The sequence below is a fragment of the Kitasatospora sp. NPDC058048 genome, from assembly GCF_042885555.1.
GTDB classification, from domain to species: domain Bacteria; phylum Actinomycetota; class Actinomycetes; order Streptomycetales; family Streptomycetaceae; genus Kitasatospora; species Kitasatospora lactacystinica.
In genome coordinates, this window is sequence record NZ_JBHVRT010000057.1 from 1,678 (window position 1) to 55,758 (window position 54,081).

Annotated in this window: 46 protein-coding genes, 2 tRNA genes and 1 rRNA gene; 13 read left to right on the forward strand and 36 right to left on the reverse strand. The window is 73.2% G+C overall.

Translation table 11 applies throughout. From position 1 onward, the window contains the following. Positions 1-145: 145 nt before the first annotated feature. From ACFVVA_RS38320 to ACFVVA_RS38335, 4 genes are all read right to left on the reverse strand, one after another. Positions 146-808 carry an ATP-dependent Clp protease proteolytic subunit gene (locus ACFVVA_RS38320; RefSeq protein ID WP_380546627.1) on the reverse strand — a complete coding sequence of 221 codons (663 nt, stop codon included), beginning with the start codon at positions 806-808 and terminating at the stop codon, positions 146-148. 54 nt (positions 809-862) lie between these two features. After that, on the reverse strand, positions 863-1,483 hold the full coding sequence (locus ACFVVA_RS38325) for an ATP-dependent Clp protease proteolytic subunit (protein ID WP_380353544.1): 621 nt from the start codon (positions 1,481-1,483) through the stop codon (positions 863-865). 268 nt (positions 1,484-1,751) lie between these two features. Continuing rightward, on the reverse strand, positions 1,752-3,143 hold the full coding sequence (tig, locus tag ACFVVA_RS38330; RefSeq protein WP_359914834.1) for a trigger factor: 1,392 nt from the start codon (positions 3,141-3,143) through the stop codon (positions 1,752-1,754). Positions 3,144-3,449: 306 nt separating this feature from the next. Further along, positions 3,450-3,523: transfer RNA gene (locus tag ACFVVA_RS38335), tRNA-Pro, on the reverse strand. A gap of 194 nt (positions 3,524-3,717) precedes the next feature. Between ACFVVA_RS38335 and ACFVVA_RS38340 the strand changes: the two genes are divergently transcribed. Further along, positions 3,718-3,788 (forward strand) — tRNA-Gly (locus ACFVVA_RS38340). Positions 3,789-3,862: 74 nt separating this feature from the next. Here the strand turns inward: ACFVVA_RS38340 and ACFVVA_RS38345 are convergent. Then, the gene (locus tag ACFVVA_RS38345) at positions 3,863-4,420 is read right to left on the reverse strand and encodes a hypothetical protein (protein ID WP_387695337.1); all 558 of its coding nucleotides are present in this window, start codon (positions 4,418-4,420) and stop codon (positions 3,863-3,865) included. A 190-nt stretch (positions 4,421-4,610) separates the two neighbouring features. On the opposite strand from ACFVVA_RS38345, the gene ACFVVA_RS38350 reads away from it, so the two are divergent. Beyond that, entirely contained in the window at positions 4,611-5,402 is a 792-nt protein-coding gene (locus ACFVVA_RS38350) for a DUF6348 family protein (protein ID WP_387695338.1), read from the forward strand. A 33-nt stretch (positions 5,403-5,435) separates the two neighbouring features. Here the strand turns inward: ACFVVA_RS38350 and ACFVVA_RS38355 are convergent, their stop codons facing one another. From ACFVVA_RS38355 to ACFVVA_RS38370, 4 genes are all read right to left on the reverse strand, one after another. After that, positions 5,436-5,633, reverse strand: coding sequence for a hypothetical protein (locus ACFVVA_RS38355; RefSeq protein WP_359914825.1), 198 nt, complete (start codon positions 5,631-5,633; stop codon positions 5,436-5,438). 478 nt (positions 5,634-6,111) lie between these two features. Next, positions 6,112-7,338 (reverse strand): PP2C family protein-serine/threonine phosphatase, encoded by a 1,227-nt coding sequence (locus ACFVVA_RS38360; protein WP_359914822.1) that lies wholly within the window; start codon positions 7,336-7,338, stop codon positions 6,112-6,114. A gap of 342 nt (positions 7,339-7,680) precedes the next feature. Continuing rightward, the gene (locus ACFVVA_RS38365) at positions 7,681-8,166 is read right to left on the reverse strand and encodes a ribose-5-phosphate isomerase (protein WP_387695340.1); all 486 of its coding nucleotides are present in this window, start codon (positions 8,164-8,166) and stop codon (positions 7,681-7,683) included. 104 nt (positions 8,167-8,270) lie between these two features. After that, positions 8,271-8,870: a biotin transporter BioY gene (locus tag ACFVVA_RS38370; protein ID WP_380353532.1), complete on the reverse strand. Its 600-nt coding sequence runs from the start codon at positions 8,868-8,870 to the stop codon at positions 8,271-8,273. A gap of 266 nt (positions 8,871-9,136) precedes the next feature. Here ACFVVA_RS38370 and ACFVVA_RS38375 point away from each other — a divergent pair, with 266 nt between their 5' ends. After that, positions 9,137-10,564, forward strand: a complete 1,428-nt coding sequence (locus tag ACFVVA_RS38375) for an amino acid permease (RefSeq protein WP_387695341.1) — start codon at positions 9,137-9,139, stop codon at positions 10,562-10,564. An 81-nt stretch (positions 10,565-10,645) separates the two neighbouring features. On the opposite strand, the gene ACFVVA_RS38380 is transcribed toward ACFVVA_RS38375, so the two are convergent. Then, the gene (locus tag ACFVVA_RS38380) at positions 10,646-11,278 is read right to left on the reverse strand and encodes a DsbA family protein (protein WP_387695343.1); all 633 of its coding nucleotides are present in this window, start codon (positions 11,276-11,278) and stop codon (positions 10,646-10,648) included. Between the two features lie 223 nt (positions 11,279-11,501). Between ACFVVA_RS38380 and pepN the strand changes: the two genes are divergently transcribed. Further along, positions 11,502-14,096 carry an aminopeptidase N gene (pepN, locus tag ACFVVA_RS38385; protein WP_387695344.1) on the forward strand — a complete coding sequence of 865 codons (2,595 nt, stop codon included), beginning with the start codon at positions 11,502-11,504 and terminating at the stop codon, positions 14,094-14,096. 164 nt (positions 14,097-14,260) lie between these two features. Here the strand turns inward: pepN and ACFVVA_RS38390 are convergent, their stop codons facing one another. From ACFVVA_RS38390 to ACFVVA_RS38405, 4 genes are all read right to left on the reverse strand, one after another. After that, complete coding sequence (locus ACFVVA_RS38390) at positions 14,261-15,568, reverse strand: glycoside hydrolase family 18 protein (RefSeq protein ID WP_387695345.1); 1,308 nt, start codon at positions 15,566-15,568, stop codon at positions 14,261-14,263. Between the two features lie 218 nt (positions 15,569-15,786). Next, positions 15,787-18,432, reverse strand: coding sequence for an aconitate hydratase AcnA (acnA, locus tag ACFVVA_RS38395; RefSeq protein ID WP_387695346.1), 2,646 nt, complete (start codon positions 18,430-18,432; stop codon positions 15,787-15,789). Positions 18,433-18,615: 183 nt separating this feature from the next. Continuing rightward, positions 18,616-18,771, reverse strand: coding sequence for a hypothetical protein (locus tag ACFVVA_RS38400; protein WP_359909976.1), 156 nt, complete (start codon positions 18,769-18,771; stop codon positions 18,616-18,618). Next, complete coding sequence (locus tag ACFVVA_RS38405) at positions 18,768-19,841, reverse strand: hypothetical protein (protein WP_387695347.1); 1,074 nt, start codon at positions 19,839-19,841, stop codon at positions 18,768-18,770. The genes ACFVVA_RS38400 and ACFVVA_RS38405 overlap by 4 nt, the downstream gene beginning before the upstream one ends. A gap of 30 nt (positions 19,842-19,871) precedes the next feature. Here ACFVVA_RS38405 and ACFVVA_RS38410 point away from each other — a divergent pair, with 30 nt between their 5' ends. From ACFVVA_RS38410 to ACFVVA_RS38420, 3 genes are all read left to right on the forward strand, one after another. Next, positions 19,872-20,219 carry a hypothetical protein gene (locus ACFVVA_RS38410; RefSeq protein ID WP_380546605.1) on the forward strand — a complete coding sequence of 116 codons (348 nt, stop codon included), beginning with the start codon at positions 19,872-19,874 and terminating at the stop codon, positions 20,217-20,219. A 225-nt stretch (positions 20,220-20,444) separates the two neighbouring features. Beyond that, on the forward strand, positions 20,445-20,846 hold the full coding sequence (locus tag ACFVVA_RS38415; RefSeq protein ID WP_387695348.1) for a type II toxin-antitoxin system VapC family toxin: 402 nt from the start codon (positions 20,445-20,447) through the stop codon (positions 20,844-20,846). Between the two features lie 82 nt (positions 20,847-20,928). After that, the gene (locus tag ACFVVA_RS38420; RefSeq protein WP_387695349.1) at positions 20,929-21,462 is read left to right on the forward strand and encodes a superoxide dismutase family protein; all 534 of its coding nucleotides are present in this window, start codon (positions 20,929-20,931) and stop codon (positions 21,460-21,462) included. A 92-nt stretch (positions 21,463-21,554) separates the two neighbouring features. On the opposite strand, the gene argF is transcribed toward ACFVVA_RS38420, so the two are convergent. From argF to ACFVVA_RS38435, 3 genes are all read right to left on the reverse strand, one after another. After that, complete coding sequence (gene argF / locus ACFVVA_RS38425; RefSeq protein WP_387695350.1) at positions 21,555-22,556, reverse strand: ornithine carbamoyltransferase; 1,002 nt, start codon at positions 22,554-22,556, stop codon at positions 21,555-21,557. A 133-nt stretch (positions 22,557-22,689) separates the two neighbouring features. Then, entirely contained in the window at positions 22,690-25,389 is a 2,700-nt protein-coding gene (locus tag ACFVVA_RS38430) for a polynucleotide kinase-phosphatase (RefSeq protein WP_387695351.1), read from the reverse strand. Beyond that, the gene (locus tag ACFVVA_RS38435; protein ID WP_387695352.1) at positions 25,386-26,909 is read right to left on the reverse strand and encodes a 3' terminal RNA ribose 2'-O-methyltransferase Hen1; all 1,524 of its coding nucleotides are present in this window, start codon (positions 26,907-26,909) and stop codon (positions 25,386-25,388) included. The genes ACFVVA_RS38430 and ACFVVA_RS38435 overlap by 4 nt, the downstream gene beginning before the upstream one ends. Positions 26,910-27,050: 141 nt before the next feature. On the opposite strand from ACFVVA_RS38435, the gene dapD reads away from it, so the two are divergent. Continuing rightward, positions 27,051-28,055: a 2,3,4,5-tetrahydropyridine-2,6-dicarboxylate N-succinyltransferase gene (dapD, locus tag ACFVVA_RS38440; RefSeq protein WP_387695353.1), complete on the forward strand. Its 1,005-nt coding sequence runs from the start codon at positions 27,051-27,053 to the stop codon at positions 28,053-28,055. A 206-nt stretch (positions 28,056-28,261) separates the two neighbouring features. On the opposite strand, the gene ACFVVA_RS38445 is transcribed toward dapD, so the two are convergent. Then, positions 28,262-28,561, reverse strand: a complete 300-nt coding sequence (locus ACFVVA_RS38445; protein WP_387695354.1) for a DUF6087 family protein — start codon at positions 28,559-28,561, stop codon at positions 28,262-28,264. 118 nt (positions 28,562-28,679) lie between these two features. Then, a complete protein-coding gene (helR, locus tag ACFVVA_RS38450) occupies positions 28,680-30,836 on the reverse strand; it encodes an RNA polymerase recycling motor ATPase HelR (protein ID WP_387695355.1) in 2,157 nt (718 codons plus the stop codon). Positions 30,837-31,302: 466 nt separating this feature from the next. Here helR and ACFVVA_RS38455 point away from each other — a divergent pair, with 466 nt between their 5' ends. Further along, positions 31,303-31,539, forward strand: coding sequence for a hypothetical protein (locus ACFVVA_RS38455; protein ID WP_387695356.1), 237 nt, complete (start codon positions 31,303-31,305; stop codon positions 31,537-31,539). Here the strand turns inward: ACFVVA_RS38455 and ACFVVA_RS38460 are convergent. The 6 genes from ACFVVA_RS38460 to ACFVVA_RS38485 form a co-directional block, all read right to left on the reverse strand. After that, positions 31,485-32,204 (reverse strand): DUF6099 family protein, encoded by a 720-nt coding sequence (locus ACFVVA_RS38460; protein ID WP_387695357.1) that lies wholly within the window; start codon positions 32,202-32,204, stop codon positions 31,485-31,487. The two genes, ACFVVA_RS38455 and ACFVVA_RS38460, sit on opposite strands and share 55 nt — an antisense overlap. Positions 32,205-32,371: 167 nt before the next feature. Next, the gene (locus ACFVVA_RS38465; RefSeq protein WP_387695367.1) at positions 32,372-32,812 is read right to left on the reverse strand and encodes a nucleotide pyrophosphohydrolase; all 441 of its coding nucleotides are present in this window, start codon (positions 32,810-32,812) and stop codon (positions 32,372-32,374) included. Between the two features lie 8 nt (positions 32,813-32,820). Further along, positions 32,821-34,308, reverse strand: coding sequence for an AAA family ATPase (locus tag ACFVVA_RS38470; RefSeq protein ID WP_387695358.1), 1,488 nt, complete (start codon positions 34,306-34,308; stop codon positions 32,821-32,823). A gap of 145 nt (positions 34,309-34,453) precedes the next feature. After that, complete coding sequence (locus ACFVVA_RS38475) at positions 34,454-35,293, reverse strand: putative RNA methyltransferase (RefSeq protein WP_387695360.1); 840 nt, start codon at positions 35,291-35,293, stop codon at positions 34,454-34,456. A gap of 165 nt (positions 35,294-35,458) precedes the next feature. Next, on the reverse strand, positions 35,459-36,313 hold the full coding sequence (locus ACFVVA_RS38480) for a RimK family alpha-L-glutamate ligase (protein ID WP_387695361.1): 855 nt from the start codon (positions 36,311-36,313) through the stop codon (positions 35,459-35,461). Next, the gene (locus tag ACFVVA_RS38485; protein ID WP_387695362.1) at positions 36,310-37,215 is read right to left on the reverse strand and encodes a RimK family alpha-L-glutamate ligase; all 906 of its coding nucleotides are present in this window, start codon (positions 37,213-37,215) and stop codon (positions 36,310-36,312) included. The genes ACFVVA_RS38480 and ACFVVA_RS38485 overlap by 4 nt, the downstream gene beginning before the upstream one ends. A gap of 261 nt (positions 37,216-37,476) precedes the next feature. Between ACFVVA_RS38485 and ACFVVA_RS38490 the strand changes: the two genes are divergently transcribed. Beyond that, positions 37,477-38,343 (forward strand): GNAT family N-acetyltransferase, encoded by an 867-nt coding sequence (locus ACFVVA_RS38490; protein ID WP_387695363.1) that lies wholly within the window; start codon positions 37,477-37,479, stop codon positions 38,341-38,343. A 62-nt stretch (positions 38,344-38,405) separates the two neighbouring features. On the opposite strand, the gene ACFVVA_RS38495 is transcribed toward ACFVVA_RS38490, so the two are convergent. The 4 genes from ACFVVA_RS38495 to ACFVVA_RS38510 all read right to left on the reverse strand — a co-directional run bounded on the left by ACFVVA_RS38495 (position 38,406) and on the right by ACFVVA_RS38510 (position 42,984). Beyond that, the gene (locus ACFVVA_RS38495; RefSeq protein WP_359909922.1) at positions 38,406-38,834 is read right to left on the reverse strand and encodes a fic family toxin-antitoxin system, toxin component; all 429 of its coding nucleotides are present in this window, start codon (positions 38,832-38,834) and stop codon (positions 38,406-38,408) included. Next, on the reverse strand, positions 38,831-39,067 hold the full coding sequence (locus tag ACFVVA_RS38500; protein WP_049659744.1) for a toxin-antitoxin system HicB family antitoxin: 237 nt from the start codon (positions 39,065-39,067) through the stop codon (positions 38,831-38,833). Before ACFVVA_RS38500 ends, ACFVVA_RS38495 begins: the two co-directional genes overlap by 4 nt. A 160-nt stretch (positions 39,068-39,227) precedes the next feature. Beyond that, positions 39,228-41,882 (reverse strand): collagenase, encoded by a 2,655-nt coding sequence (locus tag ACFVVA_RS38505; RefSeq protein WP_387695364.1) that lies wholly within the window; start codon positions 41,880-41,882, stop codon positions 39,228-39,230. A gap of 151 nt (positions 41,883-42,033) precedes the next feature. Next, complete coding sequence (locus ACFVVA_RS38510; RefSeq protein ID WP_387695365.1) at positions 42,034-42,984, reverse strand: LysR family transcriptional regulator; 951 nt, start codon at positions 42,982-42,984, stop codon at positions 42,034-42,036. Between the two features lie 373 nt (positions 42,985-43,357). Here ACFVVA_RS38510 and ACFVVA_RS38515 point away from each other — a divergent pair, with 373 nt between their 5' ends. After that, the gene (locus tag ACFVVA_RS38515) at positions 43,358-43,552 is read left to right on the forward strand and encodes a hypothetical protein (protein ID WP_380456687.1); all 195 of its coding nucleotides are present in this window, start codon (positions 43,358-43,360) and stop codon (positions 43,550-43,552) included. A gap of 107 nt (positions 43,553-43,659) precedes the next feature. Here ACFVVA_RS38515 and ACFVVA_RS38520 read toward each other — a convergent pair whose 3' ends face one another. Further along, entirely contained in the window at positions 43,660-45,009 is a 1,350-nt protein-coding gene (locus ACFVVA_RS38520; RefSeq protein WP_387695368.1) for a class I SAM-dependent RNA methyltransferase, read from the reverse strand. A 362-nt stretch (positions 45,010-45,371) separates the two neighbouring features. Further along, on the reverse strand, positions 45,372-47,447 hold the full coding sequence (locus tag ACFVVA_RS38525) for an APC family permease (RefSeq protein WP_387695369.1): 2,076 nt from the start codon (positions 47,445-47,447) through the stop codon (positions 45,372-45,374). Positions 47,448-47,695: 248 nt separating this feature from the next. On the opposite strand from ACFVVA_RS38525, the gene ACFVVA_RS38530 reads away from it, so the two are divergent. Together ACFVVA_RS38530 and ACFVVA_RS38535 are read left to right on the forward strand one after the other, a co-directional pair. Then, the gene (locus ACFVVA_RS38530; RefSeq protein ID WP_359909907.1) at positions 47,696-48,364 is read left to right on the forward strand and encodes a TrkA family potassium uptake protein; all 669 of its coding nucleotides are present in this window, start codon (positions 47,696-47,698) and stop codon (positions 48,362-48,364) included. Continuing rightward, positions 48,364-49,035: a TrkA family potassium uptake protein gene (locus ACFVVA_RS38535; protein WP_359909904.1), complete on the forward strand. Its 672-nt coding sequence runs from the start codon at positions 48,364-48,366 to the stop codon at positions 49,033-49,035. The genes ACFVVA_RS38530 and ACFVVA_RS38535 overlap by 1 nt, the downstream gene beginning before the upstream one ends. 93 nt (positions 49,036-49,128) lie before the next feature. On the opposite strand, the gene ACFVVA_RS38540 is transcribed toward ACFVVA_RS38535, so the two are convergent. From ACFVVA_RS38540 to rrf, 5 genes are all read right to left on the reverse strand, one after another. Beyond that, positions 49,129-49,851 (reverse strand): DUF3159 domain-containing protein, encoded by a 723-nt coding sequence (locus ACFVVA_RS38540; protein ID WP_359909901.1) that lies wholly within the window; start codon positions 49,849-49,851, stop codon positions 49,129-49,131. Between the two features lie 2 nt (positions 49,852-49,853). Next, positions 49,854-50,261: an OB-fold nucleic acid binding domain-containing protein gene (locus ACFVVA_RS38545; RefSeq protein WP_359909898.1), complete on the reverse strand. Its 408-nt coding sequence runs from the start codon at positions 50,259-50,261 to the stop codon at positions 49,854-49,856. A gap of 65 nt (positions 50,262-50,326) precedes the next feature. Continuing rightward, positions 50,327-51,007, reverse strand: a complete 681-nt coding sequence (locus tag ACFVVA_RS38550) for a response regulator (RefSeq protein ID WP_049657530.1) — start codon at positions 51,005-51,007, stop codon at positions 50,327-50,329. Positions 51,008-51,123: 116 nt separating this feature from the next. Next, positions 51,124-53,715 (reverse strand): ATP-binding protein, encoded by a 2,592-nt coding sequence (locus ACFVVA_RS38555; protein ID WP_387695366.1) that lies wholly within the window; start codon positions 53,713-53,715, stop codon positions 51,124-51,126. Between the two features lie 283 nt (positions 53,716-53,998). After that, positions 53,999-54,081: ribosomal RNA gene (gene rrf / locus ACFVVA_RS38560) — 5S ribosomal RNA — on the reverse strand; the annotation flags it as partial.

Below are 54,081 nucleotides of genomic sequence, written 5' to 3' on the forward strand. Positions count from 1 at the left end.
CGGACCCCCCCCCCTCTGTTAATTACACCACGCCGCTGGCGTGGCGGGCCGACCCGCTGGGGGGGGGGGGGGGGCCCCCCCGGGGGCCCCCCCCCCCCCCCCGACGGCCCCTCCGACCCGGGGGCGGGCCGGGAGGGCGCCGACCTCAGGAGGTCAGCGAGGTCTTGCGGGTGGAGATGATCTGGTCGATCAGGCCGTACTCGGCGGCCTCCTCGGCGGTCAGGATCTTGTCGCGCTCGATGTCGTCGCGCACCTGCTCCGCCGTCCGGTTGGAGTGCTTGGAGAGCATCTCCTCCAGCTGCTCGCGCATCCGGAAGATCTCCTTGGCCTGGATCTCCAGGTCGGACACCTGGCCGCGGCCGGTCTCGGTGTACGGCTGGTGGATCAGGATGCGGGCGTTCGGCAGCGCCATCCGCTTGCCGGGGGTGCCGGCGGCGAGCAGCACGGCCGCGGCGGAGGCCGCCTGGCCCATGCAGACCGTGGTGATGTCCGGCTTCACGTACTGCATGGTGTCGTAGATGGCCGTCAGGGCCGTGAACGAGCCGCCGGGCGAGTTGATGTACATCTGGATCTCGCGGTCCGGGTCCATCGACTCCAGGCACAGCAGCTGCGCCATGATGTCGTTCGCCGAGACGTCGTCGACCTGCGAGCCGAGGAAGATGATGCGCTCCTCGAACAGCTTGGCGTACGGGTCGTACTCGCGGATGCCCTGCGTGGTGCGCTCGACGAAGCGCGGGACGATGTAGCGGCCCTCGGCGCGCATGTCCTCGACGCGGGCCTGGGCGGCCGACAGGCTGGGGATGTTCATGGGGTCCTTGTCCTCCGGGGCGTTGGGGCTGTGGTCTCGCGGGCGGGCCGAGGCTCAGGCAGCGCCCGTGCCGCCGCCGCCGGGGACGTCCGCGGCGCTGTGCATGATCGCGTCGATGAGGCCGTACTCCAGGGCCTCCTCCGGGGTGAACCAGCGGTCGCGGTCGGAGTCGGCGGTGATCTGCTCGAAGGACTGGCCGCTGTGGTGGGCGATCAGCTCGGACATCCGCTTCTTGGTGCGGAGCAGCTGCTCGGCCTGGATGCGGATGTCGGTGGCGGAACCGCCGAGGCCCGCGGAGGGCTGGTGCATCAGGATGGTCGAGTTCGGCAGCGAGAAGCGCTTGCCCGGGGCACCCGCGGTGAGCAGGAACTGGCCCATCGAGGCGGCCATGCCCATCGCGATGGTGACGACGTCGTTCTTGATGTACTGCATGGTGTCGTAGATCGCCATGCCGGCCGAGATCGAGCCGCCCGGGGAGTTGATGTAGAGGAAGATGTCCTTGTCCGGGTCCGCGGCCAGCAGCAGCAGCTGCGCGGTGATCTTGTTGGCGATGTCGTCGTCGACCGCCTGGCCGAGGAAGATGATCCGCTCGTTGAGCAGCCGGTTGTAGACCTGGTCGCCAAGGCCGCCGAGCACGTCACCAGCGGCGGCGTGCGGCGCCATCGGGCCAGGCATCTGCATCTGCGGGAACGTCACTTAGCCACCTGCTCAGTCGGTTTGGACGGTCGCTCCACGGCCGTCACGATGTCGCACAGCTTCCGGGTATCACGTCGTGATTGGTGCTGTCCAAGGACCCTAACGCGCAGGCCGGGCCGCAGAATCCCTCACGCAGAACTGTTCGCTGTGAGCGCAGGGTCGCGGTGGCCGCGGGCGGGGACGACAGCGGGCCCGGACACCGTACGGCGTCCGGGCCCGCTGCGGCCTTGAGGGGCTACCGGGGCGCTCAGGCCTCGGTCTTCTCCTCGGCGGAGGTCTCCTCGGCGGCGGCCTCGACGGTCTCGGCCGTCTCGTCCTCGTCGTCGAAGTTGATCTCGTTGCCCTCGGTGTCGACGACCTTGGCGGCCTCGACCACGGTGGCCAGCGCCTTGCCGCGGGCGACCTCGCCGACCAGCAGCGGAACCTGGCCGCCCTGGACGACCTGCTGGGCGAACTGGTCCGGGGTGAGGCCGGAGCCGGCGGCGCGGCGGATGAGGTGCTCGGTCAGCTCCTCCTGGTTAACACCCAGCTCCTCGTCGGCGACGATCTGGTCCAGGACGAACTGGGTCTTGATGCCCTTCTTCGCCTGCTCCTCGATCTCCGCGTCCCACTCCTCGGCGGTCTTGCCCTGGGTCTCCAGGTAGGCGTCGAGGGAGAGGCCCATCGGCTGGAGCTGGTGGTGCTCCACGTTGTGCTTGCGGGTCTCGACCTCGTCCTTGAGGAGCTTCTCGGGGTACTCGATCTCAACCAGGGCGAGCAGCGCGTCCAGGACCTTCTCCTGGGCCTGGGTGGCCTGGTCGTACTCCTTCATGCGCTCCAGGCGCTTGCGGGAGTCGGCGCGCAGGTCCTCCAGGGTGTCGAACTCGCTGGCCAGCTGGGCGAACTCGTCGTCCAGCTCGGGCAGCTCCTTCTCCTGGACGGCGGTGACGGTGACGGTGACCTCGGAGGTCTTGCCCGCCTGGGTGCCACCCTTGAGCTCGGTCTCGAAGGTCTTCTCCTCGCCGGCCGACAGGCCGACGACGGCCTCGTCGATGCCGTCGATGAGGCGGCCAGAGCCGATCTCGTAGCTGACGCCGTTGGCGGTGCCGTCGTCCGGCACCTCACCGTCGACCTTCGCGACCAGGTCCACGACCACGATGTCGCCCTCGGCGGCGGCGCGCTCGACGTCCTTGACCGAGGAGAAGCGCTCGCGCAGCTGCTCCAGCGACTTCTCGATGTCCTCGTCGGAGACGACGATCGGGTCGACGGTCACCTCGATGGAGGAGAACTCCGGCAGGGTGACCTCCGGACGGACGTCGACCTCGGCGGTGAACTTCAGGTCGCCGCCATCGGCGATCTTCTCGACACCCTCGATGTTGGTGATGTCGGGCTGTCCGAGGACCTCGATCTTGCCCTCGTCGACGGCCTGCGTGTAGAAGCGCGGCAGGGCGTCGTTGACGGCCTCTTCCAGCACGGCACCACGGCCGAAGCGCTGGTCGATGACCCGGTTCGGGATCTTGCCCTTGCGGAAGCCCGGGACCGAGACCTGCTGGTTGATCTTCTTGTACGCCGCGTCGAGGCTGGGCTTGAGCTCCTCGAAGGGCACCTCGACGGTGAGTCGAACCCGGGTCGGGTTCAGAGTCTCGACGGCGCTCTTCACGGTTAGGTCTCCTAGGGGCTTGCGGTCAGGTTGTCTCCGCCCGTCCCCATCGCCCGGCCGGAGCCGGAAGGGGGGTCGGACGAGACGGGCGATGGGCGGTTGGAGCTGCATCTCCCGTGGGGTGGACGGTGAGCTTGACTCCTCGCCCTCGTGCGGTTGACCTGGGTGGACGCCACAGGGACTACCGCCAGCGCCCCATCCTACCGGTACCACGAAAGGCGGACGCCAGGCGCCACCGTACCGCCGCCGGGGAGCTCCCACACAGAACAGGGCCCCGCCCCCGTCGGGCGAGACCCTGCCGCACTGTCGGGGTGACCGGATTCGAACCGACGGCCTTCCGCTCCCAAAGCGGACGCGCTACCAAACTGCGCCACACCCCGTGGTGCCGAGAGGAAGCGTACACGCCGGGCCTGCACGGCTCGCCGAGTTGTTCCGCGCGGGCGCGACCGCGACATATACCGCGCGGGCGCGAGAGGGTGCGCGCAGGGCGCTGGGCGAGGGGGCGTGCGCTCGGGCGGCCGGACCAGGTACGCTGTCCCCCGGACTTCCGGCCGGTGACGGCTGGGAGCGTCGTGCGGGCGTAGCTCAATGGTAGAGCCCTAGTCTTCCAAACTAGTCACGCGAGTTCGATTCTCGTCGCCCGCTCTCCGATCCGGCCCCGGTGTGCCCAGCGCACCGGGGCCGTCGGCGTTCCCCGGGCCGCCGCGGCCCCTTCCGCCTCAGAGTCCGAGCCGTGCGGCCCGGGCGGCGGCCCGGTCCAGCAGCTGGTGGACGTCGCCCTCCCGAGTGGTCGGGCGGTCGTTGTACTCGTCCGGGGAGCGCGCCGGGCGGCCGGTGGCGTGCAGCACCTCCATCAGCTGGACCCGGGCGGTGCGCACGGTGTCCGGGGTCCCGTAGCCGTGCGCCAGGACGGCGGCCTGCGCGCCGAGCAGGCAGACCCGGCCGGCCGCGTCCCACATCGCGCCCTGGAGCCAGCCGTGCGCGCCGATGTAGCGGGAGGCGAGCCGGAGGTGGTCGGCCGCGCCGACCGGCACGGGGCGCGCGGGCCGGCCCAGCGCCCGGTCGAGCAAGGTGGCCCGGGGCTCGGGGTGGCCGGCCTGCCAGGGCCGCAGGACGCTGCCGTGGGGGCAGACGTACGGCACCGGGGTGCGCGCGGGGGCGGGCAGCGAGGCGAGGTAGGCCTCGATCTCGGCGACCAGCCCGGGGCCGGCCGGGCCGAACGGCGGCGGCCCGGGGGCGAGGAGGACGGGCGGGGGCGGGGCGGCGGTGCGGGGCATGCGGGTCCTCCGGGCGGACGGCCTTCAGGTTCCGCTGCCCAAAGTGGGGCATCCAGGACATTTCCGCGACCGGAGGACCGCGGGGTCCGCATGGTTTCCCGGCGGGCTGTCGGGCCGATAGCCTCGGCGGCGTTCGAGCGCAGTTCGAGCGCGAGCTCAGCCGCCGCGCTCCCGAGGTGGAGGAGTCCCGGTGCATCCGCAGGAGCGACTGGCCGTCATTCAGCGCTGTGTGGTCCGGGAGATGGCGCGCCTGGGCCAGGTGTTCCGCCCGGACGGCGAGGTGGTCCGCGGCCCCGGCACCACCGCGGTGGCGGTGCGCGAGCACCCCGGGGACGACGGCGCCGGGCACGTGGACCTCGGCTTCGTGCTCCACCTGGGCCGGGCGGACGCCCCGGTGGTGTGGGACTGCGCGCCGGGCCTCGGCAAGACCGAGGAGGAGAAGCTCGCCAACGCGGTGAAGATGTGGGCGACCACCACCGCCCCGGTGCTGGTCGAGGTCGCGGGGGGCCGCGGGATCCGCGCCGACCGCCCGGCCCTGCCCGGACTCCCGGGCTGGCGCGCGGTGCAGGGGCCGGCCGCGGTGTTCGGCTTCGGCAACGAGCACCTGGCGGGCTGGCTCTCCGAGCACCGGGTGCTGCCGGCGCTGGCGCCCGCGCTGCGCGCCGGGTTGACCGGGCCCGGGCCGGTGGGCGTCAAGCTCTTCCTGGGCGGGAAGGCGGGGGACGACGTCGCCGAGGTCCGGGTGGGCGGCGAGGTGTCGGAGGCCGCCTCGGCGGCGCTGCGCGCGCTGGACTGGCCGCGGGGCGAACGGCTGTGCTGGGCACGGCTGTTCGTGCTGCTGACGGCCGAGCCGACGGCATCGGGACAGCACACGCCGGCGGGTGCGGTGGCACCCGCGCCGATGCGTGCCCCGGCCCCGGCGGCGGCGCGCCCCCGGGGACTGTTCGCTCGCTGGCGGGAGGCCAGACGGGCCGACCGGTGACCCCTGGGCGAGGGTGCGGACGGCCCGGCCGGGTCAGCCGCCGGTGATGCCGGAGATGCTGTGCGCGAGGTTGGCCAGCAGAGAGTTGATGGAGCCGGCGACCGTGGTCTCGTGGAGCATGAAGCCGAACAGGGCGGCGACGATCGCGTGCGGGATCTTCATCTGCTTGTTGCGGATGAAGATGATGCACAGGATCGCGAACAGGACCAGTGCGGAGACGGAGAGTGCCACCCGGACTCACTTCCTCGTTTTCATAGCGGGGTGCCGCCGCCCGGCGGCACCTGCGAAAGCCGGACCCCGGCCTGTCCGACGGTCCCGAGGCGGAATCGCGGACCGTCCGGCGCAGCGCCGGCGAGGGAGCCCACAGTCGACCGCTGTCTGTCGTGCCGCACGTGACGCCCCCAATCCCCCGAATCCTGAACAGTCCCGCCCGGACTCAGTGTGGTCGACCGTGCCGATTGCGTAAAGGTCTGAAAGTCAGCCCAACGCCGATATCCTGCGATGCGAGACGAGTTTCCGCCGACCGGGACGATAGCGGAGCCGTCCTGACGAATCGTCGGCGGGGCCGTGCTGAGCGGCCGGAAAACGGCCGGGGGCGGGGAACGGAAGCCGCTGGTCCGCTCCGCTGACGGGGCCTGCGAATTGGCCGAAGATCAGCTGCCGGGCTTGACAGCGGCGGCTGCCCTCGGCATGTGCCCCGGCGGCACCGTCAGTCGCGCCAGAGCAGCAGCACGGCGCGGTCGTCGTTGATGTCCCGGGCGACCGTCTCGATCAGCGCGGCCGCGGTGCCCGTGCCCGTCCCGGGTCCGCCGCCGGGCACCAGCCGGTCCGCCTCCCCCATCAGCCGGTCCATGCCCTCCCCGAGGTCCCGACCCGGGGCCTCGACCATGCCGTCGGTGCACAGCATCAGCACGTCGCCCCGGTTCAGCCGGCCGCGCACGCCCTCGAACTTGGCGCCGTCGTAGATCCCGAGCAGCGGGCCCTCGGCCTGCTTGACCTCCCAGCGCCCCTCCCCGGCCAGCCGCTGCATGCCCGGCAGGTGCCCGGCCGAGAGCAGCTCGTACTCCCCGGTGTCCAGGTCCAGCACCAGGTGGACGGCGGTGGCGAAGCCCTCCTCCCAGGACTGGCGCAGCAGGTAGCCGTTGGCGGCGGGCAGGAAGTCGTGCGCGGGCAGCGAGCCGACCAGGCCGCCGAAGGCGCCGGAGAGCAGCAGCGCGCGGGAGCCGGCGTCCATGCCCTTGCCGGAGACGTCCGCGAGGACCACCTCCAGCAGCCGCTGGCCGGGGCCGGTGCGGGCGGCGACCACGAAGTCCCCGGAGAAGGACTGGCCGCCGGCCGGGCGCAGCGCCATGTCCGCGTGCCAGCCCTCCGGCAGCTCGGGCACCCGGCTCTGCACCCGCAGCCGCTCGCGCAGGTCGAACAGCATGGTGGAGCCGCCCCACCAGGGCACGCCGACCCGGGCCCGGAACTGGGCGAGCAGCAGGCCGCCCACCCCGGCGGCGCCGACCACCAGGGCCGCGCCCGGGGTCACGCCGTAGATGTACGCCTCGGGGTTGTCGCTGGCGACCCGCTGGCCGGTGTGGATCACGGACTCGGAGGAGAGGCCGAGCGCGGCCAGCGCGTAGAGCACCACCAGGCTGCCGGGGCGCAGCAGCAGGGCGCCGGCCAGGATCGGCAGCACCAGGGAGGTGGGCGGGGCCCAGTCGGGCATCCAGATGTTGAGCAGGATCAGCAGCGGGACGAGCAGGGCGAGCGCGCAGAGCACCGGCCAGTCGGCGGCGCCGCCGCGGAAGTAGTCCACACCGGCTGTGCGCAGCCTTCGGCGGACCCGGCGGACCCTCTTGCGCAACCGGGCCGTCACGGACTCGGACGCCGTGGCGGCGCCGGGCCTCGTCGCAGTCGTCTGGGGCGGTGTGCCCGGCGCTCTGCCAGCCATGGGGTCCGACCCTATCCACGGGCACGGCCCGGCGTCGACGGGTCGGGGGCGGGCGCGGGCGCCGGAGCGCGGGGCGCCCGGCGGGTTTCGGCCGATCGGCGGGGTTGCGGGCGTGCCGTCAGGAGGCGTACGCCGGTTGGGCGTACGGAACCGTGCGGGCGGCGTGCGCGCCCCGCGTACGGGGGTGTCCGAGCGCCGGGGCCTGTGGCCGATCCCACAGGCGGAGCGGGCCGCCGCGGGCCCGTCGGGCGAGGTCCGGGGCCGTCCGGGGGCGTCCGGACACGGCGGCGGCCGGTCGCACGGGAGCGTGCGGCCGGCCGTCGGGGAGGGTGGGTGGTGGGATCAGCCCTGCGGGTGGTGGGCCGGGATCGGCGGGAGTTCGCCGGTGGTCTCGTACTCGCTCAGCATCTCGATCCGGCGGGTGTGCCGGGGCTCGCCGCTGTACGGGGTCTTGAGGAAGACCTCGACGAACTCGGTGGCCTCGTCCTGGGTGTGCATGCGGCCGCCGATGGAGATCACGTTGGCGTTGTTGTGCTGACGGCCGAGCTCGGCGGTCTGCACGCTCCAGGCCAGCGCGGCCCGGACGCCCTTGACCTTGTTGGCGGCGATCGCCTCGCCGTTGCCCGAGCCGCCGATCACGATGCCCAGGGCGTCCTCGTCGGCGGCGGTGCGCTCGGCGGCACGCAGGCAGAACGGCGGGTAGTCGTCCTCGGCATCGTAGATGTGCGGCCCGCAGTCGACCGGCTCGTGGCCGGCCCCCTTGAGCCACTCCACGAGGTGGTTCTTCAGTTCGTATCCGGCATGGTCTGAGCCCAGGTACACGCGCATGCCATGAGTGTGGCATGCGCGTGCGCCCGGGCCCGACAACGGGGGCGCCGACCGGGTGGGACGGCGGCGCGGGGCGGCCGGGCGACGCGGGCCGGCCGGGCGGATCAGCGCCGGCCGAGCAGCTTCCAGGCCAGCGGCAGGGCGCCGGCGGCGAAGGCGGCCTTGACGGCGTCGCCGACCAGGTACGGGTAGAGGCCGAGCTCGGCGGCGCGGGCGAGCGGCACGTGCAGCGACAGGGCGAGGTACGGGACGCCGACCGCGTAGATGGCGAGGCTGCCGAGGACCATGGTGACGGCGGTGTTGACCGGGGTGCGGTCGGCGCCGCGGCGGGCCAGCGCGCCGGTCACGGCGGCGGCGAGGACGAAGCCGATCACGTAGCCGAAGGAGGCCGTCGCCCAGCCCGAGGTGCCCTCGGCGAACCAGGGCAGGCCCGCCATGCCGGCCAGCAGGTAGAGCACCATCGAGGCGACGCCGCGGCGGGCGCCGAGCGCGGTGCCGACCAGCAGGGCGGCGAAGGTCTGGCCGGTGACGGGCACCGGCGAGCCGGGGACGTTCACCGACAGCTGGGCGGCCAGGCCGGTCAGCGCGGCGCCGCCGGCCACCAGGGCCAGGTCGCGGGCCTGGGCGCCGAGGCGGGTGGAGGCGGCGGGCAGCAGGTCGGCGAGGACGGTGCGGCGCGGTATCGGGGTGGTGGCAGTGGCCATCGGGGCTCCTCCGTGAGAGTCCAGGTGAGTGAACACCTGTGAACCTACGCGGTGATCCACTGGGCGAACGGCACGGTTTCGGACAAACCCCCGCCCTCGGGCATTGTCGGAACCGGACCGGAACAACTCCTGGTCACAGCATGATCACAGTAGGTTTCGGCAGGGTCCGCATGGTGGGCCCGAATCGAACATTCTTGGCATGGACAGGGGTGCCGCCGGATATTGGACAGCTCATGTCGCATACCGCACAGTCTGGAACCACCCCTATGGCCCCCACTTCCGCCCCGACGGCGACCGGGACCCCCACCGGCACCCAGCCGGCCGCAGGCCCGGCGTCGGGTGGTCAGCAGCTCTCGCACGGCCTGAAGCAGCGCCACCTGTCCATGATCGCCCTCGGCGGCGTGATCGGCGCCGGCCTCTTCGTCGGCTCCGGCGCCGGCATCGCGGCCGCCGGCCCGGCGATCATCCTGGCGTTCGTGCTCTCCGGCCTCCTGGTCATGCTGATCATGAGAATGCTCGGCGAGATGTCCGCCGCCCGCCCCGCCTCCGGCTCGTTCTCGGTGCACGCCGAGAAGGAGATCGGCCCCTGGGCCGGGATCACGGCCGGCTGGATGTACTGGGTGATGCTCTGCTGCGGCGTCGCCGCCGAGGCCACCGCCGCCGGGAAGATCGTCAACGGCTGGATCCCCGGCGTCTCCGCCTGGGTCTGGGTCGGCCTGTTCATGGCCTTCTTCTGCGCCAGCAACCTCACCGCGGTGAAGAACTTCGGCGAGTTCGAGTTCTGGTTCGCCGCGATCAAGGTCGCCGCGATCATCGCCTTCCTGGTCCTCGGCGGGCTCGGCATCGCCGGGGTGATCGGCCCCGGCGCCCCCGGCGCGGCGAACCTCACCGGCCAGGGCGGCTTCCTGCCCAACGGCGTCGACGGACTGATCATCGGCCTGCTCGCCTCGGTCTTCGCGTACGGCGGCCTGGAAACCGTCACCATCGCCGCCGCCGAGTCCGACGACCCCAAGAAGAACGTCGCCAACGCCGTGCGCACCGCGGTGTGGCGGATCGCGATCTTCTACATCGGCTCGATGGCCCTGGTGGTCACCCTGGTCTCCTGGAAGGACCCGAAGGTCGTCGCCGACGGCCCGTACGTCACCGTGCTGAGCCACCTCGGGGTGCCCGCCGCCGGAACGATCATGCAGGTGGTGGTGCTGGTCGCGCTGCTGTCCGCGATGAACGCCAACATCTACGGCGCCTCCCGGATGGCGTACTCGCTGGTCGGCCGCGGCCAGGGCCCCAAGGCGCTGGCCAAGGTCAGCGGCGGCGTGCCGCGCAGAGCCGTGCTGATCTCCTGCCTGTTCGGCTTCGGCGCCGTGCTGGCGGCCAAGTTCTGGCCGGACACCGTGTTCACCTGGCTGATGAACACCACCGGCGTGGCGATCCTGGTGGTCTGGCTGTTCATCTGCGTCGTCCAGCTGCGGATGCGCCGCCGGCTGGAGCGCGAGGCGCCCGAGCTGCTCACCGTGAAGATGTGGGGCTACCCGTACCTCACCTGGGTCGCGATGGCCGCCGTGGCCGCCATCCTCGCCCTGATGACCACCACCGAGGGCAACCGCGACCAGCTGTACGCGGCCGGCGTGCTGGTCGCGCTGCTCACCGTCGCCGGGCTGCTCAAGCAGCGCCGGGACGCCGCCGCCCTGCGCTGACCTTCCCGTCCCCATGCATGGCGAGGGCCCGGTACCGATCGGTACCGGGCCCTGCCGCGTTTCCGGGGAACTACCTGCGGCTCACTCGAAGGACGGGCCGGCCGTGCGGGTGCGCTTGATCTCGTAGAAGCCCGGGGTGGAGGCCACCAGCAGGGTGCCGTCCCACAGCCGGGCCGCGGCCTCGCCCTTCGGGGCGGGGGTGACCACCGGGCCGAAGAAGGCCACCCGCTCGCCGTCCGCGCCCTCGACCGCGATCACCGGGGTGCCGACGTCCTCGCCGACCAGGGTGATGCCCTCCTTGTGCGAGGCGCGCAGGGCGTCGTCGTAGGCGTCCGTGCCGCCCGCGTCGGCCAGCTCCGCCGGCAGGCCCGCGGCCACCAGGGCGGCCTCGATGGTCTCCCGGTTCTGCGGCAGGCCCTGGTTGTGGAAACGCACGCCCAGCTCGGTGTAGAGCCGGCCGAGCACCTGCGGCCCGTGCTGCTCGGCGGCGGCGATGCAGACCCGCACCGCGCCCCAGGCGTTGTCCAGCAGCTCCCGGTAGCTCTCCGGGAGGTCCCGGTGCTCGTTGAGCACCGACAGGCTCATCACGTGCCAGCGCACGTCGACCGGACGCAGCCGCTCGACCTCGACCATCCAGCGGGAGGTCATCCACGCCCACGGGCAGGCCGGGTCGAACCAGAAGTCGGCGGTCTTGCGCTCAGTGGCAGTCGTCACTGGTGGTGTCCTTCGTGAGGCGATCCTGGGCAGGGAGGAGTTCCACCCCCGGAACGCCAACACCCGCCCGGGGCCGCTGATTCCGGCGCGGACGCGGCGGCCTGTGCAATGGTACTGACGGCGAGCGGCGTGAAAGGATGACCCCGCGCGCGGGGCACACCCCGCGCGAGACCGCACCACCCACAGGCGCACCACCGTGCGAGCCGGACAAAGGAGTACCGCCGTGCCGGGCAAGAACCTCAGCCGCGACGAGGCGCAGCAGCGGGCCAGCATCCTGACCGTGGACGGCTACCGGGTCCGGCTGGACGTGACCTCGGCCCCTGACCGGGCGGCCGGCACCTTCCGCTCCACCACCACCGTCACCTTCCGCTGCTCCCAGCCCGGTGCCGGCACCTTCCTCGACCTGCTCGCCCCCGCCGTCCGCTCGGTCACTCTGAACGGCCGATCCCTCGACCCGGCCACCGCCTACGACGGCGCCCGGGTGCACGTCGACGGCCTGGCCGCCGAGAACGTGCTGACCGTCGAGGCGGACTGCGCCTACAGCCGCACCGGCGAGGGCCTGCACCGCTTCGTCGACCCGGTGGACGGCGAGACCTACCTCTACACCCACTACGAGCCGGCCGACGCCCGCCGGGTGTTCGCGAACTTCGAGCAGCCCGACCTGAAGGCCCCGTTCACCTTCACCGTGACCGCCCCGGCCGCCTGGAACGTGTGGTCCAACGCCCCGCACGAGAAGGTCACCGAGCAGGACGGCACCGGGCAGGACGGCGCCGAGCAGGACGGCGGCCGCACCTGGGAGTTCGCGCCGACCAAGCCGATCTCCACCTACCTCACCGCCGTCGTCGCCGGCCCGTACCACGTCGCCCGCGACCACTACCGCCGCGAGCTGGCCGACGGCACCGCGCTGGAGATCCCGCTCTCCGCGATGTGCCGCCGGTCGCTGGCCCCGTACTTCGACGCGGACGAGATCCTCGGCGTCACCAAGCTCGGACTCGACTTCTTCCACGAGGAGTTCGACTACCCGTACCCGTTCGGCAAGTACGACCAGGCCTTCGTTCCCGAGTACAACATCGGCGCGATGGAGAACCCCGGCTGCGTCACCTTCCGCGAGGAGTTCGTCTTCCGCTCGAAGGTCACCGACGCCGCGTACGAGGGCCGGGCCAACGTCATCCTGCACGAGATGGCGCACATGTGGTTCGGCGACCTGGTCACCATGCGCTGGTGGGACGACCTGTGGCTGAAGGAGTCCTTCGCCGACTTCATGGGCTCCTACGGCCTGATCGGCGCCCGCACCCGCTACTCCTCCGCCTGGGTCACCTTCGCCAACCAGCGCAAGGCCTGGGCCTACCGGCAGGACCAGTTCCCCACCACCCACCCGATCACCGCGGACATCCGGGACCTGGAGGACGCCAAGCTCAACTTCGACGGCATCACCTACGCCAAGGGCGCCTCCGTCCTCAAGCAGCTGGTGGCGTACGTCGGGTCCGAGGCCTTCTTCGAGGGCGCCCGCCGCTACTTCAAGCGCCACGCCTTCGGCAACACCGAGCTGGGCGACCTGCTGGAGGTGCTGGAGGAGACCAGCGGCCGCGACCTCAAGGCCTGGGCCGCCGCCTGGCTCCAGACCTCCGGGGTCGACTCGCTCACCCCGCAGGTCACCACCGACGCCGAGGGCCGGATCACCGAGCTGGCGGTGCTCCAGGACGGCGAGGTGCTGCGCCCCCACCGGATCGCGGTCGGCCTGTACGACCGGGACGCCGACGGCGCCCTGGTCCGCACCGGGCGGATCGAACTGGACGTCACCGGCGCCCGGACCGTCGTCGCCGAGGCCGCCGGCCTGCCCCGCCCGGCGCTGGTGCTGCTCAACGACGACGACCTGACCTACTGCAAGATCCGCTTCGACGAGGAGTCGCTGGAGAACCTGCGCGCCGGCCTCGGCGACATCCGCGACGAGCTGGCCCGGGCGCTGACCTGGTCCGCGGTCTGGAACCTCACCAGGGACGGCCTGATGCCGGCCCGCGACTATGTCGCCCTGGTGCTGCGGTTCGCCGGCCAGGAGGGCAACATCGGCGTGCTCCAGTCGCTGCACGCCCAGGCCAAGACCGCCGTCGACCTGTACGCGGACCCGGCCTGGCGCGGCGAGGGCGGCCGGCTGCTCGCCGACGGCGCCCTGCGCGAGCTGCGCGAAGCCGTCCCCGGCAGCGACCACCAGCTGGCCTGGGCCCGCTTCCTCGCCCAGACCGCCGGCGGCGCCGAGCACCTCGGCCTGGTCCGCGGCCTGCTGTCCGGCAGCGCCCGGATCGACGGACTGGAGGTCGACCAGGACCTGCGCTGGTCGCTGTGGCTGGCGCTGGCCGCGTCCGGCCAGGCCGCCGACGAGGAGCTGGCCGCCGAACTGGCCGCCGACAACACCGCGAGCGGCAAGCGGCACCACACCCAGTGCCTGGCCGCCCGGCCCACCGCGGAGGCCAAGGCCGCCGCCTGGTCGGCCGTGATCGACTCGGACGAGCTGCCGAGCGCCCTGGTCGAGGCCAACACCGCGGGCTTCTCGATCCCCTCCCAGCGCGACCTGAGCGCCCTCTACGCGGCGCCGTACTTCAAGCTGCTGGAGCGGATCTGGGCCGACCGGACCATCGAGATCGCGATGCGGATCGTCGGCGGGTTCTTCCCGATCGCCCAGACCGACGAGCAGACCCTGGCCGAGGCCGACGCCTGGCTCGCCGGGCACCCGCAGGCCGCGCCCGCGCTGCGCCGTCTGGTGCTGGAGCGCCGGGACGACCTGGCCCGCGCGCTGCGGGCGCAGGCCTGCGACCGGGCCTGACGGGCCGCCCCCGGGCCTGACCGGCCGTACGCCGCAACGGCCGTACGCCACAAGGGCCTTCACCGCCACGGCCGGCTCGCCGGGACGGTTCACGTCCGCGCGCGCAGCCGGCGCAGCGGGGCCCGCCGCGGGTACGTCCGCGGCGGGCCCCGGATGCGGGGCGGTCAGTCTCGGCGCAGACCGCGGTCCAGCGCGGCGATCGCGCTGCCCTGGGCGTCGTCGCCGTCCAGCGACCAGACCATCACCCCGGCCAGGTCGTTCCAGCGCGTGTACCGCGCCTTCTGGGTGAGCACCTCGGCCGTGTCGTAGCTGTAGAAGGTGGTGCCGTCGTACTTCCAGGACACGCCGTGGTCACGGTCCAGGTAGACCTTGCCCGGCAGCGCGTTGATCTCCTGGTACGAGTGGTCGGGCGCGGCCGCGGTGGCGCTCTGGAAGAGGCCGCCGCGCTTGCCGGGGGCGACGCCGGTCCAGCCGTGGCCGTACAGCGGGGCGCCGAGGACGAGCTGCTCGGAGGGCATTCCGCGCTCCTGGTAGTGCGTCACGGCGGTGTCGGCGCTGCGCCGGCGCGGGTCCGGGTCGGTCGGGTCGGAGTACAGGTTGGCCTGGTGGTTGGCCGGGCCCTTGCCCTCCCACGGACCGTGCAGGTCGTAGGTCATCACGTTCAGCCAGTCCATCGACTCGCTGAGCCGGGGCAGTTCGAGCCGGTCGGCGACGGTCTCGTTGGCGGCCACGGCGGCGGTCAGCAGGTAGTGCTTGCCCTTCCTGCCGCTCAGGGCGTCCAGCTGGTCGCGGAACTCCTGCATCAGCAGGGTGAAGTTGCGGCCGTCCTCGGGCCGGACCACGTTGCCCGCGTCCCCGCCGCCGCCCGGGTACTCCCAGTCGACGTCGATGCCGTCGAAGACGCCCGCGGCCGCGCCCTTGCCGCCCTCCGGGGAGCCGGCCAGGACCGGCACGTCGCCCTTGAGGTAGAGGTCGATGCAGGAGGAGACGAACTTCTCGCGGGCCTCGGGGGTGGCGGCCGCGTCGGAGAAGTACTTGGACCAGCTCCAGCCGCCCAGTGAGATCACCGTGCGCAGCTGGGGGTTCTTCGCCTTGAGCTTGCGCAGCTGGTTGAAGTGGCCCTTCAGCTTCTGGCCCGGGGCGTCGGCCACGCCGTCCACCGACTCGGCCGCGGAGAAGGAGCGCTGGTAGTCGTTGTGGGCGTCACCCTGGCCGGCCTCGTTGCTCTCGAAGCAGGTGCCCTCGGCGGAGACGTTGCCGAAGGCGTAGTTGATGACGGTGAGCCTGGCCGCCTGGCCGGACTCCTGGACCCGCTTGGCGGAGCTGTCGGCGCCCCACTGGGTGAAGTAGCCGACCCGCTGGCCCTTCAGCTTCGGGCCGTGCCGTCCGTCGGCGGCGTTGGCGGTGGCGGGGGCGGCGAGCAGCGCGGCGACGGTGGCGGCGGCGAGCAGGGCTGAGGCGCGAGTGGGCATACCGGACCTGTTCTCTGAAGCGACGTCAAATGGTCTGGACCAGATGAGAGAGAGGTTTAGTCCATCTGCCGTTCACCGCACAAGGGGGCGGGCCCGGTCGGTGCAGCATGCAAAAGAGGGGCCGGACCGCGATGTGCGGTCCGGCCCCTCCTCGGGCCCGTCGGAACTCGGCCGTCGTGCCCGGTCAGCCGATTAGCCCGGTCAGTCGATCAGCCTGATCAGCCGATGAGCGAGCGCAGCACGTACTGCAGGATGCCGCCGTTGCGGTAGTAGTCCGCCTCACCGGGGGTGTCGATGCGCACGACCGCGTCGAACTCGACGTCACCGGCCTTGACCTTGACGGTCTTCGGGGTGCGGCCCTCGTTGAGCTCGGTCACGCCGGTGAAGGAGAAGGTCTCCTCGCCGGTCAGGCCGAGGGACTCGGCGTTCTCGCCCTCCGGGAACTGCAGCGGCAGGACGCCCATGCCGATCAGGTTCGAGCGGTGGATGCGCTCGTACGACTCGGCGATGACGGCCTTGACGCCCAGCAGCGCGGTGCCCTTGGCGGCCCAGTCGCGGGACGAGCCGGAGCCGTACTCCTTGCCGGCCAGGACGACCAGCGGGATGCCGGCGGCCTGGTAGTTCTGCGAGGCGTCGTAGATGAACGACACCGGCGCGTCGACCTGGGTGAAGTCGCGGGTGTAGCCGCCCTCGGTGCCCGGCGCGATCTGGTTGCGCAGGCGGATGTTGGCGAAGGTGCCGCGGATCATCACCTCGTGGTTGCCACGACGGGAACCGTAGGAGTTGAAGTCGCGCTTCTCGACACCGTTGGCGGTCAGGTACTGCGCCGCCGGGGTGCCCGGCTTGATGTTGCCGGCCGGGGAGATGTGGTCGGTGGTGACCGAGTCGCCCAGCTTGGCCAGGACGCGGGCGCCGGCGATGTCGGTCACCGGGCTCGGGGTCTTGGCCATGCCCTCGAAGTACGGGGGCTTGCGGACGTAGGTGGACTCGGCGTCCCACTCGAAGGTGTTGCCGGTCGGGACCGGGAGCGACTGCCAGCGGTGGTCACCGGCGAAGACGTCCTGGTAGCCCTTGTCGAACATGGCCTCGTCGATGGAGCCGGCGACGGTGTCGGCGACCTCCTGCTCGGACGGCCAGATGTCGGCGAGGAACACGTCGTTGCCGTCGGCGTCCTGACCCAGGGCGTCCTTGGTGATGTCGATGTTCATGTTGCCGGCGAGGGCGTAGGCGACCACCAGCGGCGGGGAGGCCAGGTAGTTCATCTTGACGTCCGGGTTGATCCGGCCCTCGAAGTTGCGGTTGCCGGAGAGCACCGAGACGACCGCGAGGTCGGCCTCGTTGACGGCGGCCGAGACCTCCTCGGGCAGCGGGCCCGAGTTGCCGATGCAGGTGACGCAGCCGTAGCCGACCAGGTTGAAGCCCAGCTTCTCCATGTACGGGAGCAAGCCGGCCTTCTCGTAGTAGTCCATGACGACCTTGGAGCCGGGCGCCAGGGTGGTCTTGACCCAGGGCTTGACGTGCAGGCCCTTCTCCACGGCCTTCTTCGCCAGCAGGGCGGCGCCCAGCATGACGGAGGGGTTGGAGGTGTTGGTGCAGGAGGTGATCGAGGCGATCACGACCGCGCCGTTGTCGATCTCGTAGGACGAGCCGTCGGGGGCGGTGACGGCGGTCGGCTTCGAGGCCTCGGCGGAGTAGGTCGGCAGCGCCTCGGCGAACCGCTCGGCGGCCTCGGCCAGGATCACGCGGTCCTGCGGGCGCTTCGGGCCGGAGATCGACGGGACGACGGTCGAGACGTCCAGCTCCAGGTACTCGGAGTAGACCGGCTCGTGCGACGGGTTGTGCCAGAGACCCTGCTCCTTGGCGTACGCCTCGACCAGGGCGAGCTGCTGCTCGTCGCGGCCGGTGAGCTTCAGGTAGTTGATGGTCTCGGCGTCGATCGGGAAGATCGCGCAGGTCGAGCCGAACTCCGGCGACATGTTGCCGATGGTGGCGCGGTTGGCCAGCGGGATGGAGCCGATGCCGTCGCCGTAGAACTCGACGAACTTGCCGACCACACCGTGCTTGCGCAGCATCTCGGTGATGGTGAGCACCAGGTCGGTGGCGGTGGTGCCGGCCGGCAGCTCGCCGGTCAGCTTGAAGCCGACGACGCGCGGGATCAGCATGGAGACCGGCTGGCCGAGCATGGCGGCCTCGGCCTCGATGCCGCCGACGCCCCAGCCCAGCACGCCCAGGCCGTTGACCATGGTGGTGTGCGAGTCGGTGCCGACGCAGGTGTCCGGGTAGGCCTGGCCGCCGCGGACCATGACGGTGCGGGCCAGGTGCTCGATGTTCACCTGGTGGACGATGCCGGTGCCCGGCGGGACGACCTTGAACTCGTCGAAGGCGGTCTGGCCCCAGCGCAGGAACTGGTAGCGCTCCTTGTTGCGGCCGTACTCGATCTCGACGTTCTGGGTGAACGCGTCCTTGGTGCCGAACTTGTCGGCGATGACCGAGTGGTCGATGACCAGCTCGGCCGGGGCCAGCGGGTTGATCTTGGCCGGGTCGCCGCCCAGCTCCTTGACGGCCTCGCGCATGGTGGCGAGGTCGACCACGCACGGCACGCCGGTGAAGTCCTGCATGATCACGCGGGCCGGCGTGAACTGGATCTCCTGGCTCGGCTGGGCGTTCTCGTCCCAGGCGCCGAGGGCGCGGATGTGGTCGGCGGTGATGTTCGCGCCGTCCTCCGTGCGGAGCAGGTTCTCCAGCAGCACCTTGAGGCTGTACGGCAGCCGCTCGGAACCCTCGACGGCGGAGAGCTTGAAGATCTCGTACGACTCGTCGCCCACCTGCAGCGAGCTGCGGGCGTCGAAGCTGTTCGCGGACACGACTGACTCCTTCTGGGTGCTTCGTGCGATATCCGGCCGTCACGCGGTGGTAAGGTCACCCTTACTTAGGCTGACCTTGCCCGCATCGCCGGCGAGCGCCTCTCGGCAAGTATCTTGATGTCGAGATATATCGTAAGGGGCAGTTATCTCGATGTCGAGATAAACCATAGTGCATGCCGTGGCTCACCGGTCGTCCGGGCCGCGCCGCTTGCGCTCCAGCCTGATCAGCCACACCGCACCCGCCACGACAGCCGCCGCCACCAGCAGCACCACCACAAGCTCACCACCGGAACCGCCGGTCGGCGAGGGGGCGATGTCGGCCAGCCGGATCGTCGTCACTCTTCCTCCTCCGTTCGCGCCCGGTTCGCTCCCGGGCCCAGAACCAGCATCAGCAGCACCGGGAACTCCAGATAGGCGTGGTAACTCGCCAACGCGGCGTACACCGACCGACCGCGGGCGTAATCCACGGCGAACAACAGGGCCAGCAACAGCCCCAGGACCGCGCCCAGCCCCCAGGCCCGCACCCCGCGCAGCCCCGGCACCCGGGCGTCGAAGCGCTCCGCCGCCTCCGGCGCGTACCGCGGCAGGAACCACACCCAGACCACGTAGTGCATCGACTGGAGGAAGGCGAACACCGCCAGGAAGCGCAGACCCGCCTGCGGCGTCAGCAGGGCCGGCGGGGTGTACGCCGCCGCCAGCCGGTCCGTCCAGCCACCGGGACGCTGGGACAGCAGCCCGTCCAGCAGACCGCTCAACAACAGGGCCGGCACCAGCAGCACCCAGGCCGACTGCAACGCCAGGAACGCCGCACGGCCCCGCGCCAGCCGGCGCGACCACTCGGCCAGGAACAGCAGCGGTACCACGTTGTGCAGATGGGCCAGCACCACGAAGTGGTACGCGGGAAACACCAGCGAGGCCGCGCCGGCCACCCCCAGCAGCACCACGCCCGCGAGCAGCAGTCGGGGACGCCCGCGCAGCCCGTACCGGCAGGCCGCCGCCAGCAGGCCGTACGCGAGCAGGATCTCCGCCGACTGGGCGGCCCGCGAAGGCGGCAGCAGGCGGCACAGCACGATGCCGGTCACCAGCGCCAGCAGCAGCCGCAGCAGCGGGCCGGTCAGCACGGCGGCGAAGCGGCCGGCCACGTAACGCAGCTCCAGCACGTTGTGCAGCAGACCGAAGACGGCCAGGCCCAGCACCGCCAGGCCGGTCGGCGCCCGCAGCGCCAGCGCCAGGGCGAGGACGGCCGACAGGGCGAAGCCCGCGAACGGCGCGACGCCGGGCCGGGCGGCCGGGCCGGGCGCGGGCCAGGCGGCTCCCTCGGCTCCTGCGATTCCTGCGGTTCCTGCGGTTCCGGGGGCGCCGGTGGCACTGGGGGCGCCGGTGGTCGCGCCCGCGCTCGTGGTCGCCATGCTCCCCCTCTCCGTGGCACGATCCCCGCCGTGCGCTACCCGGTGGCCCTCGCCCTCACCCTGCTGACCGAGACGCCCGTCTACACGGCCGCCCTCGTCCGCGTGGGGCGGGTCCGACCCGGGCGGGCGGCCGCGGCCGCCGTCCTGGTCAACCTGGTGACGCACCCGCTGCTCTGGTGGACCCTCCGGCACTGGACCGACGGGCCGGCGGCAGCGTACTGGACGGGCTTCACCCTCGGCGAGGCCGCGGTCTGTGCCGTCGAGGCACTGCTGCTGGGCCCGCTCGCCGGGCTCCGCCCGCGCGACCCGCTGCCCTGGCTCGCCGCCGGCACCGCCAACGCCGCCTCACTGCTGGCCGGACTGCTGATCCTGTCCTGACCGCCGCCCCGCCCCCGCCCCGCCCGTGACGCGGCTTCCGGGCCCCGGCGGCCGGCCGTGCGCGGCGGGCGGGGCAGGCGCGGCAAGCGTGGCAGGCGGGGCAGGCGCGGCGCCCACCTCGCCACGGGGCGGGAGGGGACGGCGGGGATCCGCGGGACGCGCCAGCGGACCGCCCCGGTACCGTGACCGGTGACTCGACGTGCGGAAACGGGCAGGGGCCGACAGATGATCGTGGTGGACGCATCCGCGCTGGTACTGGCGCTCGCCGACCAGGGGCCGCGCGGGATCCGGGCCCGCGCGGAACTCGCCTCCGGCGGCGAATGGGTGGCGCCCGAGCACATCGTCATCGAGGTGATGCAGTCGCTGCGCGGGCTCTACCTGGCCAAGGAACTGACCGCCGAGCGGGTCGCCGAACTCACCCGGGAACTCGCGGCGGTGACGATCCGCAAGGTCGAGGTGGCGCCGCTGCTCGGCCGGATCTGGGAGCTCAAGGACAACCTCACCCCGGACGACGCCGCGTACGTCGCGGTCGCCGAGCGGTTCGGGGTGCCGCTGGTCACCGCCGACCTGCGGCTGATGCGGGCCAGCGGGCCGCGCTGCGAGATCCGGGGGATCCGGCGCGACTGAGCCGCCACGGGCCGGGTGTCCTCGGAGCCCCGGCCGCGTTAGCAGGGCGACCCCCGCCCCGCCCGTGGAAGGCCCCGTCCCGATGACCGCTCCGCTCGCCGCCGCCCTGCTGCCACTGGCCCTGCTCGTCCCCGCCACCTCGCCGGTCTCCGTCGTCGAGGCCGACTTCGACCCGGCCACCGCCTTCGTCCCGCCGGCCGCCATCAGCTACGCGAGCGACCTGGTGCCGTACGGCTCGCACGTTCGGATCGTCACCGACCGCTCGGTGCCCGGGCGGACGGTGCTCACCCTGACGGCTTCCGGGCTCGCCCCCGACCACGAGTTCCCGGTGCACCTGCACACCGGCGGCTGCGGGGCCGACCCGGCCTCCTCCGGGCCGCACTACCAGGACGAGGTCGACCCGGTGCAGCCGTCCAGCGACCCGGTGTACGCCAACGAGCGCAACGAGCTGCGGCTGGTGCTGTTCACCGACGGGCGGGGCGGGGGCAGTGCCACCACCGCGGTGGCCTGGCAGCCGCGGCCGGGCGAGGCCCGCTCGCTGGTGCTGCACGCGGGCACCCCGGCCGGCCCGCACGCGGCGGGCGACCGGGTGGCCTGCGTCAAGCTGAACGACTGACGCCGGGCGCCGAGCCGGCCCCGGCCCGGCGGCCTCCGCGGCCTCTGGGGCCTCCGGGGCCTCCGGACCGGTCGGGGCCGGGTCGGGGCCGGTCAGGAGCCGAGGGTGGCGACCAGCACCGCCTTGATGGTGTGCAGCCGGTTCTCGGCCTGGTCGAACACGATGGAGTGCGCCGACTCGAACAGCTCGTCGGTGCACTCCAGCTCGGTCATGCCGGTCGCCTCGTGCATCTGCCGCCCGACCACCGTGCCGAGGTCGTGGAAGGCGGGCAGGCAGTGCAGGAACTTCACGTCCGGGTTGCCGGTGGCCCGGACGGTGTCCATGGAGACCTGGTACGGCTTGAGCAGCTCGATCCGCTCGGTCCAGACCTCCTTGGGCTCACCCATCGAGACCCAGACGTCGGTGTAGAGGAAGTCGGCGCCGACCACGCCCTCGGCCACGTCCTCGGTCAGGGTGATCCGGGCGCCGGTCGTCCCGGCCAGGGCCTGTGCCGACTTCTGCACCTCCTCGGTGGGCCAGAGCGCGCGCGGGGCCACGATCCGGATGTCCATGCCGAGCAGGGCGCCGGTGACCAGCAGCGAGTTGCCCATGTTGGAGCGGGCGTCGCCGAGGTAGGCGAGGGCGACCTCGGACAGCGGCTTGGCGGTGTGCTCGGTGACGGTGAGCACGTCGGCCAGCATCTGGGTGGGGTGCCACTCGTCGGTCAGGCCGTTCCAGACCGGGACGCCGGCGTACTCGGCCAGCTCCTCGACGACCTCCTGGCCGTGGCCGCGGTACTCGATGCCGTCGAACATCCGGCCGAGCACCCGGGCGGTGTCCTTGATCGACTCCTTGTGGCCGATCTGCGAGCCCGCGGGGTCCAGGAAGGTGGTGGTGGCGCCCTGGTCGTGGGCGGCGACCTCGAAGGCGCAGCGGGTGCGGGTGGAGGTCTTCTCGAAGATCAGCGCGATGTTCTTGCCGCGCAGCCGGGGCTGCTCGGTGCCCGCGTACTTCGCCGCCTTGAGCGTGGCGGCGAGGTCCACCAGGAAGCGGAACTCCTGGGGCGTGAAGTCGAGCTCCTTGAGGAAGTGCCTGTTCCGGAGGTTGAAGGCCATGCCGGGCTCCTGGGGTGACGGGACTACGGGAAAGCGGCAAGTCTATACGATGCTCGGAATTTCTATACAGAGGCAGGGCGGAGGAGGGGAGCCTCCCGGGGCCCACGGGGGCTCCCCTCCTCCGGCACCGCCCTCACAGCCGCGGGTCGACCGGCTCCGACTCCAGCGCGAGCACCGCGAAGACCGGCTCGTGCACCCGCCACAGCGGCTCCCCCGCCGCCAGCCGGTCCAGCGCCTCCAGGCCCAGCGCGTACTCGCGCAGCGCCAGCGAGCGCTTGTGGCCCAGCGCGCGCAGGCGCAGCCGGTCGAGGTGCTCGGTGTAGTCCGGACCGTAGATGATCCGCAGGTACTCCCGGCCGCGCACCTTCACGCCGGGCTGCACCAGGCCGCCCGGCCGGCCCTCGCCGCGTGCGGTGCGCACCAGCGAGGCCAGCGGCTTGACCACCATGCCCTCACCGCCCGCCGCGGTCAGCTCCTCCCACCAGGCGGTGGCGGCGGCCGTCGAGGCCTCGTCCTCGGTGTCCACCAGGATCCGGCGGGTGCGGTGCAGCACCGGCTCCTTCCGGGGCTCCGGGCGCTCCGGGTGCTCCTGGTGCTCCGTGCCGTCGGCGGAGTCGGACGCGTCGGGCCCGTCGGACGCGTCGGCGGCCACCAGGCGGTCGATCCAGGCCAGGTGCTCGTCGTGCGGGCGCACCGCGAGGTTCGCCCCCTCGGCCGCGAGCAGCTGGAACGGCGCGAGCCGGATGCCCGACAGGCCCTCGGTCGGCCAGCAGTAGCGCCGGTACGCCTCGGTGAACGCCCGCGCGTCGGCCGCGCGCTGCCGCTGACGGGCGGTCAGACCGGCCAGGTCCAGGCCGCGCCCGGCCGCCCGCTCCAGCGCGGACAGCACCTCCGGCAGGGCCGCGCCCGCCGCCGCGCCGACCGCCGCGTACTGGCGGCGCAGCAGCTCCACCGCCTTCAGCGACCAGGGCATCAGCTCGGCGTCCAGCAGCAGCCAGTCGGTGGCCAGCTCCTCGAACAGCCCGGAACGCTCGGCGGCCGCCCGGACCCGGTCGAGCACGGCGCCGGTCAACTCCTCGTCGGCGAGGAAGGCACGGCCGGTCCGGGTCCAGATCGCGCCGGGGCCGGCCACGCCGAAGCGGCGCTCCAGCGCGGCTCCGTCCCGGGCGACCAGCAGCACCGCGCGCGAGCCCATGTGCTTCTCCTCGCAGACCAGGTGCCGCACGCCGTCCGCCCGGTAGCCGAGGAAGGCCTCCTCCGGGTGCTCCAGGTAGCCCTCCCGGCGGGAGGTGGCGCTCGGCGCCATCGTCGGCGGCAGGTAGGCGAGCAGCCGCGGGTCCAGCGCGAAGCGGCTCATCACCTCCAGCGCGGCGGCCGCGTTCTCCTCCCGCACGGCCACCCGCCCGTGCAGCCCGGTCTCGACGGTCCGGCGCCCGGCCACGTCGGCGAGGTCCAGCGGACGGCCCTCGCGGGCGCCCGGAGCGTCGGTGATCAGCGGGCGGACCGGGGCGTACCACTCGCGCTCGGCCTCGACGCCCACCAGCTCGCGTTCCGGGTAGCGCAGCGCGGTCAGACTGCCGCCGAACACGCAGCCGGTGTCCAGGCAGACGGTGTTGTTGACGAAGCTCGCCGACGGCACCGGGGTGTGGCCGTAGACCACCAGCGCCCGGCCCCGGTACTCCTCCGCCCACGGGTAGCGCACCGGCAGGCCGTACTCGTCGGTCTCGCCGGTGGTCTCCCCGTACAGCGCGTGCGAGCGGACCCGGCCGGAATTGCGGCCGTGGTACCTCTCCGGCAGGCCGGCGTGGCAGACCACCAGGGCGCCGCCGTCCAGCAGGTAGTGGCTGACCAGGCCGCGCATGAACGCGCGGGCCTCGGCCCGGAACTCCTCGCTCTCCCCGGCCAGCTGGTCCAGCGACTCCTGGAGGCCGTAGGCGACGTTGACCTTCTTGCCGTCCAGCGCCCGGCCGAGCTTGTTCTCGTGGTTGCCCGGCACGCAGAGCGCGTGGCCGGCCGCCACCATGCCCATCACCAGGCGCAGCACGCCCGGGGTGTCCGGGCCGCGGTCGACCAGGTCGCCGACGAAGACGGCGGTGCGGCCCGCGGGGTGCGCGGCGTCCACCGGGCGGCCCTCGGCGTCCCGGGTGAGGGTGTAGCCGAGCCTGGTCAGCAGGGTCTCCAGCTCGGAGCGGCAGCCGTGGATGTCGCCGACGATGTCGAACGGGCCGGTGAGGTGGCGCAGGTCGTTGTAGCGCTTCTCCAGCTCGACCCCGGCCGCCGCCACCTCGGCCTCGCCCCGCAGGACGTGCACCTTTCGGAAGCCCTCGCGTTCCAGGCCCCGGAGGGAACGGCGCAGCTCGCGGTGCTGGCGGGGGATCACGTGGGCCGGCAGCCGGCGGTCCGGGCGGGAGCGGTTGCGCTCGGCGCACACCCCCGGCGGGACGTCCAGGACGATCGCGATCGGCAGCACGTCGTGCTCGCGGGCGATCGCGACCAGCTGACGGCGGGCCTCGGGCTGGACGTTGGTGGCGTCCACGACGGTCAGCCGGCCGGCCGCCAGGCGCTTGCCGACGATGTAGTGCAGGACGTCGAAGGCCTCGGCGGAGGCGGACTGGTCGTTCTCGTCGTCGGCGACCAGGCCCCGGCAGAAGTCGGAGGAGATCACCTGGGTGGGCAGGAAGTGGCGACGGGCGAAGGTGGACTTGCCCGCGCCGCTGGTGCCGATCAGGACGACGAGGGAGACGTCGGTGACGGGGAGGCGGCGGGGGGTGGTGCTCTCCGCGTGGTCCTGGGCCTGGTCGTCGCCAGGGGTGTCGGTCGTGTCATCGGTCATCGGGGCTCGCCTCCTTCGGGCGTCGTGGTCGTGGTGAACAGGGCCAGCTGGGTCGGGGCGCCGACCTCCTCGTCCTCCGGGCCGACCGGGCGCAGCTCCACGGTGTAGCCGTACGCGGCGGCGACCTTCCCGGCCCAGGCACGGAACTCGGCCCGGGACCACTCGAAGCGGTGGTCGGCGTGCCGGACGGCGCCCGCCGGCAGGCTCTCCCAGCGGACGTTGTACTCGGCGTTCGGCGTGGTGACCACGACCGTCCTCGGCCGGGCGGCGCCGAACACCGCGTACTCCAGCGCGGGCAGCCGCGGCAGGTCCAGGTGCTCGATCACCTCGCACAGCACCGCCGCGTCGAAGCCCTTGAGCCGGGCGTCGGTGTAGGTGAGCGCTCCCTGTGCCAGCGCCACCCGGGCCGCCTGACGCTCCGACAACCGCTCCAGGCCCAGCTTACGACTCGCCGCCCGCAGCGCCCGGGCGGAGACGTCCACGCCGAGGATCCCGGTGAACCGGGGGTCCTTGAGCAGCTCGCCGATCAACTCGCCCTGGCCGCAACCGAGATCGGCGACACGGGCGGCACCGCTCTCACGCAGCGCGGTGAGGATCGCGGCGCGGCGCCGCTCGGCGAGGGAGGGCTGCCGGGGCTCCGGCTGCTCGCCGACCTCCTCCTCGGGCCGGACCTCCTCCTCGGGCCGGTCGTCGACCGCGTTGTCGATCTCCTCGACCTCGCGGTCGTCGGCCTCCGCCAGCCGGGCCAGCTCCAGGCGCTCCATCGCGACCCGGGTCAGCGACCAGCGCCGGGCCAGGTAGCGGCGGGTGATCAGGGCGCGCTCCGGGTGGGCCGCCAGCCAGCCCTGGCCGGCGGCGAGCAGCTTGTCCACCTCGTCCGGGGCGACCCAGTAGTGCTTGGCACCGTCCAGCACCGGCAGCAGCACGTACAGCTGCTGGAGCGCGTCGGCGAGCCGTACCGTTCCGGAGGAGAGCGCGATCCGCACGTAGCGGGACTCGCCCCACTCGGGGAACGACTCGTCCAGCGGGATCGCCGTCGCCTCGACCTGCCAGCCCAGCGGTTCGAACAGCCGGACCACCAGGGCCGGACCGCCGCCGTCACCCGCGCCGTTGGCGGGCACGGCGGGCAGGTCGATGCGCAGCGGACGGGCCCGCCCGGGCAGTTCGGGCCGGGCCGGGCAGGCGCCCTTCATCGCGGACCGGAACACCGTCCGCAGCGCCACCGCGAGCAGCGAGGACGCCGCGTACGGACGGTCGTTGACGTACTGGGAGAGCGCGAAGTCGGGCGAGCCGCCGCGCCCCCTGCCGTCGCCCCGGCCCTTGCGGACCAGTGCGATCGGGTCGATGTCCAGCAGCAGCGCCGCGGTGCAGACCTCGTCCCCGGCCTCGGGGTAGAAGACGTGGGCCTCGCCGTGCGACGTGGTGAACCGCTGGACCTTGTCGGGGTGCTTGTGCAGCAGGAACCCGAGGTCCGCGGCCGGGGCCTCGGCGCTGCCGGTGGTGGAGATCGACATGAACACCCGCTGAAGTATTGCCCAGCGCCGGGACGGCGAGCACCGGGTTTTCCCGCCCCGCGGACCGCCGACCAGCAGGTCCGACGGGTGTGTCCGCCCGGCGGGCGTGTTCGGCACCGGGGCCCCGCATTGGTTAACGTGCACGGTGTGACTGCTGAATCCACCTCGCTCGAATCCACCTCCCCGGCGAACGGCGCCGTGGCCGCCGGTCTGGCCACCATCGCCGCCGACGGCACCGTCCTCGACACCTGGTTCCCCGCCCCCGTGCTGGCCGCCGAGCCCGGCCCGGCCGGCACCGTCCGCCTGACCGCCGAGCAGGCCGAGGCCGAGCTCGGCGCCGGCGCGGCCGAGGCGCTGCGCGCCGACGCGCGCCGTGGCGTCGAGGTGGTCGCTGTGCGCACCACCATCGCCTCGCTGGACGAGAAGCCGCTCGACACCCACGACGTGTACCTGCGGCTGCACCTGCTCAGCCACCGCCTGGTCAAGCCGCACGGCCAGAACCTGGACGGCGTCTTCGGCCTGCTGGCCAACGTCGCGTGGACCAGCATCGGCCCCGTCCCGGTGGACAAGGTCGAGCAGGCCCGCCTGTCCGTGCGCGCCCAGGGCGGCCAGCTGGCCGTGTACGGGATCGACAAGTTCCCGCGGATGACCGACTACGTCGCCCCGACCGGTGTGCGCATCGCCCACGCCGACCGCGTCCGGCTCGGCGCTCACCTGGCCGTCGGCACCACCGTGATGCACGAGGGCTTCGTCAACTTCAACGCCGGCACCCTGGGCACCTCCATGGTCGAGGGCCGGATCAGCGCGGGCGTCGTCGTCGGCGACCACAGCGACATCGGCGGCGGCGCCTCGATCATGGGCACCCTGTCCGGCGGCGGCAAGCAGGTCGTCTCGGTCGGCGAGCGCTGCCTGCTCGGCGCCAACGCGGGCATCGGCATCTCGCTCGGCAGCGACTGCGTGGTCGAGGCCGGCCTGTACGTGACCGCCGGCACCCGGGTCACCACCCCGGACGGCACGGTGGCCAAGGCCGTCGAGCTGTCCGGCCAGGACAACCTGCTGTTCCGCCGCAACTCGCAGAGCGGCGCGGTCGAGGTCATCGCCCGCTCCGGCTCCTGGGGCGGCCTGAACGCAGACCTGCACGCCCACAACTGACCTGCGGGCAGCGACTGTCGGGGTCCGGCGCCGGGCGGCGCCGGGCCCCGCTCGCGTCCCGGGGCCGCTTGCGATCCGGTCCCGCTCGCGATCCGGGCCCGCTCGCGCCACGGGTTCCATTCCCGTCCCCGGCGTCCGTTCCCGTCCCCGGCGTCCGGCCGCGGGTGGGATCCGGCCGCGGGTGGAGCGGCCCACCCGTGCGGACCTCAGGGCTTGCGGTGGCGCCCCGGCGCCTTCCTCGGCAGCCGCACCGAGCGACCGGGCCGCGGTACGCCGCCGCCCTCGATGCCGTGGAGGATCCGCTGAGCGGCGGCATAGTCCTCGGCCACCGTCTCCGGCAGCCACTGGTAGCCGTCCCGGCGCACGATCAGCCTCGGTTCGCCCGGCGCCACATGGGCGCCCCGCGGCCGCCCGTCCATCAGCCGTACGGCCCACAACTGCCCGACCGGCCGCAGCCGTTGCTCCCGCCCGGCCGCCCACGACGCCAGCGGTTTCTCCTCGTCCATCGCCCCAGTCCGGCCTCCCTCAGCCGTCGCCCGACACTCGCGTCACCCGACCGGGCGATGCGCGTTCCGGCCCAGCCGCTCCCTCCTTCCGCAACCCGCTCCCTTCGCCGCCGCCGGCTCACGAACTCCTGAGGACCACCAGCCGCTGGGTCGCCCTGGTCATCGCGACATAGCGGTCGACCGCGCCCTCGACCCCACCGCCGAACGCCTCCGGATCCACCAGGACGACCAGGTCGAACTCGAGTCCCTTGGACAGCTCCGGGGTCAGCGACCGGACCCGCGGCCGCGCCTCGAACCCGGGGGCGCCGATCACACAGGCGATCCCCTCGGCATGGTCGGCGAGCCAGCCGTCCAGGACGGCGTCCAGCTCCGCCACCGACCCGTGCACGACGGGAATGCCGCTGCTGCGGACGGAGGTCGGCACGTTGGCGTCCGGCAGCGCGGCCCGGATCGCGGGCTCGGCCTCGGCCATGACCTCCTCCGGTGTCCGGTAGTTGATGCTCAGCGAGGCCACCGTGGTCCGGTCGAGCCCGATCCGCTCCAACCGCTCCTGCCAGGACTCCGTGAAACCGTGCCTGGCCTGCGCCCGGTCCCCGACGATGGTGAAGCTCCGGGACGGGCAGCGCAGCAGCAGCATCTGCCACTCGGCGTCGGTCAGCTCCTGGGCCTCGTCCACCACGATGTGCGCGAACGGCCCGGCGAGCGGTTCCGGGTCGGCGACGGGCAGGGCCGTTTCGTCGACCAGGGTGTCCTGGAGGTCGCGGCCGCGCAGCATCGTCACCGCGCCCTCGCCGTCGTCGTCGGCCTGCAGCAGGTCGCCGATGACGTCGGCCATCCGCGCGCGCTCGGCGGCGGCCGCGGCCTCCCGCCGGTGCCGGCGCCGGTCCGCCTCCGGATCGCCCAGCCGCTGCCGGGCCGCGTCCAGGAGCGGCAGGTCGGACACCGTCCAGGCCTGGGGCGCGTCCTTGCGCTGGAGCCTGCGGACGTCCTCGGGTGCGAGCCAGGGCGCGCACATCCGCAGGTAGGCGGGCACCGACCAGAGGTCGCCGACCAACTCGGCCGCGTCGAGCAGCGGCCAGGCCCGGTTGAGCGTCTCGACCAGCTCCCGGTCCTGCCGCAGCGACCGGCGGAACAGCTCGGGCGAGACCCCCTCGTCCTCGTCCAGCTTGTGCATCAGGATCGTGGCCAGCTCCTCCCAGATCTGCTCGCGGGCCTCGTTGTGCGGGGTGCCCGGGTCCGGCGCGTCGAACGCGTCGGACCAGTCCTCGGCGCTCAGCCAGAGGTCAGCCCAGTGGGTGGTGACCTCCAGCCCCTCGGTGGGCGGCTCCTCGTAGAACCGGACGGCCTTCTCGATCGCCCTCACCATGTCGGCCGAGGACTTCAGCCGGGCCGCCTCCGGGTCGGCCTCGGCCCCGGCCTTCGCCCCTTCGGCGACCAGGTCCCGCACGGTGCAGGTGCGCACCCCCTCCTCGCCGAGGCTCGGCAGGACGTCGGCGACGTAGGCCAGGTAGGGCTGGTGCGGGCCGACGAACAGCACGCCGCCCCGCCGGTGGCCGAGCCGGGGGTCGGAGTAGAGCAGGTACGCGGAGCGGTGCAGGGCGACGACCGTCTTGCCGGTGCCCGGGCCGCCGTCCACCACCAGGGCACCCCGGGAGCCGGCCCGGATGATGGCGTCCTGGTCGGTCTGGATGGTGGCCAGCACGTCCCGCATCCGGGCCGACCGGCCGCCGCCCAGGCCGGCGATGAACGCGGACTGGTCGTCCAGCGCCGCGTGCCCCTCCAGGGCCTCGGCGGTGAACACCTCGTCCCAGTAGTCGGCGATCCGGCCACCGGTCCAGCGGTACCGGCGCCGGCTCACCAGGCCCATCGGATCGGCGTGGGTGGCCGCGAAGAACGGCTCGGCCGCGGGCGAGCGCCAGTCGACCAGCAGCCGTCGGCCCGCGCTGTCGGTGAGGCCGAGCCGCCCGATGTACACCGGCTCCGGGTCGTCGGCGAGGACGACCCGGCCGAGGCACAGGTCCAGGCCGAAGCGGCGCAGGGCGCGCAGCCGACCGGTCAGCCTGTGCACCTCGATGTCCCGGTCCATCGCCTCCCGGCCGAGGCCGCCCGGCGCGCGGCGCAGCGCGTCGAGGCGGGCGGACAGGCCAGTGATCGCCGCTTCCAGGCTCTCCGCGACGGCCGCGAAGTGCCGCTCGTCCTCGCCGATCAGTGCCGGGTCGGCCTTGGCGGCGAGGCGGGCGGGAAGGTCGAACGCACTGGTGGTCCGGCTGTTCATGGCATCAGCTCCGATCTGAGGCCTGCGATTGTGCGCCAGCACGGGGGCCTTGCCGCAAGACCCCCCGTGCGCTATACGTTGAGAGTGGCAAGGGGTGGGTTCTCCCCCTGGTCGTCCCGGTTCGTCCCCGGCTCCTTTCCGGGCATGTCGACCACGCCGCGCTCCGCATCATCGATCGCATCCCCGCTCCGCGACGCCCGGGGCCCGCTCCGCAACGCACCCGGGGGCCGTTCCACGCCTAGCCGAGGCGGCACCGCGACGGCAACCCCGGCTCACCCGGGAGGCTTACCCCGCAGCGGAGTTGGACCGCATCGGGTGGTGTCCGGGTGACGGCGTCCGGAGCGGTTCGTTGGGTGCTACGGCGGGGGTGGGTGCCCCGGTGGCGGGCGACTGCCACCTCCCGCCGTGCGGCCCGAGCCACCGTCGGCCGCTCCACACCGCACCACCGATGCGAAGAGGTACCGTCATGTCCGAACCATCTGCCACGCCGCAGTTCCCGAGCAGCCCGACGGGCTCGGCCGACGGCACCTCGGCCGGACCCGCCAGCCCCAAGAGCCTGCTGGAGCAGATGCAGGAACTGCTCGCCTCCGTCTCCGCGGACCTCGCCGAACTCCAGGGCTCCGCCCCCGGGAGCGCCGACTCCACCGCCTATCCGACCGGCACGGACACCTCCGGGACCTCGGACACGCAGGGCACCCGGTAGCCATCCACCGGTTCCTCCTCGGTCGGCCCGCCCTCACCGGGCGGGCCGCCGCCGGAGGGCGAGCCGCCGCGGCTCGCGGCACCTCCACCGCCACCGCCACCGCCCGACGGACCGGTGTCGCCCGGCGGGCCGAGCCTGACCACCAGTAACGGCGCCCCGCCGCCGACCTGCTCCCGCTCCCGCTCGGCCCCACCGAGCGCCGCGGGCTGCGCCTCCCCGGCCCGGACCGCCGCCTCACGCAGCCGTACGGTGAGGTCCTTGCACTCCGACACCGCGTCCACACCGTCGATGCACGTCCAGTAGAGGCTCTCGGTGTCCGCCCCGCAGGCGAGCACCACCAGCGTCTCGCCGACGTCCCGGAGCAATCCGTCCAGCGCCCCCAGGGCCGGCGCCAAGTCCCCCAGGTCCGTGAGCCGCGCGGCCCGGCCCCCGCTCACCAGGGCGGCCCGGACGACGGAGCGGTCCAGGCAGACCGCCGCGTGCGCCCCGGCCTCGGACAGTTGCTGCCCCAGCCCGGTCAGCTCCTCGTCCTCCGACTCCGCCAGCCTGGCGCCCACCGCCTCGGTGAGCAGCGCGGCCTGCCGCGCCTCGGCCAGCACGTCCGGTACGTGCCTGGCCTCGGCCAGGGCGTGCCGGGCCGTCTTGATCAGTCGCAGCGCCTCCATGGCCACCGCTCCCCTCGCTCGCTGTCGCCGTCGGCCCGGGCCGCCGGGAGGGGCGGTCCGAGGGGCGACGGCTGGTCACGGCGAAAGCGTGCGAGGAAGAGCGCGGACGCGCATCCACGATCTCAGAAGCTGTGGAAAAGTCGGGGGCTGTGGATGAATTCCTTCCCTCACAAGGGTTGATCGCCTACGTCCGAGTTGACGCCGAGCACATTTTCACCGGCGCCGACCGCGTTTTCACCACCGGCGATCGCATGTTCACCATCGGCGCCCGCACCCTCCGGTACCGGGAAGCGGAGTTCGTTCCGCTCGATCTTGGCTGCCAGGGCCTCCAGCGGATCCACCCCGACCGCGGTGCAGAACTGCAGCAGGTACGCCAGCACGTCCGCGACCTCGTCGTGCACCCGGTGCGCGCGGTCCGGGTCGGACATCACCGCGCCGGCCTGCTCGGGCGTCAGCCACTGGAAGATCTCCAGCAGCTCCCCCGCCTCCACGCTCAGCGCCGCCGCCAGGTTCTTCGGGGTGTGGAAGGGCTCCCACCGCCGGGCCGCCGCGAAGTCCACCAGCCGCTGCCGCAAGGCCTCGACGGTGGGCTCCGCCGGCCCCGTCACTCGTTCGCTCACCCCTCCAGGTCTACCGCATCAAGACCCGCCGCCCCACCGTCCACCGGAAACGCCCCGCTGCCGGCCGGAGCTCCCGCGAGCCCGGCCGGCCCCTCCGGCCCCACCGACGCCCCTGCCGGCGCCCCTGCCGATGACCTCGCCGACGGCTCCGCCGGCCCCTCCGTCGACCCCGCCGCCGACCGGCCCGCGCCCGCTGCGGCCCCCTCGTCGGCCCCACCCCGGGCCTCCCCGATCGCCTCCCCGGCCGCCTCCCCGCGCCCGCCCTGGACCGGCACCCGCGCCGTCTCCGTCCGCAGCACCGTGAACCCCGAGTCGGGATCCCGCCGGCACTCCACCAGCACCATCCCGCCCCCGGGCGTGCCGCCCAGCACCTCCCGCGCCGCCGCCGGCTCCTGCAGGGCCGCGACCACCCGCAGCTGGCGGCGCTCCGCCATGTCCCGGGCCAGCCGCAGCAGCGTGGCGGCCTGCTCCGCGGAGAGCCCCGCGCCCAGGTCCTCGGCCAGCACGATGAGCTGCCGGTGCGCCCAGGGCACCTCGGCGGCCACGTCGAGGTCGAGCACCCCGGCCCCGGTCAGCAGCACCGCGGCGAAGGCGAGGTAGCGCAGCATGCCGTCGGAGGCCTGGTCGGCCCCGGTGCGCCCGAGGACGCCCTCGTCGAAGACGGCGAGGACCTTCCGCACGCCCGCACTCTCCCGCTCGGCCAGGGTGAGCCCGAGCAGCGGGTGCGGCGCGGCGGACTGCACCGCGCGCAGCAGCTGCCCGTACCGGCGCGGGCATTCGTTGCTCAGCCGGGCCACGACGGCGGAGACGTTGGCGGCGTTGCCGCGCAGCCGGGCCTGCGGGTCGGCCCGGGCCCAGCCGCGCATCAGTGCGGGGACGGGGTGCAGCGGGAAGACCTCGCGCAGCGCCGTGAGCAGGTCCTCGGTGGCGGCGAGGACGAGGCACTCGCCGGCCGACGAGCCCGCGACCCGCAGCGGCAGCTGCGCGGTGATCATCGTGCCGCTGGGGAACGGCGCCCGGATGTCGCCCTGGCGGGTGTCGTTGTGCCAGCAGACGTTGACCCGCCGGTTGCGGACGTCCTGCTCCCCGGTGTCCATCAGGGTCCGGCCGTCGAGGGTGAGCGACTCCCGGGCGATCCGGACCGGGCCGTCGGTGCGGATCACCACGTCGAGCCGGATCAGGCCGTGCGGCGAGCGGACGGTGCAGCCGAGGATGATCGCGTCCCGCCCGTGCGGCACGCACCCGTCCAGGCCTCCGCGGACGGGCTCGGCGAGCGGACCGGTGCGGTCGGGCAGCCCGTCCAGCGAGTCGGCGATCTCCTCGCCGAGGGCGAGCCGGGAGAGCACGGCCAGCGCGTCGAGGGCGTTGGACTTGCCGACCCCGGCGGGCCCGTGCAGCACGGTGAGGGGCGCGAGCGGCAGCACCGCGCGCCGGTAGGACTTGAACGAGGTGAGCCGGAGCTCCTCGACTGTGGGGCGCGGCACGGGCGGCCGGTCGGGCCGTGGGGCGCCCGTTCGGAGGTGGGACGGCCCTGCGGGCCTGGTGGCGTCGCGGTTCACCTGTCGGACGTTAGCCGCAGGCCGACCGGAAGAAACGTGCCTGCGCGGCAGATTCATCCCAACGTGGCGCTCAGCGCCGGTACGCGGCCACCGTCACCGAGGCCGTCACCTCGACCGGCTCCGGCAGCTCCGCGAGCGCGGCACCGAGCCGATCCGGATCGGTGTGCCAGGCGCTCGGACCCATGCCGACGACGGTGCGCACGTCCTGCGGACCGAGCCGCAGGGTGAACTCGACCTCCCGCCGCCCGGCGGGCTCCAGGTACGGTCCGAGCTTCTCGTCGATCCGCCGCTGCTTCTCCTCGTCCACCGACAACAGGCCCAGTGCGTCGACGAGTTCGCGCAGGTGGCGGGCGGTCGGCGAGACCAGCAGCAAGGTGCCGCCGGGGCGCAGCACCCGGCGGATCTCGGGCCCGTTGCGCGGGGCGAACACGTTGAGCATCAGCTCGGCCGAGGCGTCCCGCAGCGGCAGCGGGCGCCAGGCGTCGCACACCACGGCGCCGATCCGGGGGTGCGCCCTGGCGGCGCGGCGCAGCGCGAACTTGGAGATGTCCAGGGCCGCGCCGACCGTGCCGGGCAGGGCGTCCAGGACGTGCGCCAGGTAGTGGCCGGTGCCGGCGCCGAGATCGGCGACCAGGCCGCCGGGCTCACCGGCGACGACGGCGGAGGCCGCCCCCGCCAGCGCCTCGGCGATCGGCCGGTAGTGCCCGGCGGCGAGGAAGTCCGCGCGGGCCGCGACCATCTCGGCGGTGTCCCCGGTGCCGGTGTGGGCGTCGCCGGCGAGGAGGCTGACGTAGCCCTGCTTGGCGAGGTCGAAGCTGTGCCCGGCCGGGCAGCGCAGGCTGCGGTCGTGCCGGGTGAGGGCCTGCGCGCAGTGCGGGCAGGCCAGGTAGCGCTCGATGTCCTGGAGCAAGGTTCCGTCTTCTCTCGCCGTACGCCCCGGCCGGTCGGGGCGCCAGCCAGCCTAACGACCCCGACGGACCCGCGCCCCGGGCCGCCGCCCCGGCCCAGTGCCGACGGACCCACGCCCCGCCACGCCCGCCGGCCCCACCCCACGCCCCGGCCACGCCCGCCGGCCCTACCCCACGCCCCTCCCGAGTCCTGCGAGCGCCCGCCCGGCGGGGCCCCGCCGCGCGCGGTCCTGCCCCGCGAGCACCGGCCCCCGCCGCGCCCCGACCCGCAGCGCCAGCGCCACCAGCGCCTCCGGCGCGCCGGGGCGGCCGCGCACTCCGGGAAAGGCGTTGACGTCCACGATGACCGGCTCGGCGGGCCCGTCGAGCAGGTCGACCCCGTACACGTCGAGCCCGAACACCTCGCCGACGCGCAGCGCGAGCGCGGCCCGCCCGGCGGACGGCTGCCAGTCCTCCGCCCGCCCCGACTTCCCCGTGCCGGTGGCGAGCTCGGACTGCCGCCGGGCCGCGAACACCTGTCCGTCGACCACCCACAGCTTCTGGTCCCAACCCGTCCCCGGGACGAACGGCTGCGTGACGACCGGCTCCTCGGGCCAGCGCTCGGCGAGTTCGCGCAACCGGGCCGGGCCGTCCACCCGGGCGACCAGGTCGTGCCGCCTGCTGTGCCGGCTCTTGACCACGAACGGATAGGCCGGATCGGCGAGTTCGCCCAGGCGTCCGGCCGCGTCCGTGGCGGCGAAGGGCAGCCCGGCGGCGCGGGCGAGGTCGGCCATCCGCACCCGGTCCTGGCACAGCTCGGTGGCCGCCGCCGAGTTGACCACCGGCACGCCCCGCCGCTCCAACTCCTCTGCCAGCGCCAGCGCCTGAGGCGTGCGGGCCTTGAGCAGGCAGACGTCGGGGAGCCCGGTCACGGGCCCGGCGGGCGGGACGACCGCCACCTCGTGCCCCCGGCGCACCAGCAGTTCGGCCGCCGATGCCAGCACCGGATGCCCCGGGTCGCCGGTGATCAGTCCGACCTTCACAGCAACTCCCCCTCGCCGAAGCCGCGTTGACCGTAGGGGTCGCCGCCCGCGGGCACCAGCTCGACCGGCCCGCCGGGCACCGACACGGCCGTCCCGCTGCGCGCGAGCCGCAGCACCGCCCGGGAGACCCGGGCCACCGCGTCCGGCACCTGCCGGAAACTCGGGAAGTCGTTGACGTCCACCACCACCGGCCCGTCCGGCCCCAGCAGCACGTCGACCCCGTACAGGTCCAGCCCGAACACCTCGCCGACCTGCGCCACGATCCGCGCGACGCTCCCCGGCAGCGGCACCTGCCGTTCGCGCACGCCCTGCCCCGGGTGCAGCGGGGAGGAACGTTCTGTGGCGAAGAGCTCGCCGTCGACGCAGTACACCTTGAGGTCGGTCCCGGAGTTGGGCACGTACGGCTGGGCGATCAGCAGCCCCTCCCCCGCCAGCTCCGGCCCGACCTCCAGCAGCTGGTCGGGGCTGCGCACCAGCCGGACGGCACGCCCGGAGCTGCCGTCGGCGGGCTTGACCACGAGCGGGTACTCGGCGGCCGGGATCTCCGCCAGCCGTTCCCAGCGCGCGGCCGCGTACGTCACCGGGACGGGCAGCCCGCGGGTGCGGCCGATGACCGCGGCGAGCGCCTTGTCCCGGACCCCGCGGATCGAGCGCACGTCGTTCACCGTGGTGAGGCCGACGGCGGCGGCCGACTCCAGCAGGGTCAGCCCGGGCCCGCCGGACACGGTCTTGAGCACCCAGGCGTCGTGGCTGCCGGCCCGGACCTCCTCGGAGATCGCCAGCAGCGAGTCCCCGGGGCGCAGCACGTCCACCCGGTGTCCCCACGCCGTGAGTTGGCGTGCCACGTCGAGCGGCATGCCGTCGTGCCGGTAGTGTTCCTCCACCAGAAAGCAGAGCCTCATGGGCCTGTCTTCCCCCTTGCTTCGCCTAGTGCAGACGTCCGCCGTCCCCCTCGGCAGAGCTGTAAAGGCTTCAGCATGCACGCTCTGTTCGCACAAGATCGCCGCGAGCGGGTAAGCGTTCGGCAACAATCGGGCCCCGGGGAGGCGGCGAGGGCCCTCGGGGAGCCGTCGAGGGGCGCCCGGGGGCGGCGTCGGGGGACCCCGGGACGTGCCCCGGAAATCCGGTGGCACCGCGCCGCAGCCCCTGCTTGGATGCACGCCGTGACCCCTGATGATCATGTTCCCGACCGCCCCCTGCTCGACGAGATCGAGCGCTACTACGACGCCGTGCCGCGCAGCGCCGCCCGCACCGAGGACTTCGGACCGCTGACCCTGTTCGTCCGCGACGGGGGCGGCTGGCCGTACTACGCCCGCCCGGCCCTCGGCCACGGCGGCCCGGCCGCCACCGCCGAGGACGTCCGCCGGGTGCTGGAGCGGCAGCGGGAGCTGGGCGTGCCGGAGGCCTTCGAGTGGGTGGCCGAGCAGACCCCGGAGCTGCGCGCGGCGGTCGAGGCGGCGGGCCTGACGGTGCACGAGCACCCGCTGCTGGTGCTGGGCCCGCAGGACGAAGCGGCCCCGGCGCCCGAGCTGCCGGAGCCGGTGGAGGTCCGGGTGCTGGCGCCGGACGCGCCGGAACTGGCGGTCGCGCTCGCCGTCCCGCACCTGGCCTTCGGCGATCCGGGCACCGCCGTCGGCCCGACCGGCACGGCCGAGCTCGCCACGGCCGCGGCGGAGCTGACGGCCACCGGCACGGCGGAGCAGGTCGCCCGGCGGATCGCCGCCGGCACCACCGTGCTGGCCGCGGCCCTGGAGGACGGCACGGCCCTGTGCGCGGGCCAGCACAACCCGGTGGGCCCGGTCACCGAGGTGGCCGGGGTGGGCACGCTCCCGTCCGCGCGCCGCCGCGGGCTGGGCCTGGCGGTCACCGCGGCGCTGGTCGCGCACGCCCGGGCGAACGGGGTTCGGACGGTGTTCCTGTCCGCCGCCGACGAGGACGTCGCCCGGATCTACCGCCGGGCCGGCTTCCGCACCTTCGCGACGGCCCTGATCGCGGAACCCGCCGCCCAGCAGGAACCCGCCGCCCAGTAGCAGCCCGCCACCCGGCAGCAGCCCGCCCGGTGCCTCGGGGACCCGGCCGAGGACGGCGCCGATCAGTCGTCGTCCTCGTCCTCCTCGTCCGCCCCGGTGACCTCCTCCCCTTCCGCCTCGTCCACCATCCAGGCCGCCAGCCGCTCGGCGACGCCCGACACCCCGAGCCGCCCCTCGCGGATGGCCCGGGAGAGGCTGCGCACCTCGCGGGCGGTGGTGGCGATGGTGCAGCCGCTGGCGACCAGGTAGGCGTAGGCGACGGCGGTCGCGAAGAGTTCGTTGGTCTTCTCCAGGGCGGGCACCCGGATCAGCTGGTGCATCAGCGCGGCGGCGCGGTCCTGTGGTTCGGGGTAGACCGCGATGTCGAATATCTCGGCCTGGTGGCGGGTGACGGCCGCGAGCAGCGAGCCGTAGTCGGTGACCTGCGGGTCACCGGGGGTGTACTGCTCGGCGGTCATGAGCAGCCACGAGAGGTCGACCTCCAGCTTCAACGGCGCACGTCCTGGAGGTCGCCGGGCTCCCCGAACTCGGCGAGGAAGGCCGACTCGTACTCCTTCATGAACTGCGCGGCCGCGTCCACGAAGGCCCGCCCGGACTCGCCCATGTCCTGTTGGACCAGGCGCTCGATGTACTGGTTCATGGAGATCCCCTGCTGCTCCGCCCGTTCCCGGGCCATCTCGGCGGTCGTGGCGTCGACCCGCACGTTCAGCTGCTTCTTACCCATGCCGCTCAAGCTAGCGCTCAAGTGCTAGCACAACAAGGGCGCGCGCACACCGCCCGCACACCTGCCGCACGCCCCCGCGCAACCTCGCCGTCACCGGGACGCCGACGGCCGGGCCCGCGGCGGCTGCCACGGACCCGGCCCACGCCGGAAGGGAGGCGGATCAGAACTGGGTGCTGACGGTCACCCCGCTGAAGTCGGTGTTCGCGTAGAGGCTCACGTAGCGGTAGCCCGCCGTCGGGTTGGTCACCGTGATGCTCTGGGTGGTACCCGGGTTGGTGGACGAGGCGGTGTACGCGCTCGGCGAGGCCCAGGTGCTCTCGTTGTAGTACAGGGAGGCGGTGCCGGTGCCCCCGGAGGTGGTGATCCTCAGGGTGCTGGTGCCGGCCGGCAGGTAGACGTACAGGTAGTCCAGATTGCCGGCGGTCGCCGCCAGACCGGCCCGCGAGCAGTTCTTGCCGAGCGCGTCGGTGCGCGGGTCGGTGCAGGCCGGCGGGGTGGTGGGGCCGCCGCCTCCGCCAGTGGTCACGGTGACGGAGGTCGGGGTGCTGGCGGTCCTGCCGGTGTCGTCGGTGACGGTCAGCGCGACCGTGTAGGTGCCGGCGGCCGCGTAGGTGTGGCTCGGGTTCTGCTGGTCGGACGAGCCGCCGTCGCCGAAGGTCCAGTGCCAGGCGGTGATCCGGCCGGGGCCGGTCTGGACGGACTTGTCGGTCAGGGTGACGGTCGGGCCGTTCACGGTCTGGCCGAACAGCGCGGTCGGGCCGGCCGCGTAGCAGGCGCCGCCGGCGCAGGCGTCGAGCCAGGCGTCGAAGTCGGCGTCGTAGCCGGTGCCGATCCCGTTGTAGACCGCGTAGCCGCCCTGGTAGTCACCGGTGCGGAAGTGCGCGAGCACGGAGTCGATGTCGGCCGGGTGCTTCTCGAACATGTACCGGACCGCCAGGTAGCCCCACGGGTAGGTGCGCACGGTGTCCGAATTGCCGTACGTGTTCTGGAAGATCGTGCTCAGCTTGTACGTGTGTTTGGCGGCCTCGGCCATCGCCTGGGTGTCGGTGGTGCCGCGGTAGGCGTAGGACTCGTACTCGGCGACGCCCTCGATCCACCAGATGTCCGGGACGGAGATCTCGGTGGAGAAGTTGCCCTTGAGGTCGTAGATGTTGTCCAGGTAGTGGGTGTACTCGTGGTTGAGGTTCCACACGTTGGCGGTGAAGCCGTCGTTCCAGGACTTCTGGTACATCACGCACACGGCCCGGTTGTTCGGGTCGGTCGGGTCCATGACGGTCTGTCCGCCGTTGTCGGTGGAGTTGTTGAAGATCGCCCAGGAGTACGTCAGGTAGTCGGCCTGGTTGGCGAAGACCGCGAGGGTCAGCTCCTTGTCGTACTGGCCGGGGATCGGCCCGTTGTCCTTCACCAGCTTGTGGAAGAAGGTGTCCTCGCCGCGCAGGCTGGCGCAGACCGCGGACAGGTCGGCGGGCGGGAGCGCCTCGGTCAGGATGGTGCGGTTGTCGCAGACCAGCTGGTTCGGCAGCACCGCGGCGGTCAGCTTGGCCGGCAGGTCGCAGGTGCCGTAGTACGAGCACTGGCCGGGGTCGAAGCTGTTGGCCTGGTACGCGGTGTGGACGTACAGCGGGCCGGTGGCGCCGGTGATCCGGGCGCCGTCGAGGACGGCCTTGACCTTGCCCTTGACCGCGGCCTCGACCGCCGGGCCGTCGCCGGCCATCCGGCCGAGGTCGTTGCCCGCGTTGACGTCCAGGTAGGCGTTGGCGGTGCCGAGCAGGTCCTCGTGGTTCAGGGCAAAGTCGCCCAGGGTGGCGCCGATGCTCGGGTCGGCGCCGACCGCGCTGACGAAGTCGGGGTTCCAGTTGCCCCGCCACAGCGGAGCGGAGAGCACCGCGTTGACCGCCTTGAGCATCTTCGGGAAGGCGTTGTACGAGTTGTCGTACGACGTCAGCACCTGCTTGTAGACGCCCAGGTAGCTGCCCTGGAGGTTGGCGCTGTCGGTGAGCACCAGGACCTCGTTGAGCACGGTGCCGTTGCCGTCGCTCACGTCGGTGCGGTGCGGCGCGGCGAAGAACGCGTCCAGGGCGGCCTTGGAGGCGCCGGTCAGGGCCGCGTCGTACGGGCCGACCGCCCCCGCGTTGTTCGACTGCACGTACCAGCCGGCCCGCTGGAAGAGCACGAGTTGCAGGATGCCGGTCGAGTTGTCGCCGGTGTAGCCGCCCGCCGCGTTCTGGAAGGCGTTGGCGACGGTGAGCATCTTCGCTTCCTTGAAGACGGCGCCCGCGTCCGTGCCGGTGACGTTGAACAGCGTGTTGACGCAGTCCGGGGTCGAGGCCTCCAGGAAGGAGACCAGGTCGGCCCCGCTGCGACTGCCGAAGTCGGCCGGGGTGCAGCTCTGCGCGGTGGCGGCCGCGGCGGCGGCACCGCGGGCGGCGAGGGGCTGCTTGACCGGGGACGTCTTCGGCCCGGCCGGGCGCTGCGCGGTCTGCACGGCGGTGCCGGCCGGCTGGCCCATCACGAGCTGCCCGAGCAGCGCCGGGGGCAGCGGCTTGGCGACGGGGGCGGGTTCCTCGGCCGCACGGGACTGCTCGGCCGGGTCGACCGTGAGGAAGGCGCCGAGCGGCTTCGGCAGGGCGGAGCCCGGGTCGGCCGCCGGGGCGCCGGCCGCGGGCCGGGCGCTCGACCCGGAGGCGGCCGGGTCGGAGGCGGCGGAAGCGGCCGGGGCGGCGAAGGCGGCCGCGGCGGGCAGCAGCGTGGCGGCGGCGCAGCAGCCGGCGACGAGGCCGGCCAGCAGGGTGGGGAGTGGTATCCGTGGGCGCACTGGTGGGTCCTTCTCCTGTGGGGGGAGGCGCTGGGAGGACTGCCGAGGCGTTGGGGGAACGCGTCATGATCCTGCCAGCGGCGGAGGGCCAGAACAATGTCACAGGTCATATGACATAGCCCTGTCCAGCCATAACACCGCCCGACATGACCTAAGGCCGGTACGTCCGCGCGGCCCACGCCTGGAAGCCCGGCGCCGCCGCGATCAGGTCCCGGTACGCCGCGGCGGCCGCCCCGAGCAGCGTCTCCAGCACCTCCCCGCCCACCCCGGCCGGCCGCCAGACCAGCAGTTGCCGGACCCAGATCGGCGTCCCCGCGAGCGGCTTGACCACCACCTCGGCGAGCGGCCGGGTGGTGGCCTGGACGACGGAGACGCCGAGCCCGGCGGCGATCATCTCCTGGAGCTCCAGCCGGCCGCCGAGGAACTCGTGGACGGTCGCCGGGGCGAACCCCGCCGCGGCGCAGGCCCCGTGGAACACGCCGTGCCAGCCGGCCCCGTCGTCGGGGGTCAGGAACCACTCCTCCTCCGCGAGGTCCGCCAGCGCCACCTCGGTGCGGTGCCGCAGCCGGTGGCCGGCCGGCAGCGCGACGAAGACGGGCTCGGTGACGATGCCGCGGTGCGCGACGGACGGCGCGTGGCGCAGTTCCCGGCCCGGGTAGTCCACGGCCACCGCGGCGTCGGCCTCGTCCCGCTCCAGCAGCTCGACGATGTCGGAGGAGCGGTGGACCGATGTCAGGGCGAAGCGCTGTCCGGGCCGTTGGTGCCGCGCCCTGGTGACCAGTCCGGGCAGCAGCGGCGAGTTGGTCGCCGCCAGCCGCAGCTCGCGCGGGACGGGCCCGGCCGGGGCCTCCGGGCGGCGGCCCAGACCGTCGGCGCGGGTGAGCAGCTCCCGGGCCGCGGCCACCACCTCCGCCCCGAAGCCGGTCGGCGCGACGCCGACGGTGGTGCGTTCGAACAGCGGGGCGCCCAGGTGGCGCTCGATCCGGCGCAACTGGGTGCTGGTCGCCGGCTGCGAGGCGCCGAGCAGGACGGCTGCCCGGCCGACGCTCCCGGTGTCGGCGATCGCGCACAGCACGCGAAGGTGCCGCAGCTCCAGCTCCATGACGCTCCCCCTCGCGCACCCGGCCGGCCCCGGCCGACGGCGTGGGGCGGCTGCCGTCACGGGCGGTGCGACGGCGCACCGGCCCAACGGCCCGCCGGTACAACGGCACACATCACATGTCAGCGGCTCACCTTCACCCCGGGGAATGACCTCGTCAAGCCCTCTCCCGGGGCGTGACGGCCTTGCGCGCACCATCTTTTACCAGCGCATTGCCGGCACCTGACCTTCCGCCCGGTCCGGGCCGCCCGCGCCCGCTCCGCCCCGTCCCGCCCCGCCGGGAGGGGCGGGACTTGAAGACCGACCCGCCGTCCGGGAGGCTGAAGACCCCCCTGCGTTCCCCCGAGCGGGCGCCGACCGGTGCGGAGGCCTACCGATGACAGCCATGTTCGACCAGGAGCTGCGCGAGCAGCTCGCCCAGGCCCGCCGGGACCTCGCGGCGGCCCGGGCCGAGGAGGACGCCGACGGCGTCCAGGCGTACGAGGGCCGGGTCGCCGCGCTCCTGCGGCTCGCCGCCCAGCACGGCATCGACCTGCCGCACAGCGTCGACGAGGAGGAGCACAACGAGTAGCCGGCCCCGGACGCGGCAGGAGGCGGCCACCCCGAACGGGTGACCGCCTCCTGCCGTGACTCCCGACGCCCGGGGCCGGCCCGGGGTGAGCCGGAATCAGCCCGGAATCACTGCCCGACCGGCTCCAGGATCGCCACGCACTCGAAGTGGTGGGTCATCGGGAACAGGTCGAAGGCCCGCAGCGACACCGGCCGGTAGCCGCCCTCGCGGAAGAACTTCAGGTCCCGCGCGAGCGCCGCCGGGTCGCAGGCCACGTACGCGATCCGGCGCGCCTCCAGGCCGACCAGGTGGGCGACCGTCTCGCGGCCGGCGCCCGAGCGCGGCGGGTCCAGCACGACCAGGTCGGTGGCGGTGATGCCGGTGCGCGGCAGCAGTGTCTCGACCCGGTCGCACTCGATCTGCACGTTGTCCAGCGCGGCCAGGTTGTGCCGGGCGTCGACCACGGCCTGCTTGGCGGACTCGATACCGAGCACCGCACCGTCCTCGCCGACCCGGTCGGCCAGCGCGCCCGCGAACAGGCCGACGCCGCAGTACAGGTCGAGCGCGTTCTCGCCCCACTGCGGGTCCAGCCCGTCCAGCACGGCGTCGACCAGGGTGTCCGGCGCCTCCGGGTGGATCTGCCAGAAGCCGCCGTTGCTGATCCGCCAGGTCCGCCCGGCGGCCCGCTCGCGCACGAAGCCGCGCCCGTGCACCTTGTGCACGTCGCCCTGCTCGTCCACGCGGGCGATCGACACCGGCTTGTCCAGCTCGACCAGCGGCAGCTGGGCGCCCGGCCGCGGGGTGAGCACCACCTGGCGGTCCGAGGAGCCGGTCGCGGCGATCACCTCGACGCTCGCCACCCCCGGCCAGTCGCGGGCCTCGATGCCCAGCTCGGTGACGCCCTCGGCGGCGATCAGGCAGCGGTCCACCGGCTGCACCTCGTGCGAGCGGTGCTTGCGCAGGCCGACCTTCCCGGTCCCGGCGTCGACCGCGTACTGCACCCGGGTGCGCCAGGCCGGCACCTGCCCGGCCGGAAGCTTGCCGCCGACCGGCTCGACGCTGCCGTCCCAGCCCGCCTCGGCCGGGGTGAGCCCGGCGAGCTTCGCCAGCTGCTCGGTCAGCACCGCCGCCTTGAGCTTGCGCTGCCCGCCCGGGGTGACGTGCTGCCAGTCGCAGCCGCCGCACTTGCCCGGACCGGCGAACGGGCAGGGCGCCTCGATCCGGTCCTTGGACGGCTCCAGCACCTCCACCGCGTCGGCCCGCAGGAACCGCGAGGTGGTGGTCCCGTCGGTCACCAGCGCGACGACCTTCTCACCGGGCAGCGCGTGCCGCACGAACAGCACCCGGCCCTCGTGCCGGGCCACGCAGTGCCCGCCGCCGTGCGCGACCGGGCCGACCTCGACCTCGTAGCGCTGTCCGGCCAGCGGCTCCCCGGACGGCGTCTCGGGCCGCGACGGCCGCGCGGCGCCGGCGCGCAGCGCCTTGGGCGGCCGCACCGCCTGCTTGCGCGGCGCCTTCCGGCCGCCCCCGGCAGCACCCTTCGGCGCGTCCTGGGCGGCACCCTTGCCGGCGCCCTTGCCGGCGGACGCCTTGCCCGCCGACGTCTTGCCGGCGGACGTCTTGCCCGCGGCGCCCTTGCCGGCGGCCGGCGCGGCGGGCTCCCGGTCCTCCCGCTCGCCCGGGACGATCGGCGCGGTGCGCGCGGTGAGGCCGTCGCGGTCGGTGGCCTCCGGACGGGCCGGCCGGCCCCAGCGCGGCCGGGAGACCTGCCCGGGCTGGGAGCCGCCCCGGCGGGCGCCCTTGCCGGAGGAGCCCGAGGAACGGGGCGGAGTGTTGCGGGTCACTGGGAGGAGTCCTTGCTGCGGTCGGAGGTGTCCCCGGCGTTCGAACCGGTGGAGACGGAATCCTTCGACTTTACGGCCTTCGGCGCGCGTGGCTCGCCACGCCGGACGGCACCCGGCGCCGACCAGGCCTTCTGCGGCTTGCGCCGCTCCGAGGACTCCAGCTGCCACGGTACCGAAGTGACCATCACACCGGGCTTGAACAGCAGCCGCCCCTTGAGCCGCAGCGCGCTCTGGTTGTGCAGCAGGTGCTCGTACCAGTGGCCGACCACGTACTCCGGGATGTAGACCGAGACCACGTCCCGCGGGCTGCTGCGCCGCAGGTTCTTCACGTAGTCCAGGACCGGCCCGGTGATCTCGCGGTACGGCGAGTCCAGCACCTTGAGCGGCACCTCGATGCCGCGCTCGTCCCACTCCCGCCGCAGCGCCGCGGTGTCCGCCGGGTCGACGTTGACCGTGACGGCCTCCAGCGTGTGGGCCCGGGCCAGCCTGGCGTACGCCAGGGCGCGCAGCGCCGGCTTGTGCAGCTTGGAGACCAGCACGATGGCGTGCACCCGGGTGGGCAGCACCACGTCGTCCGGCTCCTCGGCGGCGATGAGCTCGTCGGAGACCCGGTCGTAGTGCCGCCGGATGCCCTTCATCATCACGAACAGCACGGCCATCGCAGCGATCGCGATCCAGGCGTGGCTGATCTTGGTGACCAGGACGACGATCAGCACGGCCATGGTCATCACCAGGCCGAAGGCGTTGATCGCCCGGCTGCGCTGCATGCGGCGGCGCTCGGCCGGGTCGTTCTCGGTGCGCAGCAGCCGGGTCCAGTGCCGGATCATGCCGGACTGGCTCATGTTGAAGGCGACGAAGACGCCGACGATGTAGAGCTGGATCAGCCGGGTCGGGTCGGCGTTGAAGGCGAGGATCAGCAGGATCGCGGCGATCGCCAGCAGGATGATGCCGTTGGAGAAGGCCAGCCGGTCGCCGCGGGTGTGCAGCTGGCGCGGCAGGTAGCGGTCCTGGGCCAGGATCGAACCGAGCACCGGGAAGCCGTTGAAGGCGGTGTTGGCGGCGAGCACCAGGATCAGCCCGGTGACGGCCGCGACGAAGTAGAAGCCGGGCGTGAAGTTGTTGAACACGGCCTCGCTGATCTGCGCCAGCGCGGTCTTCTGGTGGTAGTCCGGCGAGGCGCCGACGAGCTGTTCGGCCGGGTTCTCGGCCATCTGGACACCGGTCAGCCGGGCCAGCCAGATGATGCCCATGAACATCACGACGGCGATGCTCGCCATCATCAGCAGCGTGGTGGCCGCGTTCTTGCTCTTGGGCTTGCGGAAGGCCGGCACGCCGTTGGAGATCGCCTCGACGCCGGTGAGCGCGGCACAGCCCGAGGAGAACGCCTTCAGCAGCAGGAACACCAGCGCGAAGCCGGCCAGCGAGTCGTTGCCGGGAGTGGCGGCGAGGTGGAACCCGGCGCTCTCGGCGGGCATGTCCTGGCCGAGCGCGAAGTGCCGGAACACCCCGTAGCCGACCATCCCGATCACGCCGACCATGAAGGCGTAGGTGGGAACGGCGAAGGCGCTTCCGGACTCGCGCACGCCGCGCAGGTTCATACCCATCAGCAGCACGACCACGATCACCGACAGGACCGGTTCGTGGCCGCGCAGCGCGGGCACCGCGGAGACGACGTTGGCGACGCCCGAGGTGGTCGACACGGCCACGGTGAGCACGTAGTCGACCATCAGGGCGCTGGCGACCACCAGACCGGCGGCCGGCCCGTGGTTGACGGTCGCGACCTCGTAGTCACCGCCACCGCTGGGGTAGGCGTGCACGTTCTGCCGGTACGAGGCGACCACGGCGAGCATCACGATCGCCACGACGACGCCGATCTGCCAGGAGAAATGGATCGCCGAGGCGCCCGCGAGGGAGAGGGTGAGCAGGATCTCCTCGGGGGCGTACGCGACCGAGGAGAGCGCGTCCGAGGCGAACACGGGCAGCGCGAGCCGCTTGGGCAGAAGCGTCTCGCCCAGCTTGTCGCTGCGTAGGGCGCGCCCGATCAGGATGCGTTTCGGAAGGTCAGTCGGCATAGGCACGTTAAGGAATCGTAGGGGCTCCCCGGTCAAGGCTCCGCCGTTTGTCCCCCCCTTCGTCGCGACTGCGTTCGGTGGACCGGCTAGCGTGTCGGATACGAGTCGGCGGGCAACACTCTGGTTGTCGAGCGTTGCCGGGTCGGCGCCCCCACGAGGAACCTCGTCCCGGACGACCGGGCGGGAAACGGAGCTGAACGGTGTTTGCGCAGGTCAAGGCCCCTTCGGGACGGGTGAGGTAAGCGCCGGTGCACATCGTGATCATGGGCTGCGGCCGCGTGGGCTCCGCCCTCGCCAGAGCCCTGGAGAAACAGGGCCACTCGGTGGCCGTGGTCGACCAGGACCCGACCGCGTTCCGCCGGCTGGGCGCCGGGTTCAACGGCCGCCGGGTCACCGGCGTCGGCTTCGACCAGGACACCCTGCGCGAGGCGGGCATCGAGGAGGCCGGCGCCTTCGCCGCGGTCTCCAGCGGTGACAACTCCAACATCATCGCCGCGCGGGTGGCCCGGGAGAACTTCGGCGTCGAGAACGTCGCCGCCCGGATCTACGACCCCCGCCGCGCCGAGGTGTACCAGCGCCTGGGCATCCCCACCGTCGCGACGGTCCGCTGGACCGCCGACCAGATGCTGCGCCGACTGCTGCCGAGCGGCGCCGAGCCGCTGTGGCAGGACCCGAGCGGTGGCGTGCAGCTCGCCGAGGTCGCGTACGACCCGCGCTGGATCGGCCACCGGATCAGCAGGCTGGAGGAGGCCTCCGGCACCCGGGTGGCGTTCGTCACCCGGCTCGGCGAGGGAATGCTCCCCTCGCCGCAGATGGTGGTGCAGGAGGGCGACCTGGTGCACGTGATGCTGCGCCGGGCCGACCTGACGGCCGTCGAGGCCGCGTTCGCGCAGGGACCGAAGGAGGAGGGTCACTGATGCGGGTCGCCATTGCCGGGGCCGGTGCCGTGGGCCGCTCGATCGCGGGCGAGCTCCTGGAGAACGGCCACGAGGTCCTGCTGATAGACAAGAACCCCAACTCCATCTCGGTGGAGCGGGTTCCGATGGCGGAGTGGCTGCTGGCCGACGCCTGCGAGATCACCTCGCTGGACGAGGCCGCGCTCCAGCGCTGCCACGTGGTGATCGCCGCGACCGGTGACGACAAGGTCAACCTGGTCGTCTCGCTGCTCGCCAAGACCGAGTACGCGGTGCCGCGGGTGGTCGCCCGCGTGAACAACCCCAAGAACGAGTGGCTCTTCAACGAGTCCTGGGGCGTGGACGTCGCCGTCTCCACCCCGCGGCTGATGTCCGCGCTGGTCGAGGAGGCGGTCAGCGTCGGCGACCTGGTCCGCCTGATGCGCTTCAGCCAGGGCAACGCCAACCTGGTCGAACTGACCCTGGCCTCCGACACCGAGCTCGTCGGCATCCGGGTCGGCGACGTGGCCTGGCCGCAGGACACCGCGCTGGTGACCATCATCCGCGAGGGCCGGGTGCTGGTGCCGGGCAAGGACGACACCCTGGAGGGCGGCGACGAGCTGCTCTTCGTCGCCGCGCAGGAGCGCGAGGAGGAGCTGGAGCAGCTCCTCTCGGCGACCTCGGGCGCCCAGTAGCCCTGCGGGCACAGCGGAAGGGCCCGCACCCCTCGTCGGGGTGCGGGCCCTTCGCCGTCGTTCGGACCGGCCTCCCGGCCGCCTGGGAGGCGGCTACTTCGCCGGCTCCTCCTCGTCCAGCTGCGCCTTGATCGGCGGCGGCGCCTTCAGCAGGATCTGCCAGGTCACGTACATCGCCAGCAGCATCGGCGGGATGCCGAGGGCGACCTTCAGCCAGCCCAGCAGGTTGACGTTGTGGGTGAAGTACAGCGGGAAGAGGATCACCGGCTTCAGGCCCATGATCAGCACCCAGGCCCAGGTCGCCTTGGTGTAGGCGGCCAGGCGGCCCGGGTTCTCCTTGCGCCAGGTGAACATCTCGCCGGTGATCGGGCCCAGCATCACCCCGATCATCGGCCAGCGCGCCAGCGCGGAGGCCGCCAGGGCGATGCAGTAGCCGACGTTCCAGAGCAGGCCGGGCAGGTAGAAGTCCTCGGCCTTGCCGCTCTTCATCGAGATCCAGGCGCCGAGGGCGACACCGAACACCCCGCTGAAGGCGTGCTGGATGGTCTGCCGCTTCGCCAGCCGGGCCACCACGAACAGGGCGCTCAGGCCCAGCGCGGCCCAGGCCGAGGTGCTGACCTGGTGGGTCAGGTTGTAGGTGACGATGAAGACCAGGCCTGGCAGCGTCATGTCGATCATGCCGCGCACGCCGCCGAAGGCCTGGAGCACGGTGTCGGCGGCCTCCTTGGAGGCGGCCCTGCGGGCGGCCTCCGCGTCCGCGGGGTCGACGGCCAGGTCGAGCTGGGCGGCGGCCTCGCCGCCGGGCTGGTTGCTCACGCTCATTCGCTCCCGTGTCCGACCGGACGCAGCTCATAGCGGGGGTTGAACAGCACGCGGCGCCCGCGTGCGTGACCGATGCGGCCGCTGGCGACCAGCCGGCGGCCGGGCTCTATCCCGGCGATCGAACGGCGGCCGAGCCAGACCACGTCCAGCGCCTCGGTACCGTCGAAGAGTTCGGCCTCCAGGGCGGGCACACCCGCCCGGGGGCGCAGCGTCACCGTGCGCAGCGTGCCCGCGACGGTGACCAGATCGCGGTCCCCGCAGCCGGCGATCGGCGTGCAGCCGGACTCCGCGGCGATCTCCTGACGCAGCTCCTCGGCGTCCAGCTCCTCGGCCGAGGAGGTCAGCCGGCTGAGCATGCGGCGGAACCGCCCCTGCGGCTGGCCGCTGCTGTTGTCACCACTCATGTCGGAAGGGTACCGGGTTCCGGCCCCCCGGCGGCAGGTCGCTCGACCGCCGGGGGCGGCCGGGGTCAGCTCTCGAACCGGTATCCCATGCCCGGCTCGGTGATGAAGTGGCGCGGGTGCGAGGGGTCGCGCTCCAGCTTGCGGCGCAGCTGGGCGAGGTAGACCCGCAGGTAGTTGGTCTCGGTGCGGTACGCCGGGCCCCACACCTCCTGCAGCAGCTGGGTCTGGCTGACCAGCCGCCCGGCGTTGCGGACCAGTACCTCCAGCAGGTGCCACTCGGTCGGAGTGAGGCGGACGTCGGCGCCGTCCCGGTTGACCTTCTTCGCCGCGAGGTCGACGGTGAAGGACTCGGTGACGACCAGCGAGTCGGCCTCCCCGGCCACCGGCTCGGCCCGCCGCACGGCGGCCCGCATCCGGGCGAGCAGCTCGTCCATGCCGAACGGCTTGGTGACGTAGTCGTCGGCACCGGCGTCCAGGGCCTCGACCTTCTCGTCCGAGGCGTGCCGGGCCGACAGCACGATGATCGGCACCCGGGTCCAGCCGCGCAGGCCGCGGATCACCTCGACCCCGTCCATGTCGGGCAGGCCCAGGTCGAGGACGACCACGTCCGGATGGCGGGCCGCGGCCAGCTCCAGGGCGCTCGCGCCGTCATGGGCCGCGTCCACCTCGTACTTGCGGGCCTTGAGGTTGATCACCAGCGCGCGGACGATCTGCGGTTCGTCGTCCACGACGAGGACCCGGGTCATGTGCGGGCTCCGCCTTTCGGGGCTGTCTGACATACGGACTGGGGACTGGCTCTACGACTTTCGCTGCGGCGCGGCCCCGGGAGGGGCGCCCGGCCCGGCCGGTGCGCCGCCGGTTCTCAGGTGATCAGCTCCGGGAGCGGACCGCCACCCTCGCCGCCCGGCTCCCCCGTTTCGGGCGGCCGGTCGACCACGGGCAGGCTGACGACCATGGTGAGGCCGCCGCCCGGGGTGTCCTCGGCGGTGACGGTGCCGTCCATCGCCTCGACGAAACCGCGCGCCACCGCGAGTCCGAGGCCCACCCCGGCACCGCGCGGCGCGTCCCCGTACCGCTGGAACGGCGCGAAGATCTTCTCCTTCGCCTCTTCCGGCACCCCCGGGCCGCGGTCCACGATCCGCAGCTCGACCCGGGCCGGCCGCCCCGGCTGCCGCAGCTCGTCGGCCTTCACCAGCACCTTGACGCCGTCCGGGCTGTACTTGACGGCGTTCTCCACCAGGTTGGCCAGCGAGCGCTCCAGCAACCCGCCGTCGGCCCGGACCATCGGCAGCGTCTCCGGCACCTCCAGCCGGACGGACTCCAGTGGCACCCCGCCGAGTGCGAACGGCACCACCTCGTCCAGGTCGGTCTCCTGGATCAGCGGGGTGACGGTACCGGTCTGCAGGCGGCTCATGTCGAGCAGGTTGTTGATCAGGTGGTCCAGCCGGTCCGCCCCGGCCTCGATGCCGGCCAGCAGCTCGGCCTCGTCCTCCGGGTCCCAGTCGACGTCGGCCGAACGCAGCGAGCTCACCGAGGCCTTGATGCCCGCCAGCGGGGTGCGCAGGTCGTGCGAGACCGCCGCCAGCAGAGCCGTCCGGATCCGGTTGCCCTCGGCCTCCCGGCGGGCCTCGGCGGCCTCCCGGGCCAGCCGACGGCGCTCCAGCACCACGGCGGCCTGCGCGGCGAACGCCCCGAGCAGGCGCCGGTCCGCCCCGGGCAGCACCCGGCCGCGCAGCACCAGTGCCAGGCTGTCGCCGACCGGGACGTCCACGTCGGCCTCCTCCGGCCGCTCCGGCGGGCGCGGGCCGGCGGTGGCCACCGGCACCCAGGGCGCGAGCGGATCGGGCCGCTCCAGCAGCGCGGCGCTCTCCTGCCCGAAGGTCTCCCGCACCTGCTCCATCAGCGCGGTGAGCACCCCGTCGCCGTTGGGCGCGCCGCGCAGCACCGTGCCGGCCAGCGCGCTGAGCGTCTGCGCCTCGGTCTGGCTGCGGGCCGCCTGCTGGGTACGCCGGGCCGCGAGGTCCACCACCGACGCCACCGAGATGCCGACGATGGTGAATATCGCCACCGCCATGATGTTCTGCGGCTCGTTGATGGTGAAGGTGTGCAGCGGCGGGGTGAAGTAGTAGTTCAGCACCGAGGAGGCGACCAGCGCCGAGCCGATGGCCGGCAGCAGCCCGCCCACCAGCGCCGCGCACACCGTCAGCGACAGGAACAGCAGCATGTCGGTGGAGAGCCCCAGCCCGCCGATCGCGGTCAGCACGATCGCCAGCACCGGGGGGCCGACCAGCCCGATCAGCCAGCCGCCGACCGTCCGGGTGCGGCCCAGGTCGGTGATCCGGCGGACCGGTATCTTGCCGCGCCGCCCGTGCCCGGCGTGCTCGTGGGTGACCATGTGGACATCGATGTCCCCGGCCTCCCGGGTCACCGTGGTGCCGACGCCCGGCCCGTACAGGTACTGCCAGGCGGGCCGCCGGCTGGTGCCCAGCACGATCTGGGTGGCGTTCACGCCCCGGGCGAAGTCCAGCAGCCCGCCGGCCGGGTCGTCGCCGAGGACCGCGTGGAAGGAACCGCCGAGGCTCTCCACCAGCACGCGCTGCTCGATCAGCGTCTGCGGCGAGCCGGAGCCCACCAGCCCGTCCGAGCGGGAGATGTGCACGGCGAGCAGCTCACCGCCGGAGACCCGGGCGGCGATCCGGGCCGCCCGGCGGATCAGCGTCGCCCCCTCGGGCCCGCCGGTCAGGCCGACCACGATCCGCTCCCGGGCCTGCCAGGTGCCTTCGATGCCCTGCTCGGCCCGGTACTTCTGGAGGTACTCGTCCACCCGGTCCGCGGTCCACAGCAGCGCCAGCTCGCGCAGCGCGGTCAGGTTGCCCGGACGGAAGTAGTTCGCGAGCGCGGCGTCGATCTTCTCCGGCGCGTACACGTTGCCGTGCGCCAGCCGCCGCCGCAGCGCCTGCGGGGACATGTCCACCAGCTCGATCTGATCCGCCCGCCGGACCACCTCGTCCGGCACGGCCTCGCGCTGGCGCACCCCGGTGATGCCCTCGACCGCGTCGCCGAGCGACTCCAGGTGCTGGACGTTGACGGTGGAGATCACGTCGATCCCGGCCGCCAGCAGCTCCTCGACGTCCTGCCAGCGCTTCTCGTTGCGGCAGCCGGGGACGTTGGTGTGGGCCAGCTCGTCCACCAGGGCCACCTGCGGGCGGCGGGCGAGGACGGCGTCCAGGTCCATCTCGGAGAAGCGGGCACCGCGGTGCATCACCTGCTGGCGCAGCACCACCTCCAGCCCGGCGACCATGTCCGCGGTCCGCCGGCGGCCGTGGTCCTCCACGAACGCGACCACGACGTCCGTGCCACGCTCCTGGCGCCGGTGCGCCTCGGCGAGCATGGCGTACGTCTTGCCGACCCCGGGGGCTGCCCCGAGGTAGATGCGCAGCCTGCCTCGTCCCATGAGCACCATTCTTGATCCGACCCGGCCCGGAGGACACCCCCGGACACCTGTTCCCCTTGCCTTCGAGACTACGGTGTGCGACGCGATTTTCCGCTGATCAGTGCGCTGATCAGGCGGTTTTAGCGGCATATTGACGGTGGACCAGCCACTCGGCGGGGGTCGTCCGGGAGGGTTCGGAGGCACCGGAGCCGGCCCGTCGGACCCGTCCGGCCATCCAGCCCATCCGGACCGGAAATGCGAAAAGCCCCTGATCCGAGTGGATCAGGGGCTTTTCTGAAGAATTGTTCGGCGGCGTCCTACTCTCCCACAGGGTCCCCCCTGCAGTACCATCGGCGCTGTAAGGCTTAGCTTCCGGGTTCGGAATGT

Excerpts from the sequence above, each read along its gene's own strand:
- ACFVVA_RS38320 (WP_380546627.1), bottom strand. The coding sequence starts at position 808 with ATGAACATCCCCAGCCTGTCGGCCGCCCAGGCCCGCGTCGAGGACATG.
- ACFVVA_RS38345 (WP_387695337.1), bottom strand. The coding sequence starts at position 4,420 with ATGCCCCGCACCGCCGCCCCGCCCCCGCCCGTCCTCCTCGCCCCCGGG.
- ACFVVA_RS38430 (WP_387695351.1), bottom strand. The coding sequence starts at position 25,389 with ATGACCGATGACACGACCGACACCCCTGGCGACGACCAGGCCCAGGAC.
- ACFVVA_RS38555 (WP_387695366.1), bottom strand. The coding sequence starts at position 53,715 with ATGGGACGAGGCAGGCTGCGCATCTACCTCGGGGCAGCCCCCGGGGTC.
- ACFVVA_RS38325 (WP_380353544.1), bottom strand. The coding sequence starts at position 1,483 with ATGCCTGGCCCGATGGCGCCGCACGCCGCCGCTGGTGACGTGCTCGGC.
- argF (WP_387695350.1), bottom strand. The coding sequence starts at position 22,556 with ATGGCCTTCAACCTCCGGAACAGGCACTTCCTCAAGGAGCTCGACTTC.
- ACFVVA_RS38415 (WP_387695348.1), top strand. The coding sequence starts at position 20,445 with ATGATCGTGGTGGACGCATCCGCGCTGGTACTGGCGCTCGCCGACCAG.
- ACFVVA_RS38420 (WP_387695349.1), top strand. The coding sequence starts at position 20,929 with ATGACCGCTCCGCTCGCCGCCGCCCTGCTGCCACTGGCCCTGCTCGTC.
- ACFVVA_RS38500 (WP_049659744.1), bottom strand. The coding sequence starts at position 39,067 with ATGGGTAAGAAGCAGCTGAACGTGCGGGTCGACGCCACGACCGCCGAG.
- helR (WP_387695355.1), bottom strand. The coding sequence starts at position 30,836 with ATGAACAGCCGGACCACCAGTGCGTTCGACCTTCCCGCCCGCCTCGCC.
- ACFVVA_RS38510 (WP_387695365.1), bottom strand. The coding sequence starts at position 42,984 with ATGGAGCTGGAGCTGCGGCACCTTCGCGTGCTGTGCGCGATCGCCGAC.
- ACFVVA_RS38460 (WP_387695357.1), bottom strand. The coding sequence starts at position 32,204 with ATGGAGGCGCTGCGACTGATCAAGACGGCCCGGCACGCCCTGGCCGAG.
- ACFVVA_RS38485 (WP_387695362.1), bottom strand. The coding sequence starts at position 37,215 with ATGAGGCTCTGCTTTCTGGTGGAGGAACACTACCGGCACGACGGCATG.
- ACFVVA_RS38365 (WP_387695340.1), bottom strand. The coding sequence starts at position 8,166 with ATGCGCGTGTACCTGGGCTCAGACCATGCCGGATACGAACTGAAGAAC.
- ACFVVA_RS38545 (WP_359909898.1), bottom strand. The coding sequence starts at position 50,261 with ATGAGTGGTGACAACAGCAGCGGCCAGCCGCAGGGGCGGTTCCGCCGC.
- ACFVVA_RS38455 (WP_387695356.1), top strand. The coding sequence starts at position 31,303 with ATGTCCGAACCATCTGCCACGCCGCAGTTCCCGAGCAGCCCGACGGGC.
- ACFVVA_RS38515 (WP_380456687.1), top strand. The coding sequence starts at position 43,358 with ATGACAGCCATGTTCGACCAGGAGCTGCGCGAGCAGCTCGCCCAGGCC.
- ACFVVA_RS38405 (WP_387695347.1), bottom strand. The coding sequence starts at position 19,841 with ATGGCGACCACGAGCGCGGGCGCGACCACCGGCGCCCCCAGTGCCACC.
- ACFVVA_RS38390 (WP_387695345.1), bottom strand. The coding sequence starts at position 15,568 with ATGCCCACTCGCGCCTCAGCCCTGCTCGCCGCCGCCACCGTCGCCGCG.
- ACFVVA_RS38550 (WP_049657530.1), bottom strand. The coding sequence starts at position 51,007 with ATGACCCGGGTCCTCGTCGTGGACGACGAACCGCAGATCGTCCGCGCG.
- ACFVVA_RS38445 (WP_387695354.1), bottom strand. The coding sequence starts at position 28,561 with ATGGACGAGGAGAAACCGCTGGCGTCGTGGGCGGCCGGGCGGGAGCAA.
- ACFVVA_RS38535 (WP_359909904.1), top strand. The coding sequence starts at position 48,364 with ATGCGGGTCGCCATTGCCGGGGCCGGTGCCGTGGGCCGCTCGATCGCG.
- ACFVVA_RS38375 (WP_387695341.1), top strand. The coding sequence starts at position 9,137 with ATGGCCCCCACTTCCGCCCCGACGGCGACCGGGACCCCCACCGGCACC.
- ACFVVA_RS38525 (WP_387695369.1), bottom strand. The coding sequence starts at position 47,447 with ATGCCGACTGACCTTCCGAAACGCATCCTGATCGGGCGCGCCCTACGC.
- ACFVVA_RS38370 (WP_380353532.1), bottom strand. The coding sequence starts at position 8,870 with ATGGCCACTGCCACCACCCCGATACCGCGCCGCACCGTCCTCGCCGAC.
- ACFVVA_RS38360 (WP_359914822.1), bottom strand. The coding sequence starts at position 7,338 with ATGGCTGGCAGAGCGCCGGGCACACCGCCCCAGACGACTGCGACGAGG.